The organism is Streptomyces blastmyceticus (assembly GCF_039521185.1).
Classification (GTDB): domain Bacteria; phylum Actinomycetota; class Actinomycetes; order Streptomycetales; family Streptomycetaceae; genus Streptomyces; species Streptomyces blastmyceticus.
Genome location: NZ_BAAABW010000021.1, coordinates 1 through 57,671 on the forward strand (window position 1 = coordinate 1; position 57,671 = coordinate 57,671).

A 57,671-nucleotide genomic window follows, 5' to 3' on the forward strand; every position below is an offset into this window, starting at 1 on the left:
GGCGCAGCCGCTTCGGGGGTCCGGGGGTTTCCCCCGGTTTCGGGAAGGGGCGGGGCTGGGGAACAAGCCCGCCGGGCCGCACCCGAGCACGGGCCCGGGGCGGAGCCCGACCGCGAAGCCCCAGGTCAGAGCTCCTCGCCGCCGGTGAGCCGCGCAGTGATCCGGTCCAGCAAAGCGAGATCATCCGGCGGCAGTGCCAGCAGTGCCGCCGGCGGCGTGCCCAGAATGCGATTCGCCCGCTCCGCCGCGGCGCGGCCCGCCTCCGTCACCGACACGATCTTCGACCGCCGGTCCGCCGGGTTCGCCGTGCGTTCCACCAGGCCGCGGCTCTCCAGGTCGTCCACGACCAGCGTCGCGTACGGGCGGTCGGTCAGCAGCTGGTCGGCCAGCTCCCGCAGGGTCACCGGCTCCCGGGCGATCCGGCGCAGCGCCTTGACGCGGAAGAAGCTCATGCCGAGCGCCTCGACGACGTCCTTGCGCCGTTCGTTGCCGCCCAGGACGATCTCCCGGAGGTTCGCCCAGGCGCGCTCGGCGGTCGCCGAGGTGGTGTCGTGCGTGGTCATGGTGGTGTCACCGGGATCCTGATCTGGTGGGGAGCGAGGCGGCGGCCGGTCGCGTGCTGCCCGGGCCGAGGCGGGCGGCGGCGCGTTCGGCGGTGCCGGTGGCCCAGCGGCCGGTGGTGATCGTACCGAGCAGCAGGACGGCCAGTCCGCACGCGGCGATGATCCACCAGCCCGTGAGCTGCAGCCCGGCGGCGACCGCCGCGCCGATCACGGCGACGCCGAGCGACTGGCCGACCTGGCGGCTGGTGGAGACGATCGCGGCGGCGACCCCGGCGCGGGAGCGCGGCATGCCGGAGACGGCGGTGTTGGTGATGGGGGCGTTGATCAGGCCGAAGCCGATGCCGAAGAGGACGTACGCCGTGAACAGCGCCGCGTCGGTCGACTGCGCGTCGAAGGCGGCGAACATCAGGCCGCTGGCCGTCATCGCCGTACCGCCCAGGACGAGCGGCAGCCGGGGGCCGCGCGCGCTGACCAGGCGGCCCGACAGCGGGGCGCAGACCAGGGTCATGGCGGCCATCGGCAGCATGAACAGCCCGGCGTGGAGGGCGGACAGGCCGCGCCCGTTCTGGAGGTAGAGGGTGTTGAGGAAGAGGAAGCCGCCGAGCGCGGCGAAGGCGCTCACGCCGATCGCGGTGGCCCCGCTGAAGGGCACGCTGCGGAAGAAGCCCAGCTCGACGAGCGGTTCGTGCCGCCTCCTCTCGTACGTCAGCAGCCCGGCGAGCGAGCCGAGGGCGAGCGCGAAGCAGCCGAGGATCAGCGGTGAGGTCCAGCCCGCGGCGGAGCCCTCGATGATTCCGTAGGTCACCGAGCCGAGCAGCGCGATCACCAGCAGCTGGCCGACGGGGTCGGGCCTGCGGGGCTTCGGGGCGCGGGACTCGGGGACGAAGCGGGCGGTCATGACCAGGGCGAGCAGCCCGACCGGCAGGTTGATCCAGAAGATCGAGCGCCAGCCGACCGATTCGACGAGCGCGCCGCCGACGATGGGCCCGGCGGCCATGCTGATGCCGACGACACCGCCCCACACGCCGATCGCGCGGGCCCGTTCCTTCGGGTCGGTGAAGGTGTTGGTGATGATCGACATCGCGACCGGGTTGAGCATCGAGCCGCCGACCGCCTGGACCATCCGGAAGGCGATCAGCCAGCCGAGCCCGGGGGCCAGGCTGCACAGCAGGGATCCGGCGGTGAAGAGCGTCAGGCCGACCTGGAATATCCGTCTGCGGCCGATCCGGTCGGCGGTCGAGCCGCCCAGCATCAGCAGCGAGGCCAGCACGAGGGTGTAGGCGTCGATCGTCCACTGGAGGCCGGAGACCGAGGCGTGCAGCTCCTTCTGCATCGACGGCAGCGCCACGTTGAGGATCGTGTTGTCGAGGCTGACGATCAGCAGGCTCGTGCAACAGATCGCCAGGACGAGCAGCCGTCGGCGGCGGGAGAGCTCTGGCATGCGGCAGCACCTCGGATAGTTGTATTCCTCTAATGATTTAAAGAGTACAACTAAATGGGGCGGATGGGTACGCGACAATGAGTGGCATGACGAACGACGCCGCCACGCCCCTCCAGATCGGCCCGCACACCGTGTGGCCGCCGGTGGTGCTCGCCCCCATGGCGGGGATCACCAACGCACCCTTCCGCACGCTGTGCCGGGAGTTCTCCGGCGGCAAGGGGCTCTTCGTCAGCGAGATGATCACCACCCGGGCCCTGGTCGAGCGGGACGCCAAGACCATGCGCCTGATCCACTTCGACGGCACCGAGAAGCCGCGCTCCATCCAGCTCTACGGGGTGGACCCGGAGACCGTCGGCAAGGCCGTCCGCATGATCGTGGACGAGGACCTCGCCGACCACGTCGACCTCAACTTCGGCTGCCCGGTCCCCAAGATCACCCGCAAGGGCGGCGGCTCGGCGCTCCCGTACAAGCGGAACCTGCTGCGCTCGATCCTGCGGGAGGCCGTCGGCAACGCCGGCTCGCTGCCCGTCACGATGAAGATGCGCAAGGGCATCGACGACGACCACATGACCTATCTCGACGCCGGGCGGATCGCCGTCGAGGAGGGCGTCACGGCCATCGCGCTGCACGGCCGCACGGCCGCCCAGCACTACGGCGGCACCGCCGACTGGGACGCCATCGCGCGGCTGAAGGAGACCGTCACCGAGATACCGGTCCTCGGGAACGGCGACATCTGGTCGGCGGAGGACGCCGTGCGCATGATGCGCGAGACCGGCTGCGACGGCGTCGTGGTCGGCCGCGGCTGCCTGGGCCGGCCCTGGCTCTTCGGCGACCTGGTGGCCGCCTTCGAGGGCGGCGGCGCGCCCGCGGCGCCGGTCTTCAAGGAGGTCGCCCGCGTCATGGTGCGCCACGCGGAGCTGCTGGGGGAGTGGCTGGAGAGCGAGGAGCGCGGCGTCATCGACTTCCGCAAGCACGTCGCCTGGTACACCAAGGGCTTCTCGGTCGGCTCCGACCTGCGCAAGAAGCTGGCCGTCTCCTCCTCCCTGGCCGAGCTGGCCGCTCTTCTGAGCGAGGTCGACGGCGACCAGTCCTGGCCGCTGGGCGCGGACGGGCCCCGTGGCCGTACGTCCGGGCGCAACCGGGTCGTCCTGCCGGACGGGTGGCTCGACGACCCGTACGACTGCGCGTCCGTGAGCGCGGACGCGGAGCTCGACACGTCGGGCGGCTGACACCGCGCGGAGCGCGTTCCGGGGTCCGGGGCGGAGCCCCGATTCCCGCGGTCGGGCAGCGTGATTCTCGCCACCTCTGATCATGGGGGCGCTCAGATGAGCGGCTGGAAAGCGGCGGTACCTTTCTGAAGGGTGGCACTGGGTGCCACCCTTCTTGTATTCATTAGTTGATGACTCACCTCTTGATTCGTCGACGCTGCGTGACCTCACGCCTCCGGCTTGTCATCCTTGGTTCAAGTGTTGAACGAGCGGGTTCCGGCCTCTTTTCCGGGCCTTGACTTTCGATCTGCTGGCAGACGGGTGGTTACGGCCCTATGACCGTGGAGTGGACCTCCTCAAAAGCCTTCGATCTGGGTACGCTCCCCGCCGTCAGCATCGTTTGAGCAGCCTTCCCCTCACCTGTGTACGGGGGGACCCCAGTGAGGAGTCGAGTCCCGTGCCGGAAACCCAAGATCGCCAGAAGTTCGTCTACGACTTCACCGAGGGCAACAAGGACCTCAAGGACCTGCTCGGCGGGAAGGGCGCCAACCTCGCCGAGATGACCAACCTCGGCCTGCCCGTACCACCCGGCTTCACCATCACCACCGAGGCGTGCAAGGTCTACCTCGCCAGCGGCCACGAGCCCGCGGCACTGCGTGACGAGGTATCCGCCCACCTCGAGGCCCTCGAGGCCGGGATGGGCAAGAAGCTCGGCCAGGCCGACGACCCGCTGCTGGTCTCCGTCCGCTCGGGCGCCAAGTTCTCCATGCCCGGCATGATGGACACCGTCCTCAACATCGGCCTCTCCGACGCCTCGGTCACCGGGCTCGCCGCCCAGGCCGGCGACGAGCGGTTCGCGTGGGACTCCTACCGCCGCCTCATCCAGATGTTCGGCAAGACCGTCCTCGGCGTCGACGGCGAGCTCTTCGAGGAGGCGCTGGACGAGGCCAAGCGGGCCAAGGGCGTCACCACCGACATCGACCTCGACGCCGCGGACCTCCGGCGGCTCGTGGCGGAGTTCAAGGACATCGTCTCCAAGGAGACCGGCCGGGACTTCCCGCAGGAGCCGCGCGAGCAGATGGACCTCGCCATAAGGGCCGTCTTCGAGTCGTGGAACACCGAACGCGCCAAGCTCTACCGCCGTCAGGAGCGCATCCCCGGCGACCTGGGCACCGCCGTCAACATCTGCTCGATGGTCTTCGGCAACCTCGGCCCCGACTCCGGCACCGGCGTCGCCTTCACCCGCGACCCCGCCAGCGGCCACCAGGGCGTCTACGGCGACTACCTCCAGAACGCGCAGGGCGAGGACGTCGTCGCGGGCATCCGCAACACCGTGCCGCTCGCCGACCTGGAGCGGATCGACAAGGCCTCGTACGACCAGCTGATCCAGATCATGGAGACGCTGGAGACGCACTACAAGGACCTCTGCGACATCGAGTTCACCATCGAGCGCGGCAAGCTCTGGATGCTCCAGACCCGCGTCGGCAAGCGCACCGCGGGCGCCGCCTTCCGCATCGCGACCCAGCTGGTGGACCAGGGCCTGATCGACGAGGCCGAGGCGCTCCAGCGCGTGACGGGCGCCCAGCTGGCGCAGCTGATGTTCCCCCGCTTCGACGAGAAGGCCAAGGCCGACCTGCTGGGCCGGGGCATCGCCGCCTCCCCGGGCGCCGCGGTCGGCAAGGCCGTCTTCGACTCCTACACCGCCGTGAAGTGGTCCCGGTCCGGCGAGAAGGTCATCCTGATCCGCCGCGAGACCAACCCCGACGACCTCAACGGCATGATCGCCGCCGAGGGCATCCTCACCTCGCGCGGCGGCAAGACCTCGCACGCCGCCGTCGTCGCCCGCGGCATGGGCAAGACCTGTGTCTGCGGCGCCGAGGAGCTCGAGGTCGACACCAAGCGGCGCCGGATGACCGCGCCGGGCGGGGTGGTGATCGAGGAGGGCGACGTAGTCTCCATCGACGGCTCCACCGGCAAGGTCTACCTCGGCGAGGTCCCCGTCGTGCCGTCCCCGGTCGTCGAGTACTTCGAGGGCCGCATGCACGCGGGTGCCGACGACGCCGACGAGCTGGTCCAGGCCGTCCACCGGATGATGGCCTACGCCGACCGGATGCGCCGGCTGCGCGTACGGGCCAACGCCGACAACGCCGAGGACGCCGCCCGCGCCCGCCGCTTCGGCGCCCAGGGCATCGGCCTGTGCCGCACCGAGCACATGTTCCTCGGCGAGCGGCGCGAGATGGTCGAGCGGCTCATCCTCGCCGACACCGACGGCGAGCGCGAAGAGGCGCTCGGCGCCCTGCTGCCGCTCCAGAAGACCGACTTCGTCGAGCTCTTCGAGGCCATGGACGGCCTGCCGGTCACGGTCCGCCTGCTCGACCCGCCGCTGCACGAGTTCCTCCCCGACATCACCGAGCTGTCGGTGCGCGTCGCGCTCGCCGAGGCCCGCGAGGACGCCAACGAGAACGACCTGCGCCTCCTGCAGGCCGTGCACAAGCTCCACGAGCAGAACCCGATGCTGGGCCTGCGCGGCGTCCGGCTCGGCCTGGTCATCCCCGGCCTGTTCGCCATGCAGGTACGGGCCATCGCCGAGGCCGCGGCCGAGCGCAGGAACGCCAAGGGCGACCCGCGTGCCGAGATCATGATCCCGCTGGTCGGCACGGTCCAGGAGCTGGAGATCGTCCGCGAGGAGGCCGACCGGGTCATCGCCGAGGTCGAGGCCGCCACCGGCACCGAACTCCGGCTGACCATCGGCACGATGATCGAGCTGCCGCGCGCCGCGCTGACGGCCGATCAGATCGCCGAGGCCGCCGAGTTCTTCTCCTTCGGCACCAACGACCTCACCCAGACCGTGTGGGGCTTCTCCCGCGACGACGTCGAGGCGAGCTTCTTCACCGCCTACCTGGAGAAGGGCATCTTCGGCGTCAGCCCCTTCGAGACCATCGACAAGGACGGCGTCGGCTCGCTCGTCCGCTCGGCCGTCAAGGCCGGCCGGGCCACCCGCCCCGACCTCAAGCTCGGCGTCTGCGGCGAGCACGGCGGCGACCCGGAGTCGGTGCACTTCTTCCACGAGGTGGGCCTGGACTACGTCTCCTGCTCGCCGTTCCGCATCCCGGTGGCACGCCTCGAGGCGGGCCGGGCGGCGGCTCTGGGCGGGGGCAGCGACAGCCGCTGACCTGACGGACGTCGGAGCCGTCGCCGGGGCCTTGATGTTCGGCCCCGGCGGCGGCTCCGTCGTATGGTCCGGGGGTACGGGGGCGGAGCCCCCGAGCGGTAACCCGCACGTAACGCGGGCGTGCCCCACCACCCGGACGCCCGCCGCATGGCGAAGGGGCGGCGCCCGTGCGGGAGCGCCGCCCCTCTTTACTCCCCCACCGGGAGTTGTTGCCGCCCGCATCGGCTCGGGCGGCAACTCGCATACTCAGCGGCCGCTTTTTCGCTCGCCACCCCCCACGGGAACGAGCGGGAGCAGCCCTGAGTGCGTGAATAGCATTTCGCTTCCGCGACGTTCCCCGCGAGTCCTTTCAACTGTGGCCAAAAGGACGTGGTAACAGCTCGTATCGGTGTGCATACTCAGTGAGCGGGGGGTGGTTGCGGATGTCTCATGTGGGGGTTTGGTGCTACGCGTCCATTTCACTGGACTCGATCTGGCCCGGTTGCGCCTGGCCGGAGACCCGGACGCACTCTGGGAAACCGTTTTGAGTCTGCACCGGCTCCGGGACAAACAAGGCGAGTCGATCTTCGGAGATTGGCGGTCGGAAACCCGGGCCAGGTTGAATGGTGAAACTCGGCTTCTCGCCCCGCTGGTTCCCTCCCGCGGCTATTTTCCGGACTTCCTGACGCCCCCCGAAGGCGTACTGGGACTGGACTCGGGCATGCAGGCGCTGCGCGAGACGCCGCCCGACCGGGTGCACCGGGAGCTGGGCCGGCTCTCCACCGTCCGTACGCTCCCCGCTTGGATACGATCCATGGCGGAGGGCGACTCCCGGGCCTTCGCCAAGCTGACGGGTGCCCTGCACGCCTACCACGAGGCGGCCATCGCCCCCTACTGGAGCCACATACAGGCGCAGATAGAGGGGGACCGCGCGGTGCGCGGCCGGGCCCTGCTGGACGGCGGCGCCGACGCGCTGCTGTCCTCGCTGCCGCCGATGATGCGCTGGCGGGCGCCCGTGCTGGAGGCCGACTATCCGGTGGACCGCGACGTCCACCTCAACGGGCGGGGCCTGCTGCTGGTCCCCTCGTTCTTCTGCCGCCGGACGCCGGTCACGTATCAGAACCCCGACCTGACGCCCGTGCTCGTCTACCCCGTCCGGCACCTGTCGGAGTCCGGGCCGCCCGTGGACGCCCCGCCGCGGTCGCTGGGCAAGCTCGTCGGCCACACCCGCTCGGCCGTGCTCGGCTCCATCGGCGGCGGCTGCACCACCAGCGAACTCGCCCGCCGCGTCGGGGTGTCGGCGGCCTCGGCCAGCCAGCACGCCGGTGTGCTGCGCGAGGCGGGCCTGGTGCTGACCCTGCGCAACGGCAGCGCCGTGATGCACACCCTGACGCCGCTGGGCGCCGCCCTGCTGCGCGGCGGCCACCGCGCCCCGCAGCCGCGCCGCCCTCAGCCGTCGATCCCCGAACGCTCCACCCCGGCGACTATGTAGCGCTGGAGCAGCAGGAAGACCAGCAGCAGTGGCACGATCGACACGGCCGCGGCGACGAACAGTTCGTGGATGTTGACCGTCTGCGCCGTGGTGAAGGTCGACAGGGCGACCTGCACCGTCCACGCGTCGCGGTCCTGGCCGATGACCAGCGGCCACAGGAAGGCGTTCCAGGCGCCGATGAAGACGATCGTGCCCACCGCCGCGAACACCGGGCGCGCGTTGGGCACCACGATCCGCCAGTACGTCCGCCACGGGCCGAGACCGTCCACCTGGGCGGCGTCCTCCAGCTCGCGGGGGAAGCCCAGGAAGTACTGGCGGAAGACGAAGCAGGCGAAGGCGCTGAACAGCGTCGGCACGATCAGCCCGCGCAGCGTGGAGATCCAGCCGAGCGAGGAGACGAGCACGAAGGACGGCACGAAGGTGACCGCCGCCGGGACCATGAGGGTGCCCAGGACCGCGTAGAAGACCGCGTTCGCGTGGCGGTAGGGGATCCGGGCCAGGCCGTAGCCGGCCGGCGAGGCGAGCAGCAGGGTGCCGGCCGTGGTCGCCACCGCGATCAGCGTGGAGTTCAGCAGCGCGTGCGCCATCGGCACGTTCGGGTCGTCGAACAGCTCCCGCAGGTTCGACCAGTGCAGCTCGCGCGGGAAGAACGTCCAGCCCGGCGCGGTGATGTCCTTCTCCGTGGCCAGCCCGTTCCGCAGCAGGAGGTAGAACGGGATCAGGAACAGCGCGGCCAGCGCGATCAGCAGCACCAGCCGCAGCGCCCGCCCCGCCCGTACGAGGGCGTCGTCCGTCTGCCTCACCCTTCCGCCTCCCGCCTGCCCAGGCCGAACCAGCGCGCCTGTGCCACCGTCACGACCGCGATGATCAGCGCCAGGACCACGGCCCCCGCGCTGCCCAGGCCGAGATTCTGCCCCTGCCCGAGCGCCGTGTAGTAGAGGTAGACCAGCGGCGGCCGGGCGTAGGGCGGGTAACCGCGGGCGTCCGAGAGGAGGTTGTAGAACTCGTCGAACGCCTGGAAGGCGTTGATGACGAGCAGCAGCACCACCGCGACCGACGTGGCGCGCAGCGCCGGGAAGGTGATGTGCCGGAAGGTCTGCCAGCCGGGCCGGGCGCCGTCGACGGCGGCGGCCTCGTACAGCTGGGGCGGGATGCGCTGGAGCCCGGCCAGGAAGAGCACCATGTAGAAGCCCGTCTGGAGCCAGAGCCGCACGGTGACGAGGACCAGCCAGTACCAGGGCGGGTCGGTGGTCGACAGCCAGGCGACCTGGTCGGCGCCGAACCAGCCGAGGACGGTGTTGGCCAGCCCGAACCGCACCCCGTTGAAGATCGACAGCTTCCAGACCAGGGCCGCGACGACATACGAGCACGCGGTCGGCAGAAAGAAAACCGACCGGAAGAATGCGCGCGCGAAGCGCAGCCGGCCCACCGCCAGCGCCAGGCCGAGCGACAGGGCGTAGGTGGCCGGGACGATGAAGGCGGTGAAGACCGTGAAGGTCACCAGGGCGGAGCGGAAAGCGGGTTCACCCAGCACCGCCGTGTAGTTGTCGAGGCCGACGAAGTCCGTCGGCGAGACGGTGTTGTGGGCGTCGAAGAAGCTGAGCCAGACGCTCCAGGCGAGCGGCACATAGGTGAAGAGCGCGAGGCCGAGCGCGAACGGACCGACGAAAATCCAGAACCAGAGGGTCTGATTCCGCTCGCGTGGGGTGGAGCGGCGGCGTGTGCTGCCGGGGGCGGCCATTCAGGACTTCTTCCGTACGCGCCGGAGTTCGTCCTCCGTCGTGCTCACGGCCCCGCGCAGCTCGCGCTCCGGGTCGGCGCCGTCCTTGATGATGCGGCTGAGGGCGTCCTGATAGGCGGTTCGGCTCGCCACCGTCCACAACAGGGGCTGCGCGTAACCGTGATCGGCTGTGAAGCGCACCACTTCGGCCGCCGCGCCTTCTTTCAGCCGGCCCGCCTTCGCGGCGAGCGACAGACGGGCCGGTATGTGAAATCCGTAGGAGAGCGCGAAGTCCTCCTGATAGTCGGTGCGGTCTACCCACAGCCACTTCACATACGCCTTGGCAGCGTCCCGCCGCCCGCTGCGGGTGCTCACCGCCGAGCCGAACGCGCCGACCGGCACGGCCGGCTTGCCCGACGGGCCGTCCGCGGGGAAGGGCAGCACCCCGAAGTCGTCCCCCAGCGCCTTGCGCACCTGCGGCAGCGCCCACAGCCCGGACCACTGCATCGCGGTGAGCCCCTGCACCAGCGCGGACGGGTCGGACCAGTCCGCGGGCGCGCCCAGCAGCAGCGACTTGTCGGCGTACATCCGGTGGATCTTGCCGAGGGTGCGGGCCGCGGCCGGGTCGTCGAAACCGGCCCTGCCGTCGTCGGTGACCAGGGAGAGCCCCGCGGCGTACAGCGGAGTGCCACCGAGGACGCCCGCGCCGCCGTCGTTGCCCAGGAACAGCCCCTTGGTGCGGGAGTTTGTGAGCCGCTTCGCCGCGTCGACCAGCTCGTCCAGGGTCCGCGGCGGCCGCACCCCCGCCTTCTCCAGCAGGCTCTTGCGGTAGTAGAGCAGCTGGGTGTCGACGACCTGCGGGACCGCCCACACCCGGCCGTCGTACGTCTTGGGCGCGAGCGCCGCCGGGTGGAAGTCGGCGCGCACGCCCGCGACCAGATCGGTGAGGTCGACGACCTGGCCGCCGCGGATCTGGTCCAGCGTCGGCCCGTCCGACTCGAACACATCGGGCCCCGAGTCCGTCAGCAGCGCGGCCGCGACCTGCTGGTCGTAGGCGCCGGGCCGCCACTGGATCCGCACGTCGGCGTCCTTGTACGCCCCCGCGTACCGCCGCACCGCCTGCTCGGTGCCCGGCTCGCCGTACTGGTGGTACCACTGCGACAGCGCGGCCTTCGAACCCCCGCCGCCGCGCCCGGTGTTGGAACCGCACGCGGCGGCGAGCCCGCCTGTCAGCGCGAGCGCGCCGCCGCCCGTCAGGAGTCGTCTGCGGCTGATCGCCATTTCGCCCGTCCCCTCGCTGTGCCGGCCGTGACCGTACGGCTCAACGATCAACGATGGCGGGGGATTACGACAGAGGCGTTACCTGCGCGTGGCGCGCTTTCCGGCCATGGTGGGCGGCTCGGCGCCGAGGCGGAAGCGGAGGCGGCAGATCACCGCGTCGGTGTCGCGGCGGACGGCGTGGGCGACGACCGCGCCGCGCTGGTTCTGCAGCAGCCGCTGCCACACGTGTGCGGGCTCGACCTCCGGGATCAGCACCGTGACCCGGTTGTCGGGGTGCCGGTCGGACAGCTCGCGCACATAGGCGACGATCGGGCCGCCCAGGGACCTGCCGGGGGCGGGCAGTTCGACGAGGTCGACGCCCGGGTCCCACAGCTCCCAGTCGCGGCGCAGCGACTCGGCGGCCCGCCGGCCCTCGGCGTCGGGCTGGGCCACGGTCACCGCCACCACCTCGTCGCCGAGCGACACGGCGGCGGTCAGGGCCTTGCTGGTCAGCCGGGACAGCGAGGACACCGGCACGACGACCAGGGAGTGGCAGCGGCGCGGCGTCTCCGGCACCCGGCCCAGCCCCAGCCGGTCGCCGATCCGCCCGTACGCGCGGTGGACCGCCTCGAAGACCAGCACCATCAGCGGCAGCGCGAGGACGATCAGCCACGCGCCCTCCTCGAACTTCGTCGCGGTGACGACGACGGCCGAGACGCCGGTGAGCAGCGCGCCGAAGCCGTTGAGCAGCGCCTTGCCGCGCCACTTGGGAGAACGTTCCTGCCGCCAGTGCCGCACCATGCCGACCTGGCAGATCGTGAAGCCGACGAAGACGCCGATCGCGAAGAGCGGCACCAGGGTGTTGACGTCGCCGCCGGAGAAGAGCAGCAGCAGCGCGGACACGGCGGCCAGCGCCAGCACCCCGTGGCGGTGCACCTGGCGGTCGGCCTTGAGGCCGAAGACGTGCGGCAGGTAGTTGTCCCGGGCCAGCAGGCCCATCAGCACGGGCAGCCCGCCGAAGGAGGTGTTCGCCGCCAGCGCCAGCAGCACCACGGTCGCGAACTGCACCACGTAGAAGGCCCAGTTGTGGCCGAGCGAGGCGTCCGCGAGCTGGGCGAGGACGGTGACGCCCTCGACCGGCTGGAGGTGGAAGCGGCCGATGAGCACCGACAGGCCGATCAGCATCACGCCGAGCAGCGCGCCCAGCGCGACCTCGGTGCGCTGCGCCCGCCGGGTGGCCGGGGCGCGGAAGGACGGCACGGCGTTGGCCACGGCCTCCACGCCGGTCAGCGCGGAACAGCCCGCGGCGAACGCCTTCAGCAGGAGCAGGGCGCCGACCGCGGTGGCGTTGCCCGCGAGCACGGACGCGTGCCCGGTGGCGGCCTCGGTGCTCGCGGGGGCGTTCCGCAGCAGCCCGGCCACGATCATCGTCAGGATCGAGCCGACGAACACCGCGGTCGGCACCATGAACCACTTGGCCGACTCCACGATGCCGCGCAGGTTCACGGCCGTGACCAGGGCCAGCACGGCCAGGCAGATCCACAGCCGGTCGCCGTAGAGGGAGGGGAAGGCGGAGGTGAGGGCCGCGACGCCGGCGGTCACGGAGACCGCCACGTTCAGCACGTAGTCCAGCACCAGGGAGGCGGCGGTGACCAGGCTGGTGCGCCGCCCCAGGTGCCGCTTGGCGACCGCGTACGAACCGCCGCCGTCCGGGAAGGCCGCGATGACCTGCCGGTACGAGGCGACGAGCACGGCCAGCAGCGCCGCGATCGCGAGCGTGACCGGGAGCGTGAACCCGAGGCCGTACGCCCCCGCCGCCGCCAGCACCAGCACGATCGACTCCGGCCCGTAGGCGACGGACGCCATCGCGTCGAGCGACAGGGCGGCCAGGCCCTGGGTGGCGGTCAGCCGGTGCCGGTCCTCCGTGGACGGGCGCGCGGCCCCGGTATCGGGCGGTTCCTCGGCCCCGGCACGCTCGTCCGTATTGGCCACCATGGACATCTTTTGTCGTACCTCCGTGACGTGGGACGGCCAGCGTGCGCCCGGCTTCGGCCGCCCGCGCACGGTCTTGGCGGTCTCTTGGCGCCGTTCGGCGGGATCTTCACGCGTTCTTGACGGGCCGGGCTGAGGAGGTGTCAGCGACCCGTCAGGGTTCGGCCGCCCGGCGTCAGCGTGGCATCAACACCTGACGACCCGTCGGCCCGGCGGTCCTAGCGTCACCACCATGGGACGGCGACAGCCCTTGCGGGTACAAAGTGGTGGACACGCCCTGCGGCTCCGCGGCGGCCGCGAGCGGCAACGGCCCCGGGCGGTGTCCCCGCCGGGCGGCGCGGTCCTCGCCCACGACCGCAACTGGCGGCGCGAGGCGCGGGCCGCGTGGTACTCGGGCGTGGCGCTCACCGGCGCCCTCACCCTCATCGACCTCGCCCGCGGCGCCCTCGACGGGTTCCGCGGCGGCTGCTGGGTGGCGCTCGGCGCCCTCCTCCTCGCGGTGCTCATGCCGCAGCGGGTCACCGCGGGGGAGGGCTGGCTGGCCACGCGCGGGCTGCTGCGCGAGCGGCGCGTACGGACCGACCTGCTCACCCAGGTCCGGCGTTCCGACGGCATCACGCCCCGGCTGATCCTGCGCGACGCGGGCGGCGCCCGCGTCGAACTGGACCCCGCGGTCCTCGTCGACAACCCCCTCCTCTGGCACCACCTCGACACGGGCGCCCGCCGCGCCCGCACCGTCGGCCTGCTCCGCGAGGGGGCGACCCCCTTGGCGTGCGTGGCGCGGCGCGTGGACGACGAGGTGGCACGCGAGCTGCTCCGGGAGGCTGGGCTGGAGTGAGCGTCACCGAGGGGGCGACCACGCGTACGTGACACCCGTCAGCCGCTCCGACGTCTCCCAGAGCCCCGCGGCGGCCCGGGAATCCCGCGTCCAGGGCGCCCGCGGGGACTTCTTCGGGACGCCCGGCCCGAAGAAGTCGCCCTGCCCCACCTCCGGCGCCGTAGCCGCGTACAGCGTGGGCACCGCGCCGGCCTCCGCGCTCCGCGCCACCGTGCGGTTGAGCAGCTCGAACAGCCGCTCAAGCCAGGCCCGCTCCTCCATCAGCGCCCCCTTGGTCTGGAGGTTCGTCGCCGCGTAGCCGGGGTGCGCGGCCGCGGCCAGCACCGGCGAGCCCTCCGCCGCCAGCCGCCGGGACAGCTCGTGCACGAAGAGCAGGTTGGCGCTCTTGGAGCGGCCGTACGCGGCCCAACGGCGGTAGCGGTGCTCCATGTTCGGGTCGCGGGGGTCGACCGTGCCCAGGAAGTGCAGCCAGCTGGAGACGCTGACGACCCGCGCGCCCCGCCCGGCCGCCCGCAGCCTGGGCAGGAGCAGTCCGGTCAGCGCGAAGTGGCCCAGGTGGTTCGTGCCGAACTGCATCTCGAAGCCGTCGACCGTCTTGCGCTCCGGGAGGGCCATCACCCCGGCGTTGTTGATCAGCAGATCGAGCCGACGGTCCGGGAACTCCGCGGCGAAGGCCCGCACCGACGCCAGGTCCGCGAGGTCCAGCGGGGCGAACAGGACGTCCGCCCCGGGCGCCTCCGCCCGGATCCGCTCCTCCGCCGTCTTGCCGCGCGTCGCGTCCCGGCAGGCCAGCACCACCCTCGCCCCCCGGCGGGCGAGCTCCCGGGCGGTGACGTAGCCGATGCCGCTGTTGGCACCGGTCACCACGGCCGTGCGGCCGCTCTGGTCGGGGATGTCGCTCGCGCTCCAGCCGTCCACGTCCACCGTTCCTCCGCGTGGGGAGCTTCCAGACTAGGCGAGAGTGGTGCGCGGGGCCCCGCGATTCGGCCGGGCGGCGTACGGACGGCTTGTTCCCCAGCCCCGCCCCTTCCCGAAACCGGGGGCAAGCCCCCAGACCCCCGGGGTGCGCACTTCAGCCCGTCCGGCGTTTGAGGACAGCGCGCGAAGCGTGCTTCGGGGGTCCGGGGGCAGGCCCCCGGTGGGTGACCACCGGCCGTCACCAACCCGGCACCGTAACCGACTTGCCTGCCCCGTAGCATCCGCACCGTGCCCCCTGACATGTCGCTGACCACGATCCTTCTTCTCTGTCTCGCCGCGGCCGCAGCCGGCTGGGTCGACGCGGTGGTCGGCGGCGGCGGGCTCATCCAGCTGCCCGCCCTGCTCGTCGGGCTGCCGCAGGTCGCCCCCGCCCATGTCCTCGGCACCAACAAGGCCGTCGCCATCTGGGGTACGACCGCGGCGGCCGTCGCCTACGCGCGCCGTGCCACGCTGGACCTCCGCAGGGCCCTGCGGATCGGCCTCGCCGCTCTCGGCGGCTCGCTGGCGGGCGCCTTCTTCGCGTCCGGCATCAACAGCGCCGTGCTGCGCCCCCTGATCATGGCCATCCTCCTGGCGGTGCTCGCCTTCGTGCTGCTGCGCCCCACCTTCGGGGTGACGGCGCAGGCGTCGGAGGTGCCGGTGACGCGCCGCCGGGTGCTGACCGCGATCCTGGTGGCGGGTCTGGGCATCGGCTTCTACGACGGGCTCATAGGCCCAGGCACCGGCACGTTCCTGGTCCTCGCGCTGGTCGCGATGCTCCATATGGACCTGGTGACCGCCTCCGGCACGGCGAAGATCGTCAATGTCTGCACCAATGTGGGCGCGCTGGTGACGTTCTCGCTCCAGGGGTCGGTGATCTGGCAACTGGCCGCCCCCATGGCCCTCTTCAACCTCGCCGGCGGCGCGGTGGGTGCCCGGATGGCGCTGAAGCGGGGGAGCGGGTTCGTGCGGGTGGTGCTGGTCGTCGTCGTGGTGTCCCTCGTCTGCAAGCTGGGCTACGACCAGTGGGGCGGGTGACGGACGGGGTGCGCGGCACGCCGGGAGGTACCTCCGAACGGGGCTCACAGGTCGCTCGTACGCTGGCCTTATGCCCGATCGTGTGTCATTCGGCTGTACGAAAATAAGTCTGGCGCGGGCCGGAAAACGACGGATGCGGTTAGCCTGTCGACTACCTTCCTGACGTGGTGGGGGTGCACGTGCGTTTCTCCCGGTGGCGCCGGGCCCGGTGGGTCCGGGCCGTGCTCGCGGGGCTCTATGTCGTCACGCTGGCGGCGGCCGTGCCCAAGGGCGCCGGCGGGCATGCCAGGGACGGCAGCTGGTCCAGCGAGGAGGCCCGGCGGTTCTGGGGACCCGCACGGATGTCGGCGTCGTCGGAGAGCGGCTCCGACCAGGACTCCGGCCGGGACACCGACTCCGCGGCCCAGCAGATCAGCGGCAGCGCCCGGCACTTCGACGGGGTGCCCGCGGTCGGCGTGCTGTTCTACGTCGGCGAGGACATGAAGGACCACCACTGCACGGCGAGCGTGGTGCACAGCCCCAAGGGCAACCTCATCATCACCGCCGGGCACTGCTCGTTCGGCGACGACGCCGCCTTCGTGCCGGACTACCGCACGGGCGCCGCCAAGCAGCCGTACGGCGTCTGGGCGGTGGACCGCACCTTCGTCGACCCGCGGCGCACCGACACCGGCGAGGGCTCCGACCTGGACTTCGCGTTCGCCACCGTCAAGCCCGACAGCCTCGGCCGCCGGCTGGAGCGGGTCACCGGCGCCAACCGGCTCGTCCGTACGCCCGGTTACACCAACCGCGTCACCGTCATCGGCTACCCCGACGCCGACGACGACCCCGCCGACCAGGCGATCCGCTGCACGGCCATGACGAGCCGCCTCGACGACCGCAGACAGCTGAAGATGCGCTGCGACGGCTTCTTCTCCGGCACGTCGGGCAGCCCGTGGCTGATGCACTTCGACGAGAAGACGAAGACCGGCGACCTGGTGGGGGTGCTCGGCGGGCTCAACGGCGGCGGTCCCGACGGGGACACGAGCTCGCAGATCTCGTACAGCCCGGTCAACGACGACGAGATCTTCAAGCTCTACCTCGACGCCATAAACAATCGCGAGCCCAGCCGCGGTTAGCGGCCGGTCAACGGCCCTCGGAGGCCAACGCGCGCGCCAGCCCCGGCTCCCGCGGCCCCAGGAAGCGCGGACCGGGACGCACCAGCGCCTCCACCGCCGCCTTGCCCGAGGCGAAGACCTCGCGGGCCCCGCCCGCGTACCAGGTCACGTCGTGCGCGTCGGCCGCCGCACCCACGCCGTACGCGTCGATGCCCGCCGCCCCGCACAGCGCCAGCGCCCGCCGGATGTGGAAGCCCTGGCTGATCAGCACGGCCTTGCGCACCCCGAAGACCCGCACCGCGCGCGTGCACGAGTCCCAGGTGTCGAAGCCCGCGAAGTCGCTGACGATGCGGCCGTCGGGCACGCCCCGCTGCGTCAGATAGGTGCGCATCGCGTCCGGCTCGTCGTACTCCGTGCGGCTGTTGTCACCGGTGACCAGCACCACCCGGACCTTGCCCGCGCGGTACAGCTCGACCGCCGCGTCGAGGCGGTGCGCCAGATACGGGGACGGCTCGCCGTCCCGCAGCCCCGCGCCGAAGACCATGGCCACCGGCGCCTCCGGCACGCTGCCGGCGTCCCGCACCCGGGGCGTCGCCGAGGCGTACACCCAGGTGACCGGGGCCAGCGCGAGCAGGCAGCCCGCCACCACCGCCCACAGCGCACGGCGCCGCCCCGCCGTCGTACGCGGCAGCCGCAGCCGGCCCCTCAGCCTCACGTCGACACCTTTCCGCCGATTTTCCGTCGACATTGATCAACGCCACCGGGGCCCGGCCGGTTCCCGGCGCCATCCGGGCGCGGCCGGAACGCCCGCCGCCGGACCTCGCTCCATCGCTGCTGTCACACCCGGCGGTTACCGTCGGGGGTATGAACGGCTCAGCACGGATGGCGAAGGAACAGCCCGGCATCGCCGGATACGAAGCGTCGGACCTGGAGCGCTGGGCGCCCGAGCCCGACAAACGCCCGGGGCGCACCGCCTTCCAGCGCGACCGGGCGCGCGTCCTGCACTCCGCCGCGCTGCGCCGCCTCGCCGGGAAGACCCAGGTCGTCACCCCCGGGGTCAGCGGCCAGGCCTGGGACGCCAGCCCGCGCACGCGCCTCACGCACTCCCTGGAGTGCGCCCAGGTGGGCCGGGAGCTGGGCGCGGCCCTCGGCTGCGACCCCGACCTGGTGGAGGTCGCCTGCCTGGCCCACGACCTCGGCCACCCGCCGTTCGGGCACAACGGCGAGCAGGCGCTCAACGAATTCGCCGAGCCCTGCGGGGGCTTCGAGGGCAACGCCCAGTCGCTGCGCCTGCTCACCCGCCTCGAACCCAAGCGCTTCGTCCCCCGCGACGGGGAGCTGTGCAGCGTCGGCCTCAACCTCACCCGGGCCGCCCTGGACGCGGCCACCAAATACCCCTGGCCGCGCGGCGGGCACCCCACGGACGAGGGCTCCCGCAAGTTCGGGGTATATCCGGACGACATCCCCGTCTTCACCTGGCTGCGGCAGGGCGCCCCCGAGGGCAGACAGAGCTTCGAGGCCCAGATCATGGACTGGTCCGACGACGTGGCGTATTCCGTCCACGACGTGGAGGACGGCCTGCACGCGGGCCACCTCGACCCGAACGTGCTCCTCGCCGGGCCCGAGCGGCAGGAGGTCTTCGCCGTCGCCGCGAGCCGCTACGCCCCGGGCGCCGCGCCCGAGGAGCTCGCCGAGGCCCTCGACCGGCTGCTGGAACAGGAGTGGTGGCCGCACGGCTACGACGGCTCCGCCGTCGCCCAGGCCCGCCTCAAGGACGCCACCAGCCAGCTCATCGGCCGGTTCTGCCTCGCCGCCGAGAGCGCCACCCGCGCCGTGTGGGGGCACCGCCCGGGCGCGCTGACCCGCTACCGCGCGGAGCTTGTCGTCCCCCGGGTGACCCGGCTGGAGTGCGCCGTTCTCAAGGCCGTCGCCGACCGCTTCGTGATACAGCGCCCGGACCAGGAGAAGCTCCGCGCCGACCAGCGCGTCGTCATCGCCGAGCTCGCGGAGGCGCTCGTCGCCCGCGCGCCCGACGGTCTCGACCCGCAGTTCCGCACCCTGTTCGCCGCGGCCCACGACGACGCCGGGCGGCTGCGCGCCGTCGTCGACCAGATCGCCGCCCTCACCGACGCCTCCGCCCGCACCTTGCGCGCCCGGCTCACTGTGGCGGGGACTGTGGCAAAAGGGTGACCGAATGTCCACAGAATCCGAGCAGTTCCCCCGCACCATGCGGGTACTGACCCGTCCGGGGTAGTCCCTCTTCCGGCGGCACACTCCGTGCGGGACCCTCTGCACGGGCGTTTTCGACCGGGGGCGGTAGCGCAGACGCACTGCGTGGCAGCGAGGAGGCAGCAAGTGGTCGACGCACACCAGACGTTCGTCATCGTCGGAGGGGGCCTGGCCGGGGCGAAGGCGGCCGAGACCCTCCGCTCGGAGGGCTTCACCGGCCGGGTGATCCTCATCTGCGACGAGCGTGACCACCCCTATGAGCGGCCCCCGCTCTCCAAGGGGTATCTCACGGGCCAGGACGACCGCGACAGCGTCTTCGTCCACGAGCCCGCCTGGTACGCCCAGGCCGACATCGAACTCCACCTCGGCCAGCCCGCCGTCCACCTCGACCGCGAGAACAGGTCCGTGCGCCTCGGCGACGGCACCCGCATCCACTACGACCGGCTGCTGCTGGCCACCGGCGCCGAGCCCCGCCGCCTGGACATCCCCGGCACCGGCCTCGCCGGCGTCCACCACCTGCGCCGCCTCGCCCACGCCGAGCGGCTGCGCGGCGTCCTCGCCTCCCTCGGCCGCGACAACGGCCACCTCGTCATCGCCGGAGCGGGCTGGATCGGCCTGGAGGTCGCCGCCGCCGCCCGGGGCTACGGTGCCGAGGTGACCGTCGTCGAGCCCGAGCCCACGCCGCTGCACACCGTCCTCGGCCCCGAGCTCGGCCAGCTCTTCACCGACCTGCACAGCGAGCACGGCGTCCGCTTCCACTTCGGCGCCCGGCTCACCGAGATCGCCGGGCACGACGGCATGGTGCTCGCCGCCCGCACCGACGACGGCGAGGAGCACCCCGCCCACGACGTCCTCGCCGCCATCGGCGCCGCCCCGCGCACCGCCCTCGCCGAGGCCGCGGGGCTCGCCCTCGTCGACCGCGCCGACGGCGGGGGCATCGCCGTCGACGCCTCGCTGCGCACCTCCGACCCGCACATCTTCGCCGCCGGTGACGTCGCCGCCGCCGAGCACCCGTGGCTGGGCACCCGGCTCCGCGTCGAGCACTGGGCCAACGCCCTCAACAGCGGCCCCGCCGCCGCCCGCGCCATGCTCGGGCAGGAGGTCGTGTACGACCGGGTGCCCTATTTCTTCTCCGACCAGTACGACGTCGGCCTGGAGTACTCCGGCTACGCGCCGCCCGGCTCGTACGACCAGGTCGTCTGCCGCGGGGACGTCGGCAAGCGCGAGTTCATCGCCTTCTGGCTGTCCGAGGGGCGGCTGCTCGCGGGCATGAACGTCAATGTGTGGGATGTCACCGAGACGATCCAGTCCCTCATCCGCTCCGGCACCCGGCTGGACGCCGACGCCCTGGCCGACCCCGGTGTGCCGCTGGATTCGCTGATCACCACGTGAGGACCGTCGGCCCTGGGCGGGAGCGCCGGTGCCCGGCCGTAGAATTCACGTGTGGCAGGACGGATCAACGATGACGACGTGAAGGCGGTCCGGGACGCGGTCCCGATCGACTCCGTCGTGTCCGAATACCTCCAGCTCCGCAACGCCGGGGGCGGCAATCTCAAGGGCCTGTGCCCCTTCCACGACGAGAAGTCCCCGTCCTTCCAGGTCAGCCCCGCCAAGGGGCTCTTCTACTGCTTCGGCTGCCAGGAGGGCGGGGACACCGTCGACTTCGTCATGAAGATCGACCACCTCTCCTTCGCCGAGACCATCGAGCGGCTCGCCGGCCTGGCGGGCATCACCCTGCGCTACGAGGAGGGCGGCTACACCCCGGGCCGCCAGCAGGGCGAGCGCATCCGCCTCGTCGAGGCCCACAAGCACGCCGCGAAGTTCTACGCCGACCAGCTCGACAGCCCCGAGGCCGAGATCGGCCGGGCCTTCCTCGCCGGGCGCGGCTTCGACCAGGCCGCCGCCCAGCACTTCGGCGTCGGCTACAGCCCGGCCGGCTGGGACCACCTCACCCGCTTCCTGCGCGGCAAGGGCTTCAGCGACAAGGAGCTGATCCTTTCCGGCCTCGCCCAGGACAGCCGCAACGGCCGGCCCATCGACCGGTTCCGCGGCCGCCTGATGTGGCCCATCCGCGACATCACCGGCGAGGTCATCGGCTTCGGCGCCCGCAAGCTCCGCGACGACGACAACGGCCCGAAGTACCTCAACACCCCCGAGACCCCCCTCTACCGCAAGTCGCACGTCCTCTACGGCATCGACCTCGCCAAGAAGGACATCGCCAAGACCAGCCGCGCCGTCGTCGTCGAGGGCTACACCGACGTCATGGCCTGCCACCTCGCCGGGGTCACCACCGCCATCGCCACCTGCGGCACCGCCTTCGCGGCCGACCACGTCAAGATCCTCCGCAGGCTGCTGATGGACAACTCCCGCTCGAAGGTCATCTTCACCTTCGACGGCGACGCCGCGGGCCAGCGCGCCGCCCTGCGCGCCTTCGAGGACGACCAGAAGTTCGCCGCGGGCACCAACATCGCCGTCAGCCCCGGCGGCATGGACCCCTGCGAGCTGCGCCTCGACCGGGGCGACGAGGCCGTGCGCCAGCTCGTCGACGACAGCACCCCCCTCTTCGAGTTCGCGATCCGCTCCGTGGTCGAGCGGCACGAGGCCGACACCCCCGAGGGCCAGGCCGCCGCCCTGGAGGAGGCCGCGCCGATCGTCGCGGGCATCAAGGACAGCTCCATCCGCCACCAGTACGCGGTCCGCCTCGCCGGGCTGCTCGGCATCCTCGACACCCAGTTCGTCGTCATGCGCGTGGGCCAGCTCGCCCGCTGGGCCCGCGAGCGCGGCAACCGCCCCGACCAGGGGCGCACGCACCGCGCCGCCGCGGCCGCCGCACCCCGGCCGCCGGCCCCCCGGGGCGCCCGGGGCCCCGCCCTCAACCTCCGCAGCCCCGCCCAGCTCACCGAGCGCGAGCTGCTCAAGCTCGCCCTCCAGCGCCCCGAGCTCGTCGCCCCCGCCTTCGACGCCTACGGCGAGGACGAGTTCACCGCCGCGCCGTACGTGGCCGTCCGCTGCGCCATCGAGCAGGCCGGCGGCGTCACCGACGCCCCCGCCGACTACCTCACCCGCGTCCGGGACGCGGCCCCCGACGACACCGTCCGCTCGCTGGTCACCGAGCTGGCCGTCGAGGCGATCCGCCACAAGAGCGTGGACGAGATCTACGCCGGTATGCAGCTGGTCCAGGTCCGCCTGCGGGCCGTGGAGCGGCGCGTCAAGGAGGTCCAGGGCAGCCTCGTCCGCCTGGGCGCACAGGCCGCGCCGGACCATCTGGCCGCCGTGCAGAACGAGTTGTGGGTGCTTGAGCAGTACGGCAGGGCACTGAAGGACCGCGGCGCCGCTGCGCTGTAGCGCTCCCGAGCCTCGACCTCCCGGGCCGCACGCGACACCCGTCGGTAACCCCCGGTCACGGAGTGGACTCAGAAAGTGCCCGCAAGCCCCTCGTGGCGGACCTGTGTCGTACCCCACACTGGTGGGCGGTGCCTGGTCCGGTCGCAGGGACCCGGAAACCTCCGCGAAGTCGCCCTTGAACCACGGGACGGACGGCGGCCCGGCCGCCGCCGCCCCTTCGTCGCATGCCACCCCCCGAACCGGCAGCGATCACCTTGGAGGTCGCCCCCGTGCAGACCCGGACCCCGACCCGGCCCCAGACACCGACCCTGCCTCCGGCGGAGCCGGCCCCGGCCGTGCCCCAGCAGGCCGAGCCGCCCGGCTGTGAGAGCCTCCCCGACGAGGCGTCCTCCGCGCCCGGCCCCGAACCGGGACCGCCACCGGACGCGCGCGGCACCGCGCGCACCGGGGCGTCCCGCGCTGACGAGGCCGGTGACGAAGCATCGCACGCCGAGAGCTCCCGCGCCGATACCGGCGGCCCCTCCTCCGACCTCTTCCGTCAGTACCTCCGCGAGATCGGCCGGATCCCGCTCCTGTCCGCGGCCGAGGAAGTGGACCTGGCCCGCTGCGTCGAGGCCGGTCTCTTCGCCGAGGAGAAGCTGGGCAGCACCCCCGACCTCGACTCCCAACTCGCCCTGGACCTCGACCGCTTGGTGGTCCTCGGCCGGATGGCCAAGCGCCGCCTGATCGAGGCCAACCTGCGGCTCGTCGTCTCCGTCGCCAAGCGCTACATCGGCCGCGGCCTCACCATGCTCGACCTGGTGCAGGAGGGAAACCTGGGCCTGATCAGGGCAGTTGAGAAATTCGACTACGCCCGGGGCTACAAGTTCTCGACGTACGCGACCTGGTGGATCCGCCAGGCCATGTCCCGGGCGCTCGCGGACCAGGCGCGCACGATCCGCGTCCCCGTCCACGTCGTCGAGCTGATCAACCGCGTCGTCCGCGTCCAGCGCCGCATGCTCCAGGAGCGCGGCTACGAACCCACCGCCGAGGAGGTCGCCGGCCAGCTCGACCTCACCCAGGAGCGGGTCAGTGAGGTGCTGCGGCTGGCCCAGGAGCCCGTGTCGCTGCACGCGCCCGTCGGCGAGGAGGACGACGTCGCCCTCGGTGACCTCATAGAGGACGGCGACGCGGCCTCACCCGTGGAGTCGGCCGCCTTCCTGCTGCTGCGCGAGCACCTGGAAGCCGTCCTGTCGACCCTCGGCGAGCGCGAGCGCAAGGTCGTGCAGCTGCGGTACGGGCTGGCCGACGGCCGCCCCCGCACCCTGGAGGAGATCGGCCGGATCTTCGGCGTCACCCGCGAACGCATCCGCCAGATCGAGTCCAAGACCCTCAACAAGCTCCGCGACCACGCCTTCGCGGACCAGCTCCGCGGCTACCTGGACTGAGCCGCCCGAGGCTCTCCTACTGGAACGCCCCGGGGTGGGACTGCTCGCGCACGGTCACATACTGCTGCCGCACCGCCTGCCCCACCGGCACCTCCTCGCCCGTGGCCTCGAACACCTGGCTGGCCGCCGCGGGCCACAGCGGAGGCTGCTGCGGCGACAGCGTGCCGTGCTGGACGCCCAGCGCCCAGGCCGCCTGCCGGGCCGCACCCAGCGCCGCGTAGTCCGCGGGCTGCGGGACGACGACCTGCGCGCCGAACAGCGCCGGCGCGATCGCCTGCACGGCGGGCAGCTCGGCCGCGGCGCCCAGCAGGAACACCCGCCGCACCTGCACCCCGCGCGTGCGCAGCACGTCGAGGGCGTCCGTGAGCCCGCAGAGCATCCCCTCGAACGCGGCCCGCGCCAGGTGCTCCGGCTTCATGCTCTCGCGGCGCAGCCCGGTCAGGCTGCCCGCCGTGTGCGGCAGGTGCGGGGTGCGCTCGCCCTCCAGATAGGGGAGCAGCACCAGTCCGTACGACCCGGGCGAGGACCGCAGCGCCAGCTCGGACAGGCCCGCCAGGTCGGTGCCCAGCAGTTCGGCGGTGCCGCGCAGCACCCGGACCGCGTTGAGGGTGTGCACCACGGGCAGGTGCATGCCCGTCGCGTCCGCGAAGGAGGTGATGGTGCCCGTGGGGTCGATGAGGGCCTCGTGGTGCACGGCGAAGACCGAGCCCGAGGCGCCCAGGGAGATCACCGCGTCGCCGGGGCCGACACCGAGCCCGAAGGCGGCGGCCATCGTCTCGCCCGTGCCCGCCGAGATCAGCAGCCCCTCGGGGGTGTGCCCGGCGGGCTGCGCGGGGGCGAGCACGTCCGGCAGCGTCACCGGGTGGCCCAGTGCCAGCTCCGCGAGGTCCGGCCGCCAGGACCCGGTCGCCGCCGACCAGCAGCCCGTGCCGGAGGCGTCACCGCGGTCCGTCGTCCGCCGCTGCGGCCGGCCCAGCAGCTGCCAGACCAGCCAGTCGTGCGGCTGGAGCACCGCGGCCGTCCGCGTCGCCGACTCCGGTTCGTTGCGCGCCAGCCAGCGCAGCTTCGCCAGCACCTGACCGGGCTGCGGCACGGACCCGACGGCCTGCGCCCACGCGGCGCGGCCGCCGAGCGCGTCCGTCAGATCGGCCGCCGAGGCCTGCATCCGCTTGTCGTTGCCGAGCAGCGCGGGCCGGACGAGCACACCGCCTGCGTCCAGCGCGATCAGCCCCTGCTGCTGCGCGGAGACGCCGATCGCCTGCACGCCCTCCAGCAGCCCGCCGGCGGCGGCGTCGCCGAGCGACATCAGCCACGCCTGTGGATCACCTTCGGGGGAGGAGGGGTGCGGTGCGTACCCCTGACGGAGCACGGCACCCGTCTCCGCGTCGCAGACGACGATCCGTGTGCTCTCGGTGGAACTGTCCAAACCGGCGACTATGCCCATGCGGTGATGATGCCAAACGGTCGCGCTCCGGCCGTCATCCGGTCAGGTGTTGCTGGTGCCCCAGTCGTCCTCGGCGGCCTGGCCGCGCTCGCGCAGCGAGCGGACCCGGTCGCTTACGGCCCCCGGCAGCCGGTCGCCCACCCTGTCGAACGCCTTGGCGGCCATGGCCCGGCTGTTCTGCGCGGCGGACTCCGCCGTATTGCGGACCGCGGGGTTCTGGGCCACCCGCTGTGCTCCCTTGCGCAGCTGTTCATACCGCTCGCGGCCGGCCCGTGCGCCGAGCACGTACCCGACGGCAGCCCCGATCATGAACGTCAGCCGGTAGCGCATCGCGCTCCACCCTTCCCTCGGATCCCTCGCGCCCCACGCGCTCCGCGGGGGCCGCCGGGCTGTGCTCCGCGCCTACCCGCCGGGTGCGAAGGTCACTCCCGAGGTACCGATTGGCGGAGCACCCCCCTGCTTGCGCTAATGTATGTGTCGCAGCGAGCGCACGCCGCCCGGAAGACCGGACGGCAGAGCATTCGAGGCACACGCAGCAATCCCCTGTAGCTCAATTGGCAGAGCAGCCGACTGTTAATCGGCAGGTTACTGGTTCGAGTCCAGTCGGGGGAGCGCGATCCCCTGTAGCTCAATTGGCAGAGCAGCCGACTGTTAATCGGCAGGTTACTGGTTCGAGTCCAGTCGGGGGAGCCAACAGATCAGGACCCCGCGAGGGGTCCTTTTTTGCGTCCGGCGGGAACCAACCCGGCGTGATCGAAGTCCTCATGGTCAGGTCGGTCACGCAATAAGGCCCCACCAGGGCAGCAGATCGTATGAGCAGCTATGCTGCGGCAGACGGCGCGCACAGATGTGCGCGACGCGCCGTGAACGGGGCGGTAGCTCAGCCGGTTAGAGCAGCGGACTCATAATCCGTCGGCCGTGGGTTCGAGTCCCACCCGCCCCACTTTGCGGCTCAGGTGCAGAAACGTTGCGACCTGGTCTTACGAGGCCCCGCCCGAAGTTTTCGGGCGGGGCCTCGTGCTGTTGGCGCCTTTGCGTGAGCCCGAGGTGAGCCCGGCAGCGCGGCCGGGTGTGACCCGCGTCACGGGAACGGCTGTCCGTGGGCGGACAAGACTGGGTGTGAAACATTCGATGCACGACCGCATAAGGGGCGGCGACCCCGGCGCGTTCCGGCAGCTGTTCGACGAGCACGCGCGGCTCGTCCACCGGCACGCCGTACGGGTGACGGGCGACTGGGCCCTGGCCGAGGACGTCGTCTCGCTCACCTTCCTCGAGGCCTGGCGGCTGCGCGAGAAGCTGCGGGACGAGAACGAGAGCGTACGGCCGTGGCTGATGGGCATCGCGGTGAACGTACTGCGGAACACCGCCCGCGCCGCCCGCCGTCATGAGCGGGCGATGGCCCGCCTGCCCGCGAGAGAGGCGCTGCCCGACTTCGCCAACGAGCTCGTCGGGCGGATGGCCGACGCCGAGGAGCTCGCTGCGGCCAAGGCGGCCCTGGGCAAGCTCCGCAGATCCGAACGCGAGGTCGTCACCCTCTGCGTCTGGTCCGGCCTGAGCTACGCCGAGGCGGCCGAAGCGCTGGACGTGCCCGTGGGCACCGTGCGCTCGCGGCTGTCCCGGGCGCGCGCACGGCTGCGCAAGCTCGCCGAGCGCGAGCTGCGGCAGAAGACCGCCGACACCCCCCGGCCGCTCCGGCCCGTATACGACGCCCCCGCCCCGGCCCGCCCGAAGAAGGAGGAACGGAACCGATGACGACCGACCCGAAGCGGCGCAACGACCCCTTCAAGGGGGAGCCGTTCACACACGAGTCCCTCGACCACGCCGAGTTCGGCCTGCTGCTGCCCGCGCCCGGTGACCCCGCCCTCCCGGCCGACCGGCACACGCTGCTCAAGGAGCACCTGATGGACGAGATCACGCGCACCGCCCCGGCCCCCGCTCGTCCCCGCCTCCGCCGCACCGCCTGGATCGCCCTCCCCGTCGCGGCCACCCTCGTCGCGGGCGCCGTGGCGATCGGCCAGTGGGGCCCGGGTGCCGGTGCCCACGAAGACGTACGGGCCGGTGGGGCCACGGCGGAGCCCGAGGTGCTCAGGCTGGAGCCCGGCACCACCGAGGGCCTGCCGGCCGCCGTCGAGCGCATCTCGCTCGCCGCCGCCAAGCAGCCCGCCCTGGAGCCCCGGGCGGACCAGTTCATCTACGTCGAGAGCAAGGTGTCGTTCCTCAGGAGCGAGAACAACAACGGCGAGGAGAAGAACTGGATCACCCCGCTCCACCAGCGGCAGATCTGGAAGTCGCCCGACGGCACCAAGGGGTTCCTCTACGAGCCCGGACACGGCCTCATCGACAAGAAGGGCGAGGACCTGGACGACGGCGAGCACGGCACCGGCGACAACCGGCACTCCTACAACAGCGTGAAGGCGCTGCCCACCGACCCCGAAGCCCTGCTCAAGCGGCTCTACCAGGGCGGGAAGCCGGGCGACCACGACGCCGACTGGATGGCGTTCAAGGAGATCGGGCAGCTGCTCCAGGAGCAGATCGCGCCGCCGTCGACCAGCGCCGCCCTCTACGAGGCGGCCGCCAGGATCCCGGGCGTCACGCTGGTCGACAAGACCGTGGACGCGGCGGGCCGCCCCGGTATCGCCATCGCCTTCACCATCGGCGACAAGCGCAAGGAGTGGGTCTTCGACAAGAACACCTACGACTACCTCGGCCAGCGCGAGGTCCTGCTCAAGGCGGCCTACGGCATGGAGCCCGGCACGGTGACCGGCCAGACCACGGTCGTCCGGCGCGCCGTGGTCGACGCGAAGAAGGAGCTCCCGGACGGCAGGAAGGTCTGAGGGGCCAGGGCCGCGTCAGTTCTCGGCGAGCACGATGACGTGGTCCCCCTCGCAGAGGGTGACGGGCCCCGCCTTGGGCGGGTTGAGGAACACCCCGTAGGACGGCGGCTTGTCGCCGTCGCGCCCGAGGCGGTAGCCGATCGCGGTCTCCCCGCGTTCCCGCGCCGCGGCGATGACCGTCGTGAAGTTCACCTCGGCACCGGGCCGCAGATAGTTCGGCGCGGGCTTGAGGTAGATCTCCGAGCCCACCGGGTCGAAGAGGTCGCCGAAGACCCCGTACAGATCGCGGTTCTCGGCCAGCTGGGTCAGCAGCAGACAGGTCAGCTTGGTGCTGACGATGAAGTCGTCGGCCTTGGTGACCTGGGCCACCTCGCGGTTGCTGTCGTCGTTCATCTCCGTGACGATCGAGTACGGGTCGCCGAGCCCGACCTCGATGTCCCGCAGGTGCAGCAGCGTCACCAGCGTCCGGTCGTCCGCCAGATCGGGGTCGACGCTCTCGTCCGAGAGCACGACGATGTGCTGGTAGCCGCCGAGACCCAGCGCCTCCAGGGACTTCCTGTTGGTCGGCTCGCAGTGCTGATAGCCGACCGTGAGGCAGCACCGGGGCGCCTGAAGTTCCTCCGTGGGGCGCTCCGGCGCGGCGACGTCGATGACCGAGCCGGGCCGTACGAGCTGGTCCAGCAGGCTGATGATCTTCGGTGCGCGGGAGTTCCAGCCGATCAGCAGCGTGCGGTCCGGTGCCGGTGGGCGGCGCGGCACGGAGACGATCGCGGGGGTGGCGACCTCCGGCCGGCGGTCGGCGAGCCGGATGAGGAGGTCGTCCTCGGCGACCAGGATCACCTCGTCGTCGGCGCCGATCACGGTGTCCATGCCGGGGTTGACCAGCACCTGCCCGTCCGGCCTGCGCAGCCCGATGGGGATGCCCAGGTCGTAGCGGTCCAGGGCCGCCCCGTAGGTCGAACCGGTCAGCGCGGGTTCGCGGCGGATGTAGATCTCGTTGCCGAAGAAGCTGAGCAGCTCGTCGCAGACGGCCGACAGGCCGGACTGGCGGTGCGACTGCACCACGAGCCGTACGGCGAAGTCGTCGGCGTCGACGACCAGTCCGGAGTCGCCCGCCGCGAGCCGGGCGACCGCGAGGTTGTCCGACTCCTGCACCGCCGCGACCACGGGCGGCCGCGGGCCTTGCCACGTGCGGTTGTTCAGCAGCAACAGCACCTTGATGACACTGGTGTCGCGGTCGTCGCCGACCGGCGGCAACACCATGATCGACTTGGCGGTGTCGGGGCTCACCAGCTCCAGGTCGGCGCGTTTGAGGGGGTTGCCGGAGCGGCAGATCACATGGGTGCGGCCCGTCTCGGGGACGCGCTGCCGGATCTGGTCGTCCATGTCGACCTTGTCGCGGTCGGCGAGGATCACGACACAGGAGCGGCGCTCGCTCTGATTGGCCTCGACCAGCTCCGCGACCACCGTGAACACCTGCTCCGACCAGCCCAGCACGATCGTGTGCCCGCGCTCGATGAGACGGGAGCGGCCCTTGCGCAACTGCTGGATCCGGCTGTCCAGACCCGTCGTCAGCACACCGATGAGCGCGCTCACGATGAAGATCCCGCCGATGGTCACCGTCAGCATGAGGAAGAGGAACAGCGGCGCGCCCTTGTCGCCGCCCATGGTCCCGGGGTCGAGCGTGCGCAGCATGCTCATCCACGCGACGCCCACCCAGCCGCCGTTGGCCTCGGTGTCCTCGTCGGTGAAGGCGACCACCAGCGCCGTGATCACCCCGATCAGCACCACCGAGGCCAGCGCCAGCCAGCCGATCAGGGCGGGCGTCCCCCGGTCCATGGTGCCGTCGAACCAGTACCGCAGCCGGTCCCGCAGCCTTACGCGTCGCACTCGCTTCCGCTCCTGTCCTCGGGATATGTCCGCGTCGGGGTGGGCCGATATGGGGACATGACGGCCCCTGAGTGATCATTTACGGGGCCGGGGCGGGTGCTCTCCCGTCCGGTCCGCGCAGGTATGTGCTCCGATACGAAACGAGGCCGTCTCCCGTGAACCCCCGCACCACCCGTACAGCCCTCGCCGCGGTCCTGCTGGCCGCCGCCCTGGCCGGATGCTCCTCGGCCGGGGACAAGGGAGGGGACGACAAGGACAAGGGCCGGCCGGGCACCGCGCGGGCGGCCCTGGCGGAGCTGCCGGTGAAGAAGGCGGCGTCGAAGTCCGGCTACGACCGGGAGGCCAAGTTCGGCCCGGCGTGGTCGGACTCGACGTCCGCCCCCGGCTCGGGCAACTCCTGCGACACCCGCAACGACATACTGGCCCGCGATCTGACGGACAAGAAGTTCAAGAGCGGCTCGAAGTGCGTGATAGACGCGGGGACGCTGGCGGACCCGTACACCGGCGGGAAGATCCACTTCGAGCGCGGGCGGAAGACGTCGTCCGCGGTGCAGATCGACCACATCGTCGCGCTGTCGAACGCGTGGCAGACCGGGGCGCAGAAGCTCCCGCAGGCGCGGCGCGAGGCACTCGCGAACGATCCGCTCAACCTGGTGTCCGCGGACGGTCCGGCGAACATGGGCAAGGGCGACAAGGACGCGTCGGCCTGGCTGCCCGCCAACAAGGGGTTCCGGTGCACATATGTGGCCCGGCAGGTGGCGGTCAAGAAGGCGTACGGGCTGTGGGTCACCCAGGAGGAGCGGGACGCGATCGGGAAGGTTCTGGAGGGCTGCCCGGGGGAGGCGCTGCCGGGCGGTGACGCTAAGGGCGTCGCGCTGCGGTAAGTGCCCGGTGCCCCGGCCGGTGTCGTGGTCACGGGGAATGGCGGGGCTCCTGGAGGGCCGAGTGGAGAAAGGGGAGCACGCCGCGTTCCAGCAGGGCCTGCTGCCATGCCTGCCGGGAGCGCGCCACTGCCGTCTCCGCCTCCGGCTGCGCCTCGTCGTCCGGGGCGGAGCGCTGCCGTACCGCCGAGACCAGCAGCGCCGCCGCCGCGGCGGCCGCGGTCGTCGCCGCGACGACGGCCGTCGTCCAGCCCGCGGTCACCAGTCCGTCCGCGAGGTGCTCCTGAGTGCCGGTCAGCCGCAGCCCGTAGCCCAGCAGCAGGAAGGCCGCGGCGGCCACCGCCGCCAGCGTCGGCACGAGCACGCCCAGCGCCCCCAGCAGCCCGCCGCCGAAACCGGGCACCGACCGGCCGCCCGGCGCCGGCGGGGGCGGATCCTGGGGTGCGGTGGTGCGCGTCCGGAGGTACGCGCGGTACTCGTCGGCCGCCGTGGCCGCGATCTCCGCGCGGGCCCGGAGCGCCATCGTGCGCAGCTGTTCGGCGCTGACCGGCGCGGTGCCGCCGCGCACCGCGTCCCTGATCTCGGGGAAGTGCAGCGCCTGTTGAACGACGTGTTCGAAGTCGGGTGTGTCCTCCACCCTCAAGTGGTCCAGACTGTCCATGGGCGTCCCCCGATTGCGTTGGCGTGACGGACTCCATGAAACTTCCCCAGTTGCGCAACCTCTAAAGTGTCTTGGGAGCGCGGGGATCGCACGGCGGTGCGGGGCGTGCTTCCGCGCTCGCCTTGATCGAGGGCCGGGGCGCCGGTACTCTCCTCCGGCCTGTGCCGCAGCGGCCGCCACGGCCAAGGAAACACGCAGGTCACGACCGTCTACGGACCGTAAGGACAGAAACGAAGATGATGCACCGGATCGCACGCTCGATAGTCGGCGCCTTGGTCGTCGCGATGGCCGTCATGGGCCTGACGGCCACGGCGACCCACACGGCTGCCGCGGCCACCGCGATCCGCCCTGCCGCGGCCGCGGGACCGGCCGACGCGTCCACGAGCGCTCGGGGCGATGCGTCCCGGACGACCGCCGCCGCCCCGGCGACCGTCGAACTGGCCTCGAAGCACGAGAAGAAGAAAAAGAAGGGCTTCTTCGCGAAGCTCGGCAAGTTCCTGCTGATCGTGGGGATCCTGATCGTCCTGTTCCTGGTGCTGCTGATCGTGGGCATCATCTACGCCGCGAAGCGGATCTTCAGGCGGCGTCGGGGCTGATGTGCGTTGTGGGGGGCACGTCCCTTCGGGCCGTGTCCTCAATCGCCGGACGGGCTTGGACTTTCTGCCCGTCCGGCTTTTTGGTGCGGCCCGTGCGGTGTGACCACCCTTCGTCAGGCAGGCATCCCGAACGCGTCGCGTGCGCTTCGTCGCCAGCGGTTGCCGGGCAGGCCGGGGCGTAGCCATGTGAACGAGCTGCAGTATTTGGTGAAGACGGCCGGGCGGATTCCGTAGGTGTGCAGGAGTCGGTCGGCTTCGGTGAGGTGGCCTGTGGTTTTGGTTTCGACCAGGACAAGTGTGGTGTCGCAGTGGGCGGTTCGGTGGGTGTGGAGGTCGTGGCAGGTGAGTCCGGCGTCGCAGGTGATGCGTTCGCCGTCGGCGACGAAGGTGGCGCGGAGGTAGTCGGTGCTGAGGGAGGGGTGCAGTGCGGTGGGTGCGTCGATGCCGTAGGCGTGGTGGAGGGTTTCGGTGAGGAAGGTGCGGCAGGGGGTGTCGAGTGGGGTGGTGGTGCCGGTGAGGGGGCGGCGGTGTTTGACGGTGTCGCCGCGGCTGCCTTTGAGTTTGATCTCGAACTGGCGCTCTCCGGTGTCCTGGTAGAGGCGTTCGCGGATTTTGAAGCGGAGTCGTCGGCCCTGGCGGTGGTCGTGGAAGGAGCGTAGCCGGGGGGTGTCGTAGTAGACGGAGTGGTAGCGGAAGGTGCGTCTGCCGTCGATGGTCAGGGCCCGGAAGGGGCCGCCGGGCCGGCGTGGGTCGGTCAGGTGTCCTGCCATGCGCAGGAAGACCGGGGCGGGGACGAGGTAGCTGCGGTCGAAGCGTGCGAGCAGTGCGGACCGGGCGTTGACCTCGGCGAGCGGGATGGGTTCCGTTGCGTGGGCGGCCTCGGTGATGGCCCGTACGGCCGCGGGGCTCACACCGACTCCCAGGCGGGTGCCGTGCTGCGGGCCGGTTCTGCGGGGGCTGCCCGGCGGGCGCCCGCGCCCTGCTCGGGTTCGCGGTAGCGGACGTCGACGACGGTCAGGTCGCGTACGAAGTCCACTTCCATGACCGTCCAGTTGAGGGGCTCGCCGAGCCGCCGGGCGAGGTCGGCGCGCAGCGCGGCGGGGTCGCTGTGGACGGCGTCGAGGGTGACGACTGCGCGGCGGGTGCGGGCGAGCAGCCGCGGGTGGTCGGCGACGTAGATGACGAGCAGCAGCACGGCGCTCAGCCCGGCGGTGAGGCCGAAGGCCAGGTGCGGCAGGCCGCAGAGCAGGCCGAGGACGAGCGTCGTGAAGTAGTACGCGACCTCCTCGTGCTGCACGGAGTCGGAGCGGAGCCTGATGATCGACAGCACGCCGAACAGGCCGAAGCCGAGCGCCGTGCCACCGGCGCCGCTCATCTCGGCCAGCGCGGCGACGACCGTGAACAGGGCGACGTTCAGGGCCAGATAGGCCGGCACCAGATCGCGGCGCCGATGGCGCGGGTAGTAGACCGCGAAGGTGAGCAGGCAGACGGCGACGAGGTCGAGCCCCAGATGCGCCGCGAGGTGCCGGAAGGAGTCCATCGCTTCACTGCTCTCTGTGAGTGGTCGGGTCTCTCCCGTGCGGACGGGGAAACGCGGGACACGGAGAACTCTGGGTGAACAAGTGCTCGCTTATGAGTGAACAATGCGAATCCTTGATGGAGGCGGAACGCGAGTGTCCGGAACGGCACCGGCCGTGACGCGTTCGACGTTCTTGTGAAGGCGCGCCCCGCCCCTCGACCGGATGACGGACCACGTCGCGGGGCACGGAAGGAATAGCGCCCGGCGCTGCCTGGTTGGCCGTGCTGGGGTACTCGACCGCGAGAACCGGAAGCAGGTAGTCACGCATGGGCAGCAGCACGGTGGAGCTCACCAAGGACAACTTCGACGAGATCGTCTCCGGCAACGGATTCGTGCTCATCGACTTCTGGGCGGAGTGGTGCGGCCCATGCCGGAACTTCGCCCCCGTCTACGAGGGGGCCGCCGGGCGCCACGAGGACCTGGTCTTCGCGAAGGTCGACACCGAGGCCCAGCCCGAGCTGGCCGCCGCTTTCGAGATCCGGTCGATCCCGACCCTGATGATCGTGCGGGACAACATCGCCGTCTTCGCCCAGCCCGGCGCGCTGCCCGAGGCCGCGCTGGAGGACGTCATCAAGCAGGCCCGGGCCCTGGACATGGACGAGGTACGGGCCTCCGTGGCCGAGGCGCAGGCCGAGCAGGGCGGGGAGCAGCGGACCGGTGAGTGAGCTCCTGCTGGTCCGGCACGGCGAGACCGAGTGGAGCCGCTCCGGGCGGCACACCGGACTGACGGACATCCCGCTCACCGAGCACGGTGAGCAACAGGCGGAGGCGCTGCGTCCGCTGCTGGCCGGGCGGCGGATCGCGGCGGTGCTGGCCAGCCCGTTCAAGCGGGCCGTACGGACCGCCGAGCTCGCGGGCCTGGACCCTGAGCCCGACCCCGACCTGCACGAATGGGACTACGGCGGCTACGAGGGCGTCACCACCGACGAGATCCACCGCACCCGGCCCGAGTGGTACCTCTGGGACGACGGCGTCCCGCCCGGGGCCGCCGGGCACCCGGGGGAGACGGCCGCACAGGTCGGCGCCCGCGCCGACCGGGTGCTCGCCCGGATCGCCCCCTTGCTCGGGGACCCCGACGGCGGGGACGTGGTGCTGGTCGCGCACGCGCACTTCCTGCGGGTGCTCACCGCCCGCAGGCTCGGCCTGCCGCCCACCGCGGGTGCCCTCTTCCGGCTGGACACCGCTACTGTCAGCCGCATCGGCACCGAGCACGGGCGCCCGGCGCTCGTCGCCTGGAACCTGCCCCCGTCCGCGGACAGCGGCCGGGGCCGGGGCGACGAGCGTGTCGGAACCGGGCCCGGAGCCGTGACCGGCCGATGATCGGTGGCGGTCGCAAGGACCGTCCCCGATCTTGATATGACCCATTGCTTCCATGGAGGAACGACAACGTGGCTACGACCCGCACCGCGCACACCGTCTGGGAAGGCGAACTGCTCAAGGGCAGCGGCACCGTCACCTTCGACTCGTCCGGCATCGGCGACTACCCCGTCTCCTGGCCGTCGCGAGCCGAGCAGGCCAACGGCAAGACCAGCCCCGAGGAGCTGATCGCGGGCGCCCACTCCAGCTGCTACTCGATGGCCCTCTCGCACGGCCTGACCGGCGCCGGTACGCCCCCCACCCGCCTGGAGACCAAGGCGGACGTCACCTTCCAGCCCGGCGAGGGCATCACCGGCATCCACCTCACCGTCCGCGCCGAGGTGCCGGGCCTGGACGCCGAGGCCTTCGCCGCGGCCGCCGAGGACGCCAAGAAGAACTGCCCGGTCAGCCAGGCGCTCACCGGCACGACGATCACCCTGACGGCCGAGCTCGTCTGAGCCAGCCGTCGCTGTGAGGCCGGGGGTCGTGTGACTCCCGGCCTCACGCGCCTCATGCCTTGAGCGCCGCGTAGACGATCAGGTTCTGCACCGGGTGCCCCTTGGCGTCGAGGTCGCCCGCGCAGGTCACCAGTCGCAGCACCCGCTCGGAGGTCTTGCCGTAGACCTTCTGCGTCGGGAACGCGCTCTTGTCGACCGTCTCCGTGCCGGTCACCGAGAAGCGCAGCACCTTGCCGTCACCGCGCTCGACGTCGATGGCCGTCCCCTTGTTGACCTTGCCCAGGTCGTGGAAGACGGCCTTGCCGTCCCGGGTGTCGTTGTGCCCGATGATCACGGCGGCGCCGGGGGTGCCGGGCTCGGCGCTGCCGGTGTACCAGCCGGCGGTCATGCCCTTCTCCGGCGGCGGCACCTGCACGGTGTCGTCGCTGTTCAGCCCGAGGCGCAGCAGGCGGCTGTCCACGCCGATGTCCGGGATGGAGATCTTGGACGGCTCCTCCGTGGCGGCGGGGGTTCCGCTGGCTTCCTTGGTGCGGTCGCTTGTCAGCGAGCAGCTCGTGACCACGAGGGTGGCTGTGGCTGCCAGGGCGATGGCGTGGAGGCGGATACGGGGCATGGGGCCACGCTAGGCACTGGCCGTGCGGGCTTACCTCGGGTAAACGGCCAGTTTCCTCTCGGCCTAAAGGAGGAGGGTTTGTTCCCCAGCCCCGCCCCTTCCCGCAGCGTCTGATGCTCGGCTCCGCCGAGGCCGGGGCTCCGCCCCGGACCCGTGCCCGGGTGCGGGCCGGCGGGTTTGTTTCCCCAATCCCGCCCCTTCCCGAAACTGGGGCTCCGCCCCAGACCCCGAAGCACGCTCCGCGCGCTGTCCTCAAACGCCGGACGGGCTGGATTTGCGCACCCGTACCCGCTACAGCAGCCGCTGGAACAGTCCCCACGTGAACTCCGCCACCCGTTCGCCCTCGGCAGTCGTGAAAGCGAGCTGCCAGCGCGTCGGCGCCGTGCCCTCCATAGGGCGGGCGGGGGCGAAAGCGCGGGCCACCTCGTCCACGGTGCACGACCAGGGGAGCAGGTCACCGGCCGTGCGCAGGGCCGGGGCCGGGGCGCCCGGCGCGCGGACGAGCCATTCGTTCCAGATCGCGCCGCCCGGCGCGGCGAGCACCTCGAAGCGCAGGTCGGGCCAGAGCGGCACCGGCCACGTCAGCGCCTCGAAGGTCAGGTCGCCGACGCGCCGCTCGCCGACGGTCTCGGGCGGGCCGAGCACCGAGCGGTAGCGCGCGCCCGCGCCGCGCCGCCGCGGCGAGTGCAGCATGGCCTGCCAGCGGCGATTGGCCTCCCGCATCTCCGACCGGTCGACGCCCAGCTCGCGCAGGGCGTCCTCGACCAGCCCGGGCTGGTGGTCGGCCATCCTGCGCAGCAGCACGAGCTGGAAGCTCAACGGGCCGAAGTCGGACGGGGAACCCCGGTCGGGATCAGGCACTGGACTCATGAGGTCCATCGTCGCGCACCCGTCGCTCCCCGCGCGGGCGTACCGCGGACGACGGCCGTTCGTCCCGCCTGGTTAGGGTCTGGGGAGTCCCACCACGTACGGAGGTCTGATGGCCGCGCAGGGCGACGACACCGAGCACCCGGACCGCGCCCCGCTGCTGCGGCTGCGCGGGGTCGGCCGTACCTATGGGGAACGCCGGGCGCTGCACCCGATCGACCTCGACCTGGAGGCGGGCACCTGCACGGCCCTGTTCGGGCACAACGGCTCCGGCAAGTCCACGCTGTTGCGCATCGCGAGCGGCCGTGACACCCCCACCCGCGGCACCGCCCTGTTCGCGGGGCGCCCGGTCAGCGAGGACGACCCGGAGGTGCGGGCCAGGGTCGCGGTCGTCGGGGACACGGTGGCCACCTACCCGGACCTGACGGTGCGCGAGCACCTCGAACTCGTCGCCGTCGCCCACGCCGTGGACGACGCGCAGGCGTGGATCGACCATGTGCTCGCCGACCGCAGGCTGTCCGACCACGCGCGGGCGCTGCCCGGGTCCCTGTCGTCCGGCCAGCTCCAGTCGCTGCTGCTCGCGGCCGCGCTCGTCCGCCCGCGAGATCTCCTCGTGCTGGACGAGCCCGAGCAGCGGCTCGACCCCGACGCGCGGGTCCGGCTCGCGGAGCTGCTGGCCGGGGAGAAGGCGGACGGTGTCGCCGTGCTGCTGGCCACGCACCAGGCGGAGCTGGCCGAGGCGGTCGCGGACCGGATGGTCGCACTGGAGGACGGCCGGGTGATCGCCGAGGGCCCGCCCGCGGAGGTGCTGGCACGGCTGGGGCTGCGGCGATGACCGTGCGGGGGACCGACGACGAGCCCACCTGGAGCGAGGAGGACGACGACCGCACCGCCGAGACGCTGGCGTGGCTGCGGGAAAAGCGCCGTGAGCACCGCCGGCGGAAGGGCCGTGACCTGGCCGTCTTCCTCTACACGGCCGTCCTCGCCGTGGTCGGCTACGGCAGCGGCTACGCCTATCACTTCCTGCGGCAGGTCCGGCTGGGCGCCGACTACGGCGGTCTCGGCACGGGGGTGCAGCGCACCCTGCCCGCCCTGTTCACCCTGCTGACCGCCGCTCTCGTCCTGGCCGCCGCCCGGGACGCCCTGTGGCGCGGGCCGGTCGTCGTGCCGGGCCCGTCCGTGGGCTGGCTGCTCACGCAGCCCGTGCGCCGGGCGAGGGTGCTGCGGCCCTGGTTCTGGCTGTCCGCCGGGGTCTCCGTCGTGCCGGGTCTGCTGTGCGCGGCCGCCGGGGCCGTGGTGCTGCGCGTGATGGACCTGGCGTCGCTCGGTACGGCGCTGCTCGCGCTCCTCCCGGCGGCCCTCTGCCTGCCGCTGCTGGCGGTGTCGGCGGGGATGGCGGTGGAGCGCCGGGCCCGGCTCGCCCGGTCCGTGCGCCGCTTCACCCCGCTCGTTGTCGTGGTGCTGATGCTGCTGGCCGGGCAGGTGGTGCTCGCGGGGTACGGGCACCGGCTCGCCCCGCTGGAGCGGGCCGAGCTGTGGTCGGGGCCGTGGGGGTGGGCGGCGCAGCCGGTGGTCGCCGCGACCGGCGGTTCCGCGCCGGCCTGGCCGTACGCGCTGCTCCCGCTCGCCCTCCTCACCGCCGCCGCCCTGTTCCAGGGGGACCGGGACGCCGCGCGCGTGCCGACCGCGCAGCTGCGCCGGCGGGCCGCGACGGCGCAGACCGTGTCGTCCGTGATGTGGACGGTGGAGCTCAGGGCCGCCAGGCTCGCGCTGCTGGACGCCACCGCGGACGGCGGCCGGACCTACCGGATCCGGTTGAGGGTGCCGCGCTCGAAGTACCTCGTGGTGGTGTGGCGGGACCTCCAGGCGCTGCTGCGCGCGCCCGGCCGCCTGGCCAGGGCCCTGATGTGGACGGCCTGCGCCACCGCGGCGGCCGCCCTCGGCACGCAACTCGGCGGCGGCCGGCGGACCCTGTGCCTCGTCGTGGCCCTGCTGCTCGGCTACGTCGCCGTGGGCGCGCTCGCCGAGCCCGCGCGGCTGGAAACCGACGATGTCGGGCGCGCTGCCTGGTCGCCGTTCCGCTTCCGTGTGCTGATGCTCCAGCACACGGTCGTGCCGGCGGTCGTCGGCGCGCTGCTGGCGGCCCTCGCGGCCGTCCCGTTCGCCGTGGCGGGCGCGCCGTGGGCGCTGCTGCTGATGCCGGTGTGCGCGGTGCCGTTCGCGGCGGCGGCGGTCTTCGCGGCGTGCCGCGGCCCGTCTCGTACGAGCCTGATGTTCACCGGGGTGAGCACGCCGGTGGGCGACCCGGGGATATTGCTCTTCCTCGCCTGGTACGCGGCGGGGCCGCTGGTGTCCGTCGGCGGGCTGGCGCTCGCGCTGCGCGCGGCCCTGCGGGGTGTTCCCGGCGCGGGTTCCGTGGCGGACACGGCTTCGGTCGCGCTGCTGCTGAGCGGGGGGCTGCTGTATTTCGCGGCACGTTCCGCCGACCGGTTGGTGCGTCGGCCCTCGTCGTGACCGGGGCGCGCCCCGGCTCCGCGGCACGGCCGCCTTCCCCCGCTGTCCCCCGATTCCGTTTCCCATTCCGCTTGTTGGCCGTGACGAGGGCGAGCGAGCGGTCTGCGGCCGGAAGTGGTTAGCCTGTTGACCGTGGTTGATCACCGTGTGAGGACAACCCAGGGGGAAGTGGACTTCATGGCCAGGAGCGGCGCTATAGGAGGAAGTACCCATGCTGACCGGGTGTTCCGGGTCCAACGGGCCTTCACCGAGATCGAGGGGCAGGTGCACGGGCCGGGCGAGCTGGCCGAGATAACCGGACTGGATGATTCCACGGTCCATCGCATTCTCCAGTCCGGCGTCTACGACGGTACGTTCGCCCGTGAGGGCCGCGGTCTCTACCGGCTCGGTTCCGGTGCCGCCCGGCTCGGCCTCAAGGCGCTCTCCCACGCGCCCAACACCCGGGTCGCGCACGCCGTACTGGAGGAGCTGCGCGAGGCCACCGGCGAGGGGCTGGTGTTCCTCTTCGCGCTGGCGCCCTTCGGCGGCGCCAGAAAGCAGTGCCTGGACATGGCCGTCGGCGACTCCGACCTCTCCGAACTGGGCATCGGCCACCGGGCCTTCCTGGAGATCTCCCAGTCGCTGCGCACGGGGGCCGCGGGCCGGGCCATGCTCGCCCACCTCCCCGAGGTCATCCAGGAGGCCGTCATGGCCGAGCCGACCCCCGAGGGGGCGGGTCCCGGCGCCCATCGCGACAACGCCGCGCTGCTGCGCTCCCTGGAGGACGTGCGGGGCCGGGGCGTCGCCCTCGACGTGGAGGAGTGCGCGGCCGGTTGGCACGGCTGCGCCGCCCCGGTCCGCTGGGACGGACTGATCATGGGAGCCGTCGCGGTGCTCAAGCCCAAGGACAGCCTCCCGCGGTGGCCGGATCTGGCCCAGGCCGCCAGGCAGGCGGCCGCCGGCTTCGGCCAGGCGGGCCGGCGCGGCGCCTGGTCGGCGGAGACCGCCAGCTCCACTTAAGTTTCCCCGCGGTTAACGGATTGTTGCGGAATTGGCACGGGAACCCGAGGGCGTGCTCCCTCGAATGCCGTTTCTCGCAGGGCGGGAGAGCGGAAAGCGCGGGCCCGTTTCTCGCCCTGCGGGAGAGCCCTTAATTTTCTTGACAGGCCATGGCGCGGGTCTTCGATACTGGGCGCGATGAAAGCTGGCATCCCCATGCCCGAGTTCTGTTGAGAAGGGGGAATTCCCATGGCTTGCATCGTTGCCGAGTGCCCGCACGCCGCGTCGGCCGACGACGCGGCCCACGCCGCCTGCGTACCCTCCGGACCTGCCGAAATGTCGCCCTGGAGACCGGAGTCGGAGCGCGTGGCCCTGCTGTCCGGGCGCGAGGCGGAGGTTTTCGAGCTCCTCGGCGAGGGGTTCTCGAATCGCAGCATCGCGCAGCGGCTGGATGTGACGGAGCGCACGGTCAAGTTCCATGTGGCCCGGGTGCTCAGTAAATTGTGCGTGGAATCCAGATTGCAGGCCGGGCTGGTCGCGCACACTTACCGGTTCCTGTACCAAGGTACAGTCCCCCGGATGATCGGCACTCGCTAGAGTCGATTTGCACGGCGGTTCGGGGAGCACGGGGGAGAGCGCCCGAATACGCCGGAAAAATACCGCGGGGTATCGGAATTCAGAATTCCGTCCGGCGCCGCGGACTGCCGCACTTCCGCACTTCCGCACGGCACCGATTCCCCGATCCCCCGAAGCGCTCGACTGGGAGCGGAATTGAAGCGTCCACTCAATCCGATCGACGAGGTCTTCCTCTCCATGGGCCGGGAACCCGGCCTGACCCACGGCCAGTTCCTGCGGTTCCGCGGCAGCCCGCCCCCACTGGCGGCGCTCCGCGACCACCTGGTGGCCAGGCTGCCCGGCCTGCCACGGCTGACCTACCGGACGACCACCGGATCGGGACGGGCGTACCAAGTGCCCAGCACCGGCTTCGACATACGAGAACACCTCAGGGAGGAGGAGTTCCCCGCGGGAACCACGCTGGACGAGGTGCTCACCGCCCTCGTACGACTGCCACTGCCCCGCCACGACGGACCGCTGTGGTCCCTCCACCTCGTCCACGGCTACGCCCCCGGGGAGTACGCGGTGTGCTACCGCGTCCACCACGGCACCGAGGACGGCCTGGGCGCCGTGCACGTCGTCGCCTCCCTCTTCGGCGACGAACCGGAGAGCGGGCGGGAGGCCAGGGACGAACAGGGCCCGTTCTTCGGGGCGTGCGCGGACGAACTGCTCCGCGGGACGCTGAACGTGGGCGCCGGACTGGTGCACGGGCTGCTCCCCGCCCGGCGCTGGCCCAAGGTGCCGGGACCGCGCCCCGGCCACCTCGCCGTGTGCAGCACGAGCGCGACCCAGCGCGAACTGGGCCTGCTCGGGCAGCGGTTCGGCGGGACGTTCAACGACGCCTTCCTCATGGCGCTGTGGGGCGCGCTCACCACCTGGAGCGCCACGGAGGAGGAGGGGGCCGGCGTGCGGTCCGTGTTCCGCGCGTCGCCCGTACCGGTCCGGATGCCGCTGAGCACCCGCCGCACGGGCGAGGAGGGGGCCCTCGGCAACCACCTCACCACGGCGGTCGTCGCGCTCCCCGACCAGGGGCTGCGCACCGAGGCGGCGTTCGCGCAGCTCGTCGAGGGCACCCACCGGATGCGCTCGCGCGGCCTGCGGCCTGCCAGCCGGGCCCTGGTCGCCCTGCTGCCCCCGGCCGTCACCCGATGGACCGTCAGACGCCTGCTCAGCCCCCGCTCGTCCCCGCTCTACGCCTCCAACTACAGCCTGCCGAACTTCCTGTCCTTCAAGGGCGACCCCGTGATCGACGCGATACCGCTCGGCGTGCTCCTGCCGGGCAACGCCCTCTCCGTGACGCTGCTCTCCTGCGGCTCCCGGGTCCGGGTGAGCTTCCTCTACGACCGCAGACTGCCCGAAGCCGGCCGGCTGGCGGCCCTGTGGCGCGCGGCGCTGGACACGCTGTCCGCGCCCACGGCGCCCGCACCCGGCACCTCCCCGCCGTCCACACACACGAAGGGTCCCTCATGCTGAGTCGGTCCGGTCCACGCGGAAACCCCGTCTGGACCCTGATCGTCACCGGGCTCGCGGTCTTCATGGCAGCGCTCGACAACCTCGTCGTGATCACCGCGCTGCCCGCCATCCGGGAGTCCCTCGACACGAGCCTGCAGGACCTGGAATGGACGGTGAACGCCTACACCCTGTCCTTCGCGGTCTTCCTCATGGCGGGCGCGGCGGCGGGCGACCGCTTCGGGCGCCGCCGGATGTTCCTGGTGGGACTCGTCGTCTTCACCGGGGCGTCCGCCGCCTGCGCCCTGTCCGACTCCTCCGGCCAGCTGATCGTCGCCCGCGCCGTGCAGGGCTTCGGCGCCGCGATCGTGATGCCCCTGACCCTGACCCTGCTGACCGCAGCGGTGCCCGAGCGCAGGCGCGGCCTCGCCCTCGGCGTCTGGGGCGCGCTGAGCGGCCTCGCCGTCGCCCTCGGCCCGGTCATCGGCGGCACCGTCGTCGAGAAGATCTCCTGGCAGTGGATCTTCTGGATCAATGTGCCCATCGGCGTCGTGGTGCTGCTGCTCGGCGCGTGGAAGCTCGCCGAGAGCACCCACCCCGACAGCTCCCTGGACCTCGGCGGCACCGTCCTGGTGATCCTCGGCATGTTCGGCGTGGTCTTCGCCCTCGTACGGACCACCGACGACGGCTGGACCAGCGGCAAGGTGCTGGTCTCCCTGATCGGCGGGCTCGTGCTGCTCGGCGCCTTCGTCCTCTGGGAGGCGCGCACCCGCCACCCGATGCTCCCGCTGCGGCTGTTCCGCAACCGCGCGTTCAGCGCCGTCAACGTCGCCAGCCTGATGATGTTCGCCGCCATGTTCGGGCTGGTGTTCCTGCTGACCCAGTTCATGCAGAACATCCAGGGCTTCTCACCGCTGGAAGCGGGCGTGCGGATGCTGCCCTGGACGGCCATGCCCGTCGTGATCGCCCCGATCGCCGCCCTGCTCACCGCGCGGATAGGCAACCGGCTCGTGGTCGCCCTGGGCCTGCTGGCCGAAGCCGTCGCGCTCGGCTGGCTCGCCTCCGTGGTCGGCACGCACACCGCCTACTCCGACGAGGTGCCCGGCCTGGTGCTCGGCGGCATCGGCCTCGGACTCTTCTTCGCACCCGTCGCCGAGATGGCGATGAACATCGTCGCCCCGCGCGACCAGGGCATCGCCTCCGGCGCCAACAACACCTTCCGCGAACTCGGCGGCGTCTTCGGAGTCGCCGTCCTCACCTCGGTCTTCACCGCACAGGGCGGATACGGCTCGCCGCAGCAGTTCGTGGACGGACTCGTCCCCGCCTCCTGGGCGGGCGCCGGATTCGCGGCCCTGGGCTGCCTCGCCATCCTCACCGCACCGCGCCGCTCCCGGGGCAAACACGTCGCCGGCGCGGGCACCGGAGCGCGGGACGCGGGCCGGCCGCGCGACGGCGACCTCCTGGAGAGCCCGCACTAGACCCGGCACTCCGGGAAACGCACCAGGGCCTTCCGCAACCGGCCGGAAAGCCGCACGACTTGGGGGACGTACATGTACGACGTGATTGTGGTGGGAGCGCGGGTCGGCGGCGCCTCCACGGCGATGCTGCTCTCGAAGGCGGGACACAAGGTCCTGCTCCTGGACCGCGCCACCTTTCCCGGCGGAAAGGCCGCGGCCACCAACCTGGTCCACCCGCCGGGCATCCTCCGGCTGAAGAACTGGGGCCTGCTCGGCGAACTCACCGCCACCGGCTGCCCGCCCATCCACGAGTACGGCCTCAAGAGCGGCCCCGCGGAGCTCATGGCCCGCCTGCCGTCCGTCGACGGCGTGGGCGAGGCGTACTCCCCGGACCGCGCCGAGCTCGACCGCATCCTGCTGGAGGCGGCCGTCGCGGCCGGCGCGGAGTTCCGCGAGGGCTTCTCGCTCCGCGAACTCCTCAGGGACGAGGACGGCACCGTCACCGGCGTGCGCGGCGAGAGCGCGGACCGCGTCACGGCCGTCGAACACGCCCGCCTCGTGGTGGGCGCCGACGGCTCCAACTCCACCGTCGCCCGCCTCGTCGGCGCCGAGAAGTACGCGACGCGGCCCGTCCTCAACAAGAGCCACTGGTCGTACTGGGAGGGCATCCCGCACGACGGGCGGGTCCGCACCTACCGCCACGCCGGGAAGCACACCTTCACCTGGCCGACGCACGACGGCCTGACCATCGTCGGAGTGGCGCTGCCGGTCGGCGACTTCAAGGCCGGGAGCGAGGAGGAGCGCGACCGCACGGTCATCTCCGCGTTCGCCGAAGTGGACCCCGAGCGGGCCCAGTTGCTGCGCGAGACCAAGCGGGCCGACAAGTGGCTGACGGGCGCCGTCCCCAACTTCCTGCGCCGCTCGCACGGGCCCGGCTGGGCGCTCGTCGGCGACGCCGGGTACACCCGCGACCCGATCACCGCCTCCGGCATCACCTACGGGCTGCGGGGCGCCGAACTCCTCGCCGACGCGGTCGACTCCGGGCTGTCGGGGCGCACCCCGATGCCGGAGGCGCTCGCCCGCTACGAGCGACTGCGCGACGAGATGGTGACCGGGCACTACCGCTACACCTGCGACCACGCGGTGATCGCGAACCACACGCGGGAGGAGATCGCCTTCATCCGGGCGATGAGCCGCAGCCCCTCGCACGGGCGGGACATGGTCGGGATGTTCGCGACCATGGTCGACCCCGCGCGGTTCTACTCGGCACGCAACATCCACGCGCTCCTCGACCACCTGGAGCCGGGGGGCGGGCCGGGGTGGAAGCTGCGGTTCGTGCGGTGGCTGGCGCGGGGGGTGCCGCGCCATGTGCGGCCTGCTGCGCGGCTGGCGGACCGCTTGATCGCCGAGAACCTGGGCCCGATGGGCGAATACCTCTTGGCTCCGCCGGGGCACGTCGTGCGGGCGGCCTAGGTTCTTTTCCCCAGCCCCGCCCCTTCCCGAAACCGGGGCGCGTGCCCCGGACCCCCGGCCGCGGGCCGGTTCGCCGCCTGCGGCGGGAGCGCCCTGCGGGCGCGTCCTCAAACGCCGGACGGGCTGGATTTCGCACCAACACAAGCAACGGAGACATCGGCAATGGCACAGAACACCGCACTCCTCTTCCCCGGTCAGGGCGGCTTCGACAGTGACGCGCTGCGTTCGGCCAAGGAGAGTCACCCCCAGATCCAGCGCGTATTCGAGCAGATCGACGCGGAGACGCAGAACCTCTTCGCGCGGCGGATCACCGACGTGCTGTTCGGCCGGGAGAAGGCGGACCTGGGCGAGCTGCTCGCGGACGCCCCGTGGGTGTCCCAGGTGGCCATCTACGCCGCGGGCCTCGCCGCGTACGAGGTCCTCGCCGCCCAGGGCGTCCAGCCGGACGTCCTCGCGGGTCACAGCCTCGGTGAGATCACCGCGCTGGTGGCCGCCGGGGCGTTCTCGGTCGAGGACGGCGTGCGCATCGTCGCGCAGCGCGTGGCGGTCATCAAGCGCCAGCAGGGCATAGACGGCCGCATGGTGGCCCTCACCGCGGGCGCCGACCGGGTCCGGCTGCTCCTGGACCTGGTGGACGAGCCGCTGCTGGCCGTCGCCACCGAGAACCACGACGAGCAGACCGTGGTGAGCGGCCCGGACAAGGTCCTGGACCGGGTCACCGCGATCGCCCGGCAACTGGGCGTCAACGCGATCGAGATCGACGCGCCCTTCCCCTTCCACACCCCGGCCCTGGCCCCGGCGGTCCCCGAGTTCGCCGCGTACGTACGGAAGCTGGACCAGCACCCGCTGCGGCGCCCGGTCTACTCGCCGATCCTCCAGCGCTACTACGAGCCCGACGACGCCCTCGCCGACCTGCTGGCGGAGCACTTCGTCAAGCCGGTCCGGTTCGCGACCGCGGTGCGCCACCTCCAGGAGTCCGGTGTCACCACCTTCGTGGAGGCGGGCGGGCGCCCCGCGCTGACCAAGCTCGTCACCCGGCTCACCCAGGGCTCCGACGTGCGCGCCCTGGCGACGCTGGCGCTCGACGGCGGCGGCAGGCTCGCCCTCGACGCCACCCTGGGCGTCCTGAGGGAGGCGGGCCTGGCGCACGCGGCGGGTGCCCCCACCCTCGGCGGGCTGCTGGCCCCGGCGGTGCCCGCCGACGTCTTCGAGGCGTACTGGGCCGCGCACGGCGGCGACGTCCTGGCCTACGTACGCGACGAACTCGCCGCCTTCCAGCGGGAGAACACGCCCGCCGCGCCGCCCGCCGCCCCCGAGACCCCCGCCCCCGCGCCCGCGCCCGTAGCGGCCGGTCCCGGCCGCGACGAGGTCTTCGCCCAGCTGCGCGCCCTCTACGCCGAGGCCCTGGAGTACCCGGAGGAGGTCTTCGAGGGCGGCGTGCAGCTGGAGGCCGAGCTGGGCGTCGACTCCGTCAAGCAGGTCGAGCTGCTCTCCCGCGTCTCCGAGCGCTACGGACTGCCGCCGCGCGAGTCCGGCTTCCGCCTCTCCAACTACAACACGATGGACACGATCGCCGACTTCGTGCTCGCCGAGCTGAGCGGCGCCCGCGAGCCCGCGCGCGCGGCCTGACCCCACCACGGCTCCCAGCCCAGCTCGTTCTCTCGCTCTACCGAAGGACATGGCTCCATGAAAGACCTCACCGGCAAGGTGGCCCTGGTCACCGGCGGGTCGAAGGGGATAGGTAAGGCGATCGCGCGGGAACTCGCCGCACGCGGTGCCGACATCGTCCTCAACTACTTCCACTCGCACGACCAGGCCAAGCAGACCCGCGACGAGCTTCTCGCGGACGGCGTCCGGGTCGACCTCGTCCGCGCCTCGGTGGCCCGGCAGGACCAGGTCGACCGGATGTTCGCGGAGATCGACCGGCTGCACGGCCGCCTCGACATCCTGATCAACAACGCGGCCGACGGCGCCCTGCTGCCGCTCGCGGAGACCACCGACGCGCACCTCGACAAGGCGCTCGACACCAACCTCAAGGGCGGGCTGCGCTGCGCGCGGGCCGCGGCACCGCTGATGGCCAGGGCCGGCGGCGGTTCGATCGTCACGGTCTCCGCGCTCGGCGGCTCCCAGATGGTGATGGCCAACTACCTTGCCTGCGCCCCGGCGAAGGCCGCGGCCGAGGCCGCCTCCCGCTACCTCGCGGTCGAGCTCGCGCCGCTGAACATCCGGGTCAACACGGCGTCCGCCGCCATGCTGAGCAGCTCGGTGGCGGACAAGTTCCCCCGGGCCGGGGAGATGCAGGAGGTCATCGCGCGGGCCACGCCGCTGGGGCGGCTCGGCACCCCGGAGGAGTTCGCGTCCGTCGTCGCCTTCCTCGCCTCCGACGACTCCCGGTGGATCACCGGTCAGGTCATCCTGGCCGACGGCGGCCTCACCCTCGGCGCGTCCCTGCTGTCACCACCACCCGTGGAACAGCCGCCCTTGGAACAGCAGGCCGTGGCCCCGGTTGCAGGCCCTGAAGAAAACGAGGCCGAGCCCGAGGACGGCGACGACGCGATCGCCATCGTCGGCATGGGCATGGCCGTCGCCGGGGCCAACAGCCCCGAGGAGTTCTGGAAGCTGCGGATGACGGGGGAGGAGCTCTTCGTCGAGGTCCCCCGGGACCGCTGGCAGCACGAGAGCTTCCACTCGCCCGACCTGTCGGCCGAGGACAAGGCCTACGCCGACCACTGCGTCTTCATCACCGACTTCACCCCCGCCGAGGGCGCCCTGGACGGCATGCCCGGCGGCGCCGACCGGCAGGAGCTGACCACGCAGTGGCTGCGCCACAGCCTGGTGCAGGCGCTCGAAGGAGTCAGCCACAGCCCCACCGACAGCGCCTCCTTCGTCGTCGGCTACACCCCCGACGGCAGCCAGCACCTGGAGGAGGCCGGGGTCCTGCAGAGCCTGACCCGGCTCACGCACGGCATCGTCGACGGCCTCGACGTGCCGGCCGGTGAGCGGGAGGGCCTGCGCGGCGACATCGACGAGGCGCTCTCCCGCCGCTACTGGCGCGGCGGGCAGGACCCGGCGCGCTTCCTGCCGCACCGGGTCGGCGAGCTGGCGATGGAGGGCATCCTCCCGCCGTCCACCGAGCTCCACATGGTCGACACCGCGTGCTCCTCGTCCCTCTACGCCATCGACATCGCCGCCAAGGGCCTGCTGATGGGCAAGCAGGACATTGCCGTCTGCGGCGGGGCGTTCGCCCTGGCGCCGCGCGGCACGGTGCTCTTCTCCAAGCTCCAGGGGCTCTCCAAGAGCGGCAAGGTGCACGCCCTGGACGAGAGCGCCGACGGCGTCATCTTCGCCGACGGCGCGGCCCTCGTCGTCCTCAAGCGGCTGAGCAAGGCGCGGCGCGACGGCGACCGCGTCCTCGGGGTGCTGCGCGCCTTCGGCTCGTCCTCCGACGGCAAGGGCAAGGCCATCTACGCCCCGAACTCGGACGGCCAGAGCCTCGCCGTGCAGCGGGCGCTGGAGGACGGCGGGGTCGCCGGGGACGACGTGCAGTGGATCAACGCGCACGCCACCGGCACCCCCGCCGGCGACCTCGCCGAGTTCACCACCCTGCGCGGGCACTTCGGCACCTCCCGGCCCACCGTCGTCACCTCCAACAAGTCCCTCATCGGGCACACCGGTTGGGCGGCCGGCGTGGTGTCGCTCATCGAGAACCTGAAGGGCCTGGAGGAGCACACCATTCCGGGGCAGTTCCGCTTCAGCAGCCCCCGCGCGGACTTCCGGCTGGACGAGACCGAGCTGGAGGTGACCTCCGAGCCGCGTCAGTGGCCGCGGAGCGCCGACCGGCCCCGCCTCGCGGCGGTCTCCGGCTTCGGCTTCGGCGGCACCAACGCCCACCTGATCGTCTCCGAGCCCCTGCCCCGTACGGAGGCGGCGGAGACCCCCGTCACCAAGACCCCGGACACCGAGAGCCGGGTCGCCGTCGTCGGCTGGTCCGCCCACCTGCCCGGGCTCGACGGGCGCGACGCGGTCACGAGCTGGCTGGCCGGGGGGAGGAAGCCCCTCGACAGCTTCGGCGCCGACTACCCGCCGCCGCCCTTCAGCAAGGTCCGGCTGCCTCCGAAGACGATCCGCGCCCTCGACCGCTGCCAGCTGATGATCCTGGAGTGCGCGCACCAGCTCCGCGACCAGATGCCCGAATTCTGGGGCGAGCAGGCCCGCAAGACCGGCGTCTTCGTCGGGCACATGGGACCGACCCGGGCCGCGATGCTCTACGCCAACCGCTGCTACCTCGACGACGTCGAGCGGGCGCTCGCCGACTCCCCGCGGGCCGGCTCGGCCGCCGTGCCGCTGGTCCTGGAGCGGCTGCGCGACCAGGTGCGCTCGATGATCCCGGAGTCCAACGAGGACTCCTTCCCCGGCCAGATGCCCAACATCATCTCGGCGCGCGTGGCGAACTACTTCGACCTCCACGGCCCCAACATGACGATGGACTCCGGCTTCGCCTCCGCCCTGTCGTCGATCACCTCCGCCAGCCGCTACCTGCGCACCGGCGAGCTGGACTTCGCGCTCGCGGGCGGCATCAACGGCAACAGCCTCCCCGAATACCGGTCCCTGATCGGCGAGCTCCTCCCCGAGGGCACGACGGAACTGGCCGAAGGCGGCTTCCTGTTCGCCCTCACCACCGAGGAGCTCGCCCGGAGTGCGGGCCTGCCCGTCCTCGCGTACGTCGACGAGGCGCTCGCCGGCGCGGCCGGGCGCGACGCCGTGCTGTGCGGCTCCTCCGCCCCCGAGAACGCCCGCTATCTGGGCGCGGCCGGGGGACTGGCCGTCCTCAAGGCGCTGCACGGCCCCGCGGGCACCGTGGTGCTCTCCTGCGACGAGGACGGGAACGCGGCCGGTGCCAGGCTCCGGCTGACCGTCCCGGGCGAGCCCGACGGGACCCCGGAGCACGGCGACACCACGACCGGGACCGCCGCCACTCTGCCCGAGGGCTTCTTCTCGCAGGACCACACGGACGCCGGGACGCCGCTGAAGGTCCGGCGCCACGTGCCCGTTCTGGAGGCCGCAGCGACCGTGACCGTACGGGAGACGGTCCCGTTCCTCGCGGACGGCACGGCAGTCGTCACCGACGCGCCGGACCTCCTCGCCCGCGCCGTGGGCCCGGACACCGCGCTCACGGTCCTGTCCACCACACCACTCGATGCCCCGCGCCCCGGCTGGTACCACCTGCCGGAGGTCACCCCGGAGGCCGTCCGCGAGGCGCTCGCGAGCTCCGGGAAGCCCGTCACCCGGCTGCGGGTGCTTGGCGACCTGGGCCGCGCCGTGGCCCCCGGGCGGGCGCTCACCGAGGGCTCCCCGGGCCTCCTCGCCCTGCACAGTGCCGCCTATCTGGCCGTGCAGCACGCCTACGAGGACCTGTCAGGACCGGACTCCTCCCTCGTCGTCCTTCTCCTGGGCGCCGTTTCCGACGGCACCCCGCACCCCTTCACCGGCCTGTTCACGGGCCTGCTGAAGACCGCGGGCCTGGAGCTTCCCGACGCCACGGGTTTCGCCCTGCTGACCTCCGCCACCGAGGTGACCGAGGCCGTGGAGCGCGTGGAGCGGGAGAGCCGGGCGCACCGGGACTTCCCCGTCGTCGTCGACGCCGACGGGGAACGGCGCGTCCACCGCCTGCGGGAGGAGCCCAACACCCTCGACGCGGACACCCCGGTGGCCCTCGACCCGGACTCCGTGGTCGTCGTCGCCGGCGGCGCCCGGGGCATCACCGCCGAGGTCCTCAAGGCGGTCGCCGAGCGGTTCCGGCCGCGCATCTACGTGTTCGGCAGCAACGACCTCGACGCCTACCCGCCCTCGGTCTACGCCGGGAGCGACGAGGAGTTCGCGGCGGGCCGCGCGGCCTTCATCTCCTCCGGGCTCGCGGGGCGCGGCGGGCGGACGGTCGCGAGCATCAACAAGGAATTCGACCGGATGGTCAACGCCCGCACCGCCCGGCGGAACCTCGACGCGATGGCCGCCCACAGCGGCGACGGCCGCGTCACCTACCTGACCTGCGACACGCGCGACGGCGCCGAGGTCGAGAAGGCGATCGGCCGGATCCTGCACGAGCAGGGCCGCGTCGACCTCCTCGTCAACGCCGCCGGGCTCCAGCGCTCCGCGCTCATCAAGGACAAGGACTTCGCGGAGTTCACCGCCATCCGGGACCTGAAGGTCGCCTCCTACCTCAACCTGAAGTACGCGCTGCGCTCCGCACCGCCCCGGCTGTGGTGCAACTTCGGTTCCCTGCTGGGCTACTTCGGACAGCTCGGGGAGGCGGACTACGCCTCCGCCAACGACTTCCTGGCCAGCGCCTCCGCCCACGCCGCGGCCACCACGGACCACGCCGAGGTCACCATCGGCTGGACGCTGTGGGCCGGCGTCGGCATGGGCGCCGACGAGCTCACGAAGTCGTACTACGAGCGGGCCGGTTCGTACAGCAACATGCCGGTCCCCGAAGGCGTCCACCACTTCGTGCAGGAGCTGCACGCCCCCGTGCGGCGGCCCTCCGTCGTGCACCTGGGCGACGCCGAGCGCACCACGGTGGAGACCTTCTACCCCGGCTACCTCACGGGCCGCGACCGGGGCTTCTTCCTGCGCCGCCCGGTCGAGTCCGACGCCACGTCCGCGGTGTTCGAGTGCCGCTTCGACCTGGACACCGACGGCTATCTGGAGCACCACACCGTACGCGGCGAACCGACGCTGCCCGGCACCTTCGTCACCGAGATCGCGGCCGAGGCCGCCCGGCACCTGGTGCCCGGCAAGCACGTCATCGCCTTCGAGGACCTGCGGTTCGAGCACTTCCTGCGCGTCTACCGCGACCTCCCCGCGCGGCCCAAGCGCATCCGGGCCGAGCTCGTCGGGGAGCAGGGCGACGCCACCGTCGTCCAGGTCCTGGTGACCGAGGACGTGGTGTCGCCGACCGGGGTCGTGCTGATCGCCGACCGGGTGCACTTCAGGGCCCGCGTCCTGCTCGCCGACGCCTTCCCGGACGCGCCCCGGTGGGAGCACTGGGACGGCGCGGACGACATCCCCGTGCCCGACCCGTACCACCAGCCCGGCTCCCCGGTGCAGCTGACCGGGCCCTTCGTCTCCACCGCCGACACCCGCATCCACCCCCAGGGCAAGCGCGGGCGCTACGCCCTGTCGCTCCCGGCGGACGACCCCGCGTGGGCGCGCTTCACCGTCCCGTGCGTGCTGCTGGACGGCCTGGCCAGGGTCGGGGTGCTCGACCTGGTCGACGGCCACCTCGTGCCCGTCGCGGCGCCGCTGGCGATCCGCCGCATCGACCTCTACGAGGAGACCAACGACCACGCCCTGTCCACCGGCGAGGACCGGATCGACCTCTACGCCACACCGCCCGGCTTCGACCTGGCCGCCGACCGCGTCGACAACCGGTTCGTCGCCACCCGGCCCGACGGCCGCATGCTCCTCCAGATGAAGGACCTCCAGGCGACCCTGATCGGCTACGTCGACGCCCGCACGGGCGAGGCCGTCGCCGAGCGCGCCTGACCGGAAAGGGACGTGAACCATGTTGTCCCCACTGACAACGGCCGCACCCACCACGGGTGACGCCGACGACACAGCCGTACAGCCGATGACCCGCATGGTGTGGCAGCTCACCAACCTGCCGCCGCGGACCGGGGCGCCCGCCCCGCTCACGGGGATGCGCGTGCTCCTCCTCGGCGACGAGGACGGGACCGCCACCGCCGTCGAGCGGGCACTGACCGAGCGCGGGGCCCTCGTGCGCCGCCGGGCGACCGGCGGCGCCGTGGACGCGATCGTCGACCTCACCGTGGGCCGCGCTCCCGAACGGCACACCACAGGACCGGCGGAGGCCTGGCGGGAGCCGCTGCTGCGCACGGTCGGCGCCCTGCGCGAGACCTACGACGACTGGGCGGCGGAGACCTCGGCGAACCGCCTGTTCTACCTCGCCGTCACCTACCTCGGCGGCGGCATGGGCCACCACCCGCAGGACGACCTGGCGCAGCCGCTGGGCGGCATCTGGGCGGGGCTGGCGAAGACGCTGCACCGCGAGTTCCCCAACTGCAACGCCCGCGTCGTCGACATCGCGCTCTCCGCGCTGGACGAACTGCCCGGCATCGTCGCCGCCGAGCTGGGCCGGCCCGGCGAGCTGGAGGTCGGCTACCGCGACGGGCAGCGCCTGACCCTCACCCCCGCCGCCCGGCCGCCCGGCGAACCCGTCGTCGAACTCGGCCCCGAAGACAGCCTGTTGATCTCCGGCGGCGGCCGGGGCATCGGCTGGGAGCTCGCCCGCACCCTCGCGGAGCGCCACGGCCTGCGGGTCGTGGTGACCGGCCGAGAGCCCTTCCCCACGGGCGACGAGCCGTGGTATGGCATGGACGAGGCCGAACTGAAGGTGTACGAGAAGCAGTTGTGGTCCGACAACCGGGGGCGCCCGCCGGCCGGGACACGGCGGGACATCGCCCGCGTCCGCCGCCTGTGGGAGCTCGCGGCCAACGTCACCGGCGCCCGCGCCCGCGGGCTGCGCGTCGACTACGCCCGGTGCGACTTCACCGACCCCGACCAGGTCCGCGAGCTTCTCGCCCGCGAGGGCGCCGCGCTCACCGGCGTGGTGCACAACGCCGGGGTGGACACCGCGGCGCGGCTGCCCAAGAAGACGGACGACGAGGTCCTCGCGACCGTCCGCACGAAGATCGAGGGCTTCGCCAACCTCTTCGGCGAACTGCGCGACCACCCGCTGAAGTTCTTCTGCAACGTGGGCTCCCTCACCGGACGCCTGGGCGGCATGGTCGGCCAGCTGGAGTACGCGGCGGCCAACGAGGGGCTGGCGCGCCTCGGCCGCTGGGCGGGCCGCCGGGCCGGCTTCCCCGTGATGACGCTCGCCTGGCCGACCTGGGACCGCATCGGGCTGATCTCCAACTTCTCGGCGACGCTGCGCTACATGGCCGCCATCGACGTCGCGGACGGCCTCGCCAAGTGGCAGGCCGAGCTGCGCGCCGGATCCGAGGGCGAGGTCACCTTCGTGGGCCCGCTGGGCGCGGCGATCGACCCGGGCCAGGCCATCGGCTATCCCATCGTGCCCGACCTGCCCGGGTTCACCGACACCTTCCCGAAGATCTACCACCTGGGCGAGGTCGTCACCTACCGGCCGCACAGCCGGATGGTCTCGCGCGTGACCTTCGACCGCGAACGGGCGCCCGTCCTGATGGACTTCCTGATGGACGGCGTCGAGGCGGTACCGGTGAGCCTGCTGCTGGAGAGCGCGGTACGGGGCGCGGAGTGGATCGTCCCCGAGGACTTCCCCGCGCTGCGCGTCGACTGCCTCGAAGAGGTCGTCGTACCCCTGGAGCTGCTGCGCCTCGACGGCCCCACCACGGTCTGGGAACGGGAGATCAGCGGCACCCGGGAGGGGCGCACCTGGGTCGTGGAGGTGTCCTTCCGGCGGCCGGACGACGGCCCGGACGGGCCGCGGGCGAGCCTGCGGGTCGTCTACGAACCCGGGGACGCGCGGTCGCCCGCGCCGCCCCGGCCGCCCGTCGCGCGGACGACCACCTGGAGCTCGGGGCCGCCGATGCTGCGCTGGCGGTCGTCGGTGGTGCCGGCCGCGGCCTGGACGCAACTGCCCGACGGCCGCTGGTCCGCGGAGGTGCGCCCGTGCGCCTCCAACGACCTCTGGGCGACGCCCAGCGTGCCGCGTACGGCCCTCGCGGTCTCCGTCCTGGAGAACGTGGTGCGGCTGTGCGCGAAGGCGCGGGAAGGGCTCTCCGTCGCGGTCGACCCCCTGGTGATCGGCCGCGTCACCCTGCATTCCCGGGAGCAGGGGAATTCCGTGGTCGAGGGCGATCCGGCGCTGGGCGTGTGGCGCGCCAAAAGCGCGGTCTCGGGGCTGCCCGTGCTGACCGTATCGGGTTTTGCGGGACCGCTCGGAAACGGTTGACAGAATTCCCGGGCAATGCCACCGTCAAGGCATTGCGGAGTCGTCGCCGTATGCCCAGTGAATAACCGCGGGAAATGACCGCGGGAAATAATATCCGGATGTGCCGAGAGAAATCGGAGCGTTGGAATGCCGACGTTGCAGGAGAACAAGGCCGTACTGGAGCGCTACTACGAGGAGTGCCTCAACAAGGGGAATCTCGACGTCATCTACGAGGGCGCCGGTGACGACCACATCAGCCACGGCACCGCGCCCAACGGCAAGGAGGGCGTGGAGCACCTCAAGGAGTGGGTGCGGCTGCAGCGCGCGTCCTTCCCCGACCTCAAGGTGGTCGTGGACGACTGGATCCTGGAGGGCGAGAAGGTCGTCAGCCGGTTCACCGCCAGCGGCACCCACACCGGCGAGCCCTACGAGGGCGTTCCGGCCATCGGCCGGGAGTTCTCGGTGAGCGGGATCGTCATCGACGAGTTCCGGGACGGGAAGATCGTGGAGAGCTGGTTCTCGCTCGACGGGCTGGAGCTGGCCAAGCAGCTCGGCGCCCTGGGCTAGACCGCGCCCGGCCCCGGCACCGCGCGGTGCCGGGGCCGGCGGGGCCGCTCCCTCAGCCCTGCCGGACGGCGCGCGCGTCCGCGTCCGTGATGGGCGCGGCGTGCGCCTCGGCGTTTCCGGCGGCGGCGATGGCGTCCAGCGCCCGCTGGAGGACGACGGTGTCCTCCAGCGTGTGGATCTCGGTGATCCGGCCCCACTTCAGATAGAGGAACTGGGTCATGACGTTGTCGTAGCGGGTGCCGTCAGGGAGCGGCCCGCCGATCCGCACCCGGGTGGCCACCTTGGTCAGCCAGGGACCGCCGGAAATGATGATCTCCAGCGGTTCGAACCTGGCGTCGGGAATGAGCCGGAAGACCCGCTGCCACCACAGGCTCATGGCCTCGCGGGTGTGCCGCTCGCCGGACAGCGCGTGCTCCCCGTAGAAAATGTAGGTGAATTCCGGGGCCAGTGTGTCCACCATGGACTGCCAGTCCCCGGAGTCGATCTGGGAAAACGCCTTGCGTAGTTTCGCGGCAACGATTCGGTGATACATGCGAATCCTTTTGAAAGCGTGTGAATACCGGCCTGCGATTCCCTCATTGATACCACGAGAACCCTGACGGCAACACACCCCCGAGCGGGGTGCGAGAAATGGCGGGAGAGTGTGATGACGTCTTCGAATGCGGTGCTGATCACCGGCTGTTCATCGGGCATCGGCCGGGCCTGCGCACGGCGGCTGCACCGGGCCGGAGCGGTCGTGTACGCCACCGCCCGCAGGCCCGGGACCCTCGCCGAACTCGCCGCCGAGGGCATCCGGACGCTGGCGCTGGACGTCACCGACGAGGAGAGCATGCGCGCGGCCGTCGCCACCGTCGAGGCGGCGCACGGCTCGGTCGGGGTGCTGGTCAACAGCGCGGGCTTCGCCGTGTCCGGCGTCGTCGAGGAGGTCGGCCTCGACGACATGCGCCGGCAGTTCGAGACCAACGTCTTCGGGCTGGCCCGCCTCAGCCAGCTGGTCCTCCCGGGCATGCGTGCCGCGGGCACCGGCACCATCGTCAACGTCTCGTCCATATTCGGCCGTTACGCGGTCCCGGGCGGCGGCTTCTATCAGGCGTCCAAGCACGCCGTCGAGGCGCTCAGCGACGCCCTGCGGCTGGAGGTCGCCGACTTCGGCGTCCGCGTGGTGCTGATCGAGCCGGGCCCGGTCCGCACCACCGACTTCGGCTCGACCTATGTGGCCAACTTCAAGCCCGTCGGCGAGGTCTACGAGGACTTCCGCCGCCGCACCGCCGACTACTTCGACGCCATCTACACCGGCAGCCGCCGCACCCTGGCCGGCACGTTCACGATCCAGGCCGACGACGTGGCCCGCACGGTGGAGCGCGTCGTCCGCACCGCCCGCCCGCGCGCCCGCTACCCCGTCGGCTTCCTCGCCCACAGCACCCTCGCGCTGCGGCGGCTGGCCCCGGACGCCGTCTTCGACAACCTCTTCGTACGGCGCGCCTTCCCCGTGCCGAAGAAGAAGCGCAACCCGTGAGCGGCCCCCGCGACACCCTCCGGCCAGCCCCGCCCCGGCCCGTACGGACCGGCACGATTCGTAAGGACGCACGATGACCGCCACCACCGCCCTTCCCGCCACGGCCACCGCCCCCGGCCCCAAGGGGGTGCCCGTGCTGGGCAGCCTCGGCTCCTGGCGCCGCAACACCGCGGAGTTCCTGCTGGGCCTGCAGCGCGACCACGGCGAGGTCGTGCGCATGCGCCTCGGCCCCATGAC

The 57,671-nt window shown here is 72.2% G+C and carries 47 protein-coding genes and 3 tRNA genes (1 of these 50 running past the window's edge); 33 read left to right on the plus strand and 17 right to left on the minus strand.

Translation table 11 applies throughout. The annotated features are described in order from the left end of the window. Positions 1-125: 125 nt before the first annotated feature. Complete coding sequence (locus ABD269_RS18725; protein WP_344119220.1) at positions 126-563, minus strand: MarR family winged helix-turn-helix transcriptional regulator; 438 nt, start codon at positions 561-563, stop codon at positions 126-128. Positions 564-570: 7 nt separating this feature from the next. After that, positions 571-2,004 (minus strand): MFS transporter, encoded by a 1,434-nt coding sequence (locus tag ABD269_RS18730; protein ID WP_344119222.1) that lies wholly within the window; start codon positions 2,002-2,004, stop codon positions 571-573. A gap of 86 nt (positions 2,005-2,090) precedes the next feature. Here ABD269_RS18730 and dusB point away from each other — a divergent pair, with 86 nt between their 5' ends. The 3 genes from dusB (at position 2,091) to ABD269_RS18745 (ending at position 7,855) form a co-directional block, all read left to right on the plus strand. Then, positions 2,091-3,233 carry a tRNA dihydrouridine synthase DusB gene (dusB, locus tag ABD269_RS18735; protein WP_344119224.1) on the plus strand — a complete coding sequence of 381 codons (1,143 nt, stop codon included), beginning with the start codon at positions 2,091-2,093 and terminating at the stop codon, positions 3,231-3,233. 436 nt (positions 3,234-3,669) lie between these two features. Then, on the plus strand, positions 3,670-6,384 hold the full coding sequence (gene ppdK / locus ABD269_RS18740) for a pyruvate, phosphate dikinase (RefSeq protein ID WP_344119226.1): 2,715 nt from the start codon (positions 3,670-3,672) through the stop codon (positions 6,382-6,384). A 442-nt stretch (positions 6,385-6,826) separates the two neighbouring features. Then, complete coding sequence (locus ABD269_RS18745) at positions 6,827-7,855, plus strand: ArsR/SmtB family transcription factor (RefSeq protein ID WP_301894491.1); 1,029 nt, start codon at positions 6,827-6,829, stop codon at positions 7,853-7,855. Here ABD269_RS18745 and ABD269_RS18750 read toward each other — a convergent pair. The 4 genes from ABD269_RS18750 to ABD269_RS18765 form a co-directional block, all read right to left on the minus strand. Further along, the gene (locus ABD269_RS18750) at positions 7,813-8,658 is read right to left on the minus strand and encodes a carbohydrate ABC transporter permease (protein WP_344119228.1); all 846 of its coding nucleotides are present in this window, start codon (positions 8,656-8,658) and stop codon (positions 7,813-7,815) included. The genes ABD269_RS18745 and ABD269_RS18750 overlap by 43 nt on opposite strands. After that, a complete protein-coding gene (locus ABD269_RS18755; protein ID WP_344119230.1) occupies positions 8,655-9,596 on the minus strand; it encodes a carbohydrate ABC transporter permease in 942 nt (313 codons plus the stop codon). The genes ABD269_RS18750 and ABD269_RS18755 overlap by 4 nt, the downstream gene beginning before the upstream one ends. Further along, positions 9,597-10,856 carry an ABC transporter substrate-binding protein gene (locus ABD269_RS18760; protein WP_344119233.1) on the minus strand — a complete coding sequence of 420 codons (1,260 nt, stop codon included), beginning with the start codon at positions 10,854-10,856 and terminating at the stop codon, positions 9,597-9,599. 78 nt (positions 10,857-10,934) lie between these two features. After that, the gene (locus ABD269_RS18765; RefSeq protein ID WP_344119235.1) at positions 10,935-12,836 is read right to left on the minus strand and encodes an APC family permease; all 1,902 of its coding nucleotides are present in this window, start codon (positions 12,834-12,836) and stop codon (positions 10,935-10,937) included. A gap of 223 nt (positions 12,837-13,059) precedes the next feature. Between ABD269_RS18765 and ABD269_RS18770 the strand changes: the two genes are divergently transcribed. Continuing rightward, entirely contained in the window at positions 13,060-13,665 is a 606-nt protein-coding gene (locus ABD269_RS18770; protein ID WP_344119237.1) for a hypothetical protein, read from the plus strand. Positions 13,666-13,668: 3 nt separating this feature from the next. Here ABD269_RS18770 and ABD269_RS18775 read toward each other — a convergent pair whose 3' ends face one another. Further along, positions 13,669-14,583, minus strand: a complete 915-nt coding sequence (locus ABD269_RS18775) for an oxidoreductase (RefSeq protein ID WP_344119238.1) — start codon at positions 14,581-14,583, stop codon at positions 13,669-13,671. A 288-nt stretch (positions 14,584-14,871) separates the two neighbouring features. On the opposite strand from ABD269_RS18775, the gene ABD269_RS18780 reads away from it, so the two are divergent. Together ABD269_RS18780 and ABD269_RS18785 are read left to right on the plus strand one after the other, a co-directional pair. Then, positions 14,872-15,660, plus strand: a complete 789-nt coding sequence (locus tag ABD269_RS18780; RefSeq protein ID WP_301887573.1) for a sulfite exporter TauE/SafE family protein — start codon at positions 14,872-14,874, stop codon at positions 15,658-15,660. A 164-nt stretch (positions 15,661-15,824) separates the two neighbouring features. After that, a complete protein-coding gene (locus ABD269_RS18785) occupies positions 15,825-16,775 on the plus strand; it encodes a trypsin-like serine peptidase (RefSeq protein ID WP_344119240.1) in 951 nt (316 codons plus the stop codon). Between the two features lie 7 nt (positions 16,776-16,782). On the opposite strand, the gene ABD269_RS18790 is transcribed toward ABD269_RS18785, so the two are convergent. Next, positions 16,783-17,469, minus strand: coding sequence for a SanA/YdcF family protein (locus tag ABD269_RS18790; RefSeq protein ID WP_425572922.1), 687 nt, complete (start codon positions 17,467-17,469; stop codon positions 16,783-16,785). A 149-nt stretch (positions 17,470-17,618) separates the two neighbouring features. Here ABD269_RS18790 and ABD269_RS18795 point away from each other — a divergent pair, with 149 nt between their 5' ends. The 4 genes from ABD269_RS18795 to ABD269_RS18810 all read left to right on the plus strand — a co-directional run bounded on the left by ABD269_RS18795 (position 17,619) and on the right by ABD269_RS18810 (position 23,755). Further along, on the plus strand, positions 17,619-18,944 hold the full coding sequence (locus ABD269_RS18795; RefSeq protein WP_344119244.1) for a deoxyguanosinetriphosphate triphosphohydrolase: 1,326 nt from the start codon (positions 17,619-17,621) through the stop codon (positions 18,942-18,944). Positions 18,945-19,109: 165 nt separating this feature from the next. Beyond that, complete coding sequence (locus tag ABD269_RS18800) at positions 19,110-20,375, plus strand: NAD(P)/FAD-dependent oxidoreductase (protein WP_344119246.1); 1,266 nt, start codon at positions 19,110-19,112, stop codon at positions 20,373-20,375. A 51-nt stretch (positions 20,376-20,426) separates the two neighbouring features. Next, positions 20,427-22,328 carry a DNA primase gene (gene dnaG / locus ABD269_RS18805; protein ID WP_344119248.1) on the plus strand — a complete coding sequence of 634 codons (1,902 nt, stop codon included), beginning with the start codon at positions 20,427-20,429 and terminating at the stop codon, positions 22,326-22,328. 224 nt (positions 22,329-22,552) lie between these two features. After that, a complete protein-coding gene (locus tag ABD269_RS18810) occupies positions 22,553-23,755 on the plus strand; it encodes an RNA polymerase sigma factor (protein WP_344119250.1) in 1,203 nt (400 codons plus the stop codon). Positions 23,756-23,771: 16 nt separating this feature from the next. Here the strand turns inward: ABD269_RS18810 and ABD269_RS18815 are convergent, their stop codons facing one another. After that, on the minus strand, positions 23,772-25,199 hold the full coding sequence (locus ABD269_RS18815; protein ID WP_116211682.1) for an FGGY family carbohydrate kinase: 1,428 nt from the start codon (positions 25,197-25,199) through the stop codon (positions 23,772-23,774). A gap of 42 nt (positions 25,200-25,241) precedes the next feature. Further along, a complete protein-coding gene (locus tag ABD269_RS18820) occupies positions 25,242-25,529 on the minus strand; it encodes a YtxH domain-containing protein (protein WP_344119253.1) in 288 nt (95 codons plus the stop codon). A gap of 209 nt (positions 25,530-25,738) precedes the next feature. Here ABD269_RS18820 and ABD269_RS18825 point away from each other — a divergent pair. The 5 genes from ABD269_RS18825 to ABD269_RS18845 all read left to right on the plus strand — a co-directional run bounded on the left by ABD269_RS18825 (position 25,739) and on the right by ABD269_RS18845 (position 28,033). Continuing rightward, a tRNA-Asn gene (locus ABD269_RS18825) sits at positions 25,739-25,811 on the plus strand. Between the two features lie 5 nt (positions 25,812-25,816). Then, a tRNA-Asn gene (locus ABD269_RS18830) sits at positions 25,817-25,892 on the plus strand. Between the two features lie 176 nt (positions 25,893-26,068). Then, positions 26,069-26,142 (plus strand) — tRNA-Ile (locus ABD269_RS18835). 188 nt (positions 26,143-26,330) lie between these two features. Beyond that, positions 26,331-26,951 (plus strand): RNA polymerase sigma factor, encoded by a 621-nt coding sequence (locus tag ABD269_RS18840; RefSeq protein ID WP_344119255.1) that lies wholly within the window; start codon positions 26,331-26,333, stop codon positions 26,949-26,951. After that, the gene (locus ABD269_RS18845; protein ID WP_344119257.1) at positions 26,948-28,033 is read left to right on the plus strand and encodes a CU044_5270 family protein; all 1,086 of its coding nucleotides are present in this window, start codon (positions 26,948-26,950) and stop codon (positions 28,031-28,033) included. The genes ABD269_RS18840 and ABD269_RS18845 overlap by 4 nt, the downstream gene beginning before the upstream one ends. A gap of 15 nt (positions 28,034-28,048) precedes the next feature. Here the strand turns inward: ABD269_RS18845 and ABD269_RS18850 are convergent, their stop codons facing one another. Continuing rightward, a complete protein-coding gene (locus ABD269_RS18850; protein WP_301887582.1) occupies positions 28,049-29,923 on the minus strand; it encodes a CASTOR/POLLUX-related putative ion channel in 1,875 nt (624 codons plus the stop codon). 155 nt (positions 29,924-30,078) lie between these two features. Here ABD269_RS18850 and ABD269_RS18855 point away from each other — a divergent pair, with 155 nt between their 5' ends. Then, complete coding sequence (locus ABD269_RS18855; protein ID WP_344119260.1) at positions 30,079-30,807, plus strand: HNH endonuclease family protein; 729 nt, start codon at positions 30,079-30,081, stop codon at positions 30,805-30,807. A gap of 28 nt (positions 30,808-30,835) precedes the next feature. Here ABD269_RS18855 and ABD269_RS18860 read toward each other — a convergent pair whose 3' ends face one another. Further along, positions 30,836-31,465 (minus strand): hypothetical protein, encoded by a 630-nt coding sequence (locus ABD269_RS18860; RefSeq protein ID WP_344119262.1) that lies wholly within the window; start codon positions 31,463-31,465, stop codon positions 30,836-30,838. 236 nt (positions 31,466-31,701) lie between these two features. On the opposite strand from ABD269_RS18860, the gene ABD269_RS18865 reads away from it, so the two are divergent. Continuing rightward, entirely contained in the window at positions 31,702-32,061 is a 360-nt protein-coding gene (locus tag ABD269_RS18865; RefSeq protein ID WP_344119264.1) for a hypothetical protein, read from the plus strand. Between the two features lie 113 nt (positions 32,062-32,174). On the opposite strand, the gene ABD269_RS18870 is transcribed toward ABD269_RS18865, so the two are convergent. Continuing rightward, a complete protein-coding gene (locus ABD269_RS18870; RefSeq protein WP_344119266.1) occupies positions 32,175-32,972 on the minus strand; it encodes a polyphosphate polymerase domain-containing protein in 798 nt (265 codons plus the stop codon). Next, on the minus strand, positions 32,969-33,601 hold the full coding sequence (locus tag ABD269_RS18875) for a DUF4956 domain-containing protein (protein WP_116211530.1): 633 nt from the start codon (positions 33,599-33,601) through the stop codon (positions 32,969-32,971). The genes ABD269_RS18870 and ABD269_RS18875 overlap by 4 nt, the downstream gene beginning before the upstream one ends. 305 nt (positions 33,602-33,906) lie before the next feature. Between ABD269_RS18875 and trxA the strand changes: the two genes are divergently transcribed. The 3 genes from trxA to ABD269_RS18890 all read left to right on the plus strand — a co-directional run bounded on the left by trxA (position 33,907) and on the right by ABD269_RS18890 (position 35,454). Further along, entirely contained in the window at positions 33,907-34,305 is a 399-nt protein-coding gene (gene trxA / locus ABD269_RS18880) for a thioredoxin (RefSeq protein ID WP_301887587.1), read from the plus strand. Further along, positions 34,298-34,960 (plus strand): histidine phosphatase family protein, encoded by a 663-nt coding sequence (locus ABD269_RS18885; protein ID WP_344119270.1) that lies wholly within the window; start codon positions 34,298-34,300, stop codon positions 34,958-34,960. The genes trxA and ABD269_RS18885 overlap by 8 nt, the downstream gene beginning before the upstream one ends. A gap of 68 nt (positions 34,961-35,028) precedes the next feature. Then, positions 35,029-35,454 (plus strand): OsmC family peroxiredoxin, encoded by a 426-nt coding sequence (locus tag ABD269_RS18890; protein ID WP_301887590.1) that lies wholly within the window; start codon positions 35,029-35,031, stop codon positions 35,452-35,454. A 52-nt stretch (positions 35,455-35,506) separates the two neighbouring features. On the opposite strand, the gene ABD269_RS18895 is transcribed toward ABD269_RS18890, so the two are convergent. After that, positions 35,507-36,067: a class F sortase gene (locus ABD269_RS18895; protein WP_344119273.1), complete on the minus strand. Its 561-nt coding sequence runs from the start codon at positions 36,065-36,067 to the stop codon at positions 35,507-35,509. A 291-nt stretch (positions 36,068-36,358) separates the two neighbouring features. Further along, positions 36,359-36,937, minus strand: a complete 579-nt coding sequence (locus ABD269_RS18900; protein WP_344119275.1) for a hypothetical protein — start codon at positions 36,935-36,937, stop codon at positions 36,359-36,361. A gap of 109 nt (positions 36,938-37,046) precedes the next feature. On the opposite strand from ABD269_RS18900, the gene ABD269_RS18905 reads away from it, so the two are divergent. The 11 genes from ABD269_RS18905 (at position 37,047) to ABD269_RS18955 (ending at position 55,918) form a co-directional block, all read left to right on the plus strand. After that, positions 37,047-37,769: an ABC transporter ATP-binding protein gene (locus tag ABD269_RS18905; protein WP_344119279.1), complete on the plus strand. Its 723-nt coding sequence runs from the start codon at positions 37,047-37,049 to the stop codon at positions 37,767-37,769. Then, a complete protein-coding gene (locus ABD269_RS18910; RefSeq protein WP_344119281.1) occupies positions 37,766-39,448 on the plus strand; it encodes a hypothetical protein in 1,683 nt (560 codons plus the stop codon). Before ABD269_RS18905 ends, ABD269_RS18910 begins: the two co-directional genes overlap by 4 nt. 222 nt (positions 39,449-39,670) lie before the next feature. Further along, positions 39,671-40,447: an IclR family transcriptional regulator gene (locus ABD269_RS18915; RefSeq protein ID WP_344119283.1), complete on the plus strand. Its 777-nt coding sequence runs from the start codon at positions 39,671-39,673 to the stop codon at positions 40,445-40,447. A gap of 228 nt (positions 40,448-40,675) precedes the next feature. Continuing rightward, positions 40,676-41,023 carry a helix-turn-helix domain-containing protein gene (locus ABD269_RS18920; protein ID WP_344119285.1) on the plus strand — a complete coding sequence of 116 codons (348 nt, stop codon included), beginning with the start codon at positions 40,676-40,678 and terminating at the stop codon, positions 41,021-41,023. A gap of 174 nt (positions 41,024-41,197) precedes the next feature. Then, positions 41,198-42,514, plus strand: a complete 1,317-nt coding sequence (locus ABD269_RS18925) for a wax ester/triacylglycerol synthase domain-containing protein (RefSeq protein WP_344119287.1) — start codon at positions 41,198-41,200, stop codon at positions 42,512-42,514. Continuing rightward, positions 42,508-43,968, plus strand: a complete 1,461-nt coding sequence (locus ABD269_RS18930) for an MFS transporter (protein ID WP_344119289.1) — start codon at positions 42,508-42,510, stop codon at positions 43,966-43,968. The genes ABD269_RS18925 and ABD269_RS18930 overlap by 7 nt, the downstream gene beginning before the upstream one ends. Before the next feature lie 72 nt (positions 43,969-44,040). Continuing rightward, positions 44,041-45,420 (plus strand): NAD(P)/FAD-dependent oxidoreductase, encoded by a 1,380-nt coding sequence (locus tag ABD269_RS18935; protein WP_301887600.1) that lies wholly within the window; start codon positions 44,041-44,043, stop codon positions 45,418-45,420. Between the two features lie 162 nt (positions 45,421-45,582). After that, entirely contained in the window at positions 45,583-47,049 is a 1,467-nt protein-coding gene (locus ABD269_RS18940) for an acyltransferase domain-containing protein (RefSeq protein ID WP_344119292.1), read from the plus strand. Between the two features lie 57 nt (positions 47,050-47,106). Next, on the plus strand, positions 47,107-52,962 hold the full coding sequence (locus ABD269_RS18945) for an SDR family oxidoreductase (protein WP_344119293.1): 5,856 nt from the start codon (positions 47,107-47,109) through the stop codon (positions 52,960-52,962). Between the two features lie 19 nt (positions 52,963-52,981). Further along, on the plus strand, positions 52,982-55,372 hold the full coding sequence (locus tag ABD269_RS18950; RefSeq protein ID WP_344119296.1) for a KR domain-containing protein: 2,391 nt from the start codon (positions 52,982-52,984) through the stop codon (positions 55,370-55,372). A gap of 126 nt (positions 55,373-55,498) precedes the next feature. Next, complete coding sequence (locus ABD269_RS18955) at positions 55,499-55,918, plus strand: ester cyclase (protein WP_301887604.1); 420 nt, start codon at positions 55,499-55,501, stop codon at positions 55,916-55,918. A 52-nt stretch (positions 55,919-55,970) separates the two neighbouring features. Here ABD269_RS18955 and ABD269_RS18960 read toward each other — a convergent pair whose 3' ends face one another. Then, positions 55,971-56,450, minus strand: coding sequence for a nuclear transport factor 2 family protein (locus tag ABD269_RS18960; RefSeq protein WP_344119299.1), 480 nt, complete (start codon positions 56,448-56,450; stop codon positions 55,971-55,973). Positions 56,451-56,564: 114 nt separating this feature from the next. Between ABD269_RS18960 and ABD269_RS18965 the strand changes: the two genes are divergently transcribed. Together ABD269_RS18965 and ABD269_RS18970 are read left to right on the plus strand one after the other, a co-directional pair. Further along, positions 56,565-57,434, plus strand: a complete 870-nt coding sequence (locus tag ABD269_RS18965; RefSeq protein ID WP_344119301.1) for an SDR family NAD(P)-dependent oxidoreductase — start codon at positions 56,565-56,567, stop codon at positions 57,432-57,434. A 73-nt stretch (positions 57,435-57,507) separates the two neighbouring features. Then, on the plus strand, positions 57,508-57,671 hold the beginning of the coding sequence (locus ABD269_RS18970) for a cytochrome P450 (RefSeq protein ID WP_344119303.1). The gene runs 1,261 nt beyond the window's last position; the window shows 164 of its 1,425 coding nt (coding positions 1-164); it begins with the start codon at positions 57,508-57,510; the stop codon falls past the right edge of the window.

Excerpts from the sequence above, each read along its gene's own strand:
- ABD269_RS18725 (WP_344119220.1), bottom strand. The coding sequence starts at position 563 with ATGACCACGCACGACACCACCTCGGCGACCGCCGAGCGCGCCTGGGCG.
- ABD269_RS18730 (WP_344119222.1), bottom strand. The coding sequence starts at position 2,004 with ATGCCAGAGCTCTCCCGCCGCCGACGGCTGCTCGTCCTGGCGATCTGT.
- dusB (WP_344119224.1), top strand. The coding sequence starts at position 2,091 with ATGACGAACGACGCCGCCACGCCCCTCCAGATCGGCCCGCACACCGTG.
- ABD269_RS18755 (WP_344119230.1), bottom strand. The coding sequence starts at position 9,596 with ATGGCCGCCCCCGGCAGCACACGCCGCCGCTCCACCCCACGCGAGCGG.
- ABD269_RS18760 (WP_344119233.1), bottom strand. The coding sequence starts at position 10,856 with ATGGCGATCAGCCGCAGACGACTCCTGACGGGCGGCGGCGCGCTCGCG.
- ABD269_RS18765 (WP_344119235.1), bottom strand. The coding sequence starts at position 12,836 with ATGTCCATGGTGGCCAATACGGACGAGCGTGCCGGGGCCGAGGAACCG.
- ABD269_RS18770 (WP_344119237.1), top strand. The coding sequence starts at position 13,060 with ATGGGACGGCGACAGCCCTTGCGGGTACAAAGTGGTGGACACGCCCTG.
- ABD269_RS18795 (WP_344119244.1), top strand. The coding sequence starts at position 17,619 with ATGAACGGCTCAGCACGGATGGCGAAGGAACAGCCCGGCATCGCCGGA.
- ABD269_RS18810 (WP_344119250.1), top strand. The coding sequence starts at position 22,553 with ATGCCACCCCCCGAACCGGCAGCGATCACCTTGGAGGTCGCCCCCGTG.
- ABD269_RS18815 (WP_116211682.1), bottom strand. The coding sequence starts at position 25,199 with ATGGGCATAGTCGCCGGTTTGGACAGTTCCACCGAGAGCACACGGATC.
- ABD269_RS18820 (WP_344119253.1), bottom strand. The coding sequence starts at position 25,529 with ATGCGCTACCGGCTGACGTTCATGATCGGGGCTGCCGTCGGGTACGTG.
- ABD269_RS18840 (WP_344119255.1), top strand. The coding sequence starts at position 26,331 with ATGCACGACCGCATAAGGGGCGGCGACCCCGGCGCGTTCCGGCAGCTG.
- ABD269_RS18845 (WP_344119257.1), top strand. The coding sequence starts at position 26,948 with ATGACGACCGACCCGAAGCGGCGCAACGACCCCTTCAAGGGGGAGCCG.
- ABD269_RS18860 (WP_344119262.1), bottom strand. The coding sequence starts at position 31,465 with ATGGACAGTCTGGACCACTTGAGGGTGGAGGACACACCCGACTTCGAA.
- ABD269_RS18865 (WP_344119264.1), top strand. The coding sequence starts at position 31,702 with ATGATGCACCGGATCGCACGCTCGATAGTCGGCGCCTTGGTCGTCGCG.
- ABD269_RS18875 (WP_116211530.1), bottom strand. The coding sequence starts at position 33,601 with ATGGACTCCTTCCGGCACCTCGCGGCGCATCTGGGGCTCGACCTCGTC.
- trxA (WP_301887587.1), top strand. The coding sequence starts at position 33,907 with ATGGGCAGCAGCACGGTGGAGCTCACCAAGGACAACTTCGACGAGATC.
- ABD269_RS18895 (WP_344119273.1), bottom strand. The coding sequence starts at position 36,067 with ATGCCCCGTATCCGCCTCCACGCCATCGCCCTGGCAGCCACAGCCACC.
- ABD269_RS18900 (WP_344119275.1), bottom strand. The coding sequence starts at position 36,937 with ATGAGTCCAGTGCCTGATCCCGACCGGGGTTCCCCGTCCGACTTCGGC.
- ABD269_RS18905 (WP_344119279.1), top strand. The coding sequence starts at position 37,047 with ATGGCCGCGCAGGGCGACGACACCGAGCACCCGGACCGCGCCCCGCTG.
- ABD269_RS18910 (WP_344119281.1), top strand. The coding sequence starts at position 37,766 with ATGACCGTGCGGGGGACCGACGACGAGCCCACCTGGAGCGAGGAGGAC.
- ABD269_RS18920 (WP_344119285.1), top strand. The coding sequence starts at position 40,676 with ATGGCTTGCATCGTTGCCGAGTGCCCGCACGCCGCGTCGGCCGACGAC.
- ABD269_RS18930 (WP_344119289.1), top strand. The coding sequence starts at position 42,508 with ATGCTGAGTCGGTCCGGTCCACGCGGAAACCCCGTCTGGACCCTGATC.
- ABD269_RS18935 (WP_301887600.1), top strand. The coding sequence starts at position 44,041 with ATGTACGACGTGATTGTGGTGGGAGCGCGGGTCGGCGGCGCCTCCACG.
- ABD269_RS18940 (WP_344119292.1), top strand. The coding sequence starts at position 45,583 with ATGGCACAGAACACCGCACTCCTCTTCCCCGGTCAGGGCGGCTTCGAC.
- ABD269_RS18945 (WP_344119293.1), top strand. The coding sequence starts at position 47,107 with ATGAAAGACCTCACCGGCAAGGTGGCCCTGGTCACCGGCGGGTCGAAG.
- ABD269_RS18950 (WP_344119296.1), top strand. The coding sequence starts at position 52,982 with ATGTTGTCCCCACTGACAACGGCCGCACCCACCACGGGTGACGCCGAC.
- ABD269_RS18955 (WP_301887604.1), top strand. The coding sequence starts at position 55,499 with ATGCCGACGTTGCAGGAGAACAAGGCCGTACTGGAGCGCTACTACGAG.
- ABD269_RS18960 (WP_344119299.1), bottom strand. The coding sequence starts at position 56,450 with ATGTATCACCGAATCGTTGCCGCGAAACTACGCAAGGCGTTTTCCCAG.
- ABD269_RS18965 (WP_344119301.1), top strand. The coding sequence starts at position 56,565 with ATGACGTCTTCGAATGCGGTGCTGATCACCGGCTGTTCATCGGGCATC.